This window comes from Streptomyces xiaopingdaonensis (genome assembly GCF_000262345.1).
Lineage (GTDB): Bacteria > Actinomycetota > Actinomycetes > Streptomycetales > Streptomycetaceae > Streptomyces > Streptomyces xiaopingdaonensis.
Genome location: NZ_AJTQ01000374.1, coordinates 1 through 47,858 on the forward strand (window position 1 = coordinate 1; position 47,858 = coordinate 47,858).

At 72.4% G+C, this 47,858-nt stretch carries 44 protein-coding genes and 2 pseudogenes; 14 read left to right on the forward strand and 32 right to left on the reverse strand.

The features are described from left to right. Nucleotides 1-45 precede the first annotated feature (45 nt). On the forward strand, nt 46-1,872 hold the full coding sequence (asnB, locus tag UWG_RS0128840) for an asparagine synthase (glutamine-hydrolyzing) (protein ID WP_016910670.1): 1,827 nt from the start codon (nt 46-48) through the stop codon (nt 1,870-1,872). Nucleotides 1,873-1,941: 69 nt separating this feature from the next. Here asnB and UWG_RS0128845 read toward each other — a convergent pair whose 3' ends face one another. From UWG_RS0128845 to UWG_RS0128855, 3 genes are all read right to left on the reverse strand, one after another. Further along, on the reverse strand, nt 1,942-3,141 hold the full coding sequence (locus UWG_RS0128845) for a dipeptidase (RefSeq protein WP_016910671.1): 1,200 nt from the start codon (nt 3,139-3,141) through the stop codon (nt 1,942-1,944). After that, nucleotides 3,141-3,680: a 5-(carboxyamino)imidazole ribonucleotide mutase gene (purE, locus tag UWG_RS0128850; protein WP_016910672.1), complete on the reverse strand. Its 540-nt coding sequence runs from the start codon at nt 3,678-3,680 to the stop codon at nt 3,141-3,143. The genes UWG_RS0128845 and purE overlap by 1 nt, the downstream gene beginning before the upstream one ends. Before the next feature lie 62 nt (nt 3,681-3,742). Then, nucleotides 3,743-4,882 (reverse strand): 5-(carboxyamino)imidazole ribonucleotide synthase, encoded by a 1,140-nt coding sequence (locus UWG_RS0128855; RefSeq protein WP_029391870.1) that lies wholly within the window; start codon nt 4,880-4,882, stop codon nt 3,743-3,745. Nucleotides 4,883-5,234: 352 nt separating this feature from the next. Here UWG_RS0128855 and UWG_RS0128860 point away from each other — a divergent pair, with 352 nt between their 5' ends. After that, complete coding sequence (locus tag UWG_RS0128860; protein ID WP_016910674.1) at nt 5,235-5,741, forward strand: GtrA family protein; 507 nt, start codon at nt 5,235-5,237, stop codon at nt 5,739-5,741. Here UWG_RS0128860 and UWG_RS0128865 read toward each other — a convergent pair. Then, complete coding sequence (locus UWG_RS0128865; protein ID WP_016910675.1) at nt 5,682-6,941, reverse strand: ATP-binding protein; 1,260 nt, start codon at nt 6,939-6,941, stop codon at nt 5,682-5,684. The two genes, UWG_RS0128860 and UWG_RS0128865, sit on opposite strands and share 60 nt — an antisense overlap. 63 nt (nt 6,942-7,004) lie before the next feature. Next, the gene (locus UWG_RS0128870; protein ID WP_016910676.1) at nt 7,005-7,685 is read right to left on the reverse strand and encodes a response regulator transcription factor; all 681 of its coding nucleotides are present in this window, start codon (nt 7,683-7,685) and stop codon (nt 7,005-7,007) included. A gap of 405 nt (nt 7,686-8,090) precedes the next feature. On the opposite strand from UWG_RS0128870, the gene UWG_RS0128875 reads away from it, so the two are divergent. Continuing rightward, entirely contained in the window at nt 8,091-9,605 is a 1,515-nt protein-coding gene (locus tag UWG_RS0128875) for a peptide MFS transporter (protein ID WP_016910677.1), read from the forward strand. Between the two features lie 106 nt (nt 9,606-9,711). Here the strand turns inward: UWG_RS0128875 and UWG_RS0128880 are convergent, their stop codons facing one another. Together UWG_RS0128880 and UWG_RS0128885 are read right to left on the reverse strand one after the other, a co-directional pair. Next, nucleotides 9,712-10,374, reverse strand: coding sequence for an ATP-binding protein (locus UWG_RS0128880; RefSeq protein ID WP_016910678.1), 663 nt, complete (start codon nt 10,372-10,374; stop codon nt 9,712-9,714). A 252-nt stretch (nt 10,375-10,626) separates the two neighbouring features. Next, nucleotides 10,627-11,007 carry an STAS domain-containing protein gene (locus UWG_RS0128885; protein ID WP_016910679.1) on the reverse strand — a complete coding sequence of 127 codons (381 nt, stop codon included), beginning with the start codon at nt 11,005-11,007 and terminating at the stop codon, nt 10,627-10,629. Nucleotides 11,008-11,266: 259 nt separating this feature from the next. On the opposite strand from UWG_RS0128885, the gene UWG_RS0128890 reads away from it, so the two are divergent. Further along, nucleotides 11,267-12,202, forward strand: coding sequence for an RNA polymerase sigma factor SigF (locus tag UWG_RS0128890; RefSeq protein WP_016910680.1), 936 nt, complete (start codon nt 11,267-11,269; stop codon nt 12,200-12,202). Between the two features lie 94 nt (nt 12,203-12,296). Here UWG_RS0128890 and hutI read toward each other — a convergent pair whose 3' ends face one another. From hutI to UWG_RS0128925, 8 genes and pseudogenes are all read right to left on the reverse strand, one after another. After that, nucleotides 12,297-13,487: an imidazolonepropionase gene (gene hutI / locus UWG_RS0128895; protein ID WP_016910681.1), complete on the reverse strand. Its 1,191-nt coding sequence runs from the start codon at nt 13,485-13,487 to the stop codon at nt 12,297-12,299. A 37-nt stretch (nt 13,488-13,524) separates the two neighbouring features. Next, nucleotides 13,525-14,880: a formimidoylglutamate deiminase gene (locus UWG_RS0128900; RefSeq protein ID WP_016910682.1), complete on the reverse strand. Its 1,356-nt coding sequence runs from the start codon at nt 14,878-14,880 to the stop codon at nt 13,525-13,527. After that, the gene (locus tag UWG_RS0128905; protein WP_016910683.1) at nt 14,874-16,127 is read right to left on the reverse strand and encodes an allantoate amidohydrolase; all 1,254 of its coding nucleotides are present in this window, start codon (nt 16,125-16,127) and stop codon (nt 14,874-14,876) included. Before UWG_RS0128905 ends, UWG_RS0128900 begins: the two co-directional genes overlap by 7 nt. After that, complete coding sequence (gene hutU / locus UWG_RS0128910; RefSeq protein ID WP_029391872.1) at nt 16,124-17,803, reverse strand: urocanate hydratase; 1,680 nt, start codon at nt 17,801-17,803, stop codon at nt 16,124-16,126. The genes UWG_RS0128905 and hutU overlap by 4 nt, the downstream gene beginning before the upstream one ends. Nucleotides 17,804-18,644: 841 nt before the next feature. Continuing rightward, on the reverse strand, nt 18,645-19,454 hold the full coding sequence (locus UWG_RS0128915; RefSeq protein ID WP_033196434.1) for an SAM-dependent methyltransferase: 810 nt from the start codon (nt 19,452-19,454) through the stop codon (nt 18,645-18,647). 58 nt (nt 19,455-19,512) lie between these two features. After that, nucleotides 19,513-19,632, reverse strand: a pseudogene (locus UWG_RS34370) (SAM-dependent methyltransferase); the annotation flags it as partial. Further along, nucleotides 19,631-19,939: pseudogene (locus UWG_RS32500) on the reverse strand (SAM-dependent methyltransferase); the annotation flags it as partial. The pseudogenes UWG_RS32500 and UWG_RS34370, both read right to left, overlap by 2 nt. A gap of 34 nt (nt 19,940-19,973) precedes the next feature. Next, nucleotides 19,974-20,849: a helix-turn-helix domain-containing protein gene (locus UWG_RS0128925; RefSeq protein ID WP_016910687.1), complete on the reverse strand. Its 876-nt coding sequence runs from the start codon at nt 20,847-20,849 to the stop codon at nt 19,974-19,976. 443 nt (nt 20,850-21,292) lie between these two features. On the opposite strand from UWG_RS0128925, the gene UWG_RS0128930 reads away from it, so the two are divergent. Further along, nucleotides 21,293-21,850, forward strand: coding sequence for a MarR family winged helix-turn-helix transcriptional regulator (locus tag UWG_RS0128930; protein ID WP_016910688.1), 558 nt, complete (start codon nt 21,293-21,295; stop codon nt 21,848-21,850). A gap of 136 nt (nt 21,851-21,986) precedes the next feature. Here UWG_RS0128930 and UWG_RS0128935 read toward each other — a convergent pair whose 3' ends face one another. The 12 genes from UWG_RS0128935 to UWG_RS0128990 all read right to left on the reverse strand — a co-directional run bounded on the left by UWG_RS0128935 (nt 21,987) and on the right by UWG_RS0128990 (nt 33,907). Next, nucleotides 21,987-23,030, reverse strand: a complete 1,044-nt coding sequence (locus UWG_RS0128935; RefSeq protein WP_016910689.1) for an aromatic ring-hydroxylating oxygenase subunit alpha — start codon at nt 23,028-23,030, stop codon at nt 21,987-21,989. Next, nucleotides 23,027-23,266, reverse strand: a complete 240-nt coding sequence (locus UWG_RS0128940) for a recombinase-like helix-turn-helix domain-containing protein (RefSeq protein ID WP_016910690.1) — start codon at nt 23,264-23,266, stop codon at nt 23,027-23,029. The genes UWG_RS0128935 and UWG_RS0128940 overlap by 4 nt, the downstream gene beginning before the upstream one ends. 65 nt (nt 23,267-23,331) lie before the next feature. Then, complete coding sequence (locus tag UWG_RS0128945; RefSeq protein WP_016910691.1) at nt 23,332-24,288, reverse strand: PDR/VanB family oxidoreductase; 957 nt, start codon at nt 24,286-24,288, stop codon at nt 23,332-23,334. Between the two features lie 11 nt (nt 24,289-24,299). Beyond that, nucleotides 24,300-25,940 carry a thiamine pyrophosphate-binding protein gene (locus UWG_RS0128950; RefSeq protein WP_016910692.1) on the reverse strand — a complete coding sequence of 547 codons (1,641 nt, stop codon included), beginning with the start codon at nt 25,938-25,940 and terminating at the stop codon, nt 24,300-24,302. Between the two features lie 36 nt (nt 25,941-25,976). Then, nucleotides 25,977-26,765, reverse strand: a complete 789-nt coding sequence (locus UWG_RS0128955; RefSeq protein ID WP_016910693.1) for an SDR family oxidoreductase — start codon at nt 26,763-26,765, stop codon at nt 25,977-25,979. 47 nt (nt 26,766-26,812) lie between these two features. Next, a complete protein-coding gene (locus UWG_RS0128960) occupies nt 26,813-27,562 on the reverse strand; it encodes an SDR family oxidoreductase (RefSeq protein WP_016910694.1) in 750 nt (249 codons plus the stop codon). Continuing rightward, the gene (locus UWG_RS0128965) at nt 27,562-28,083 is read right to left on the reverse strand and encodes a cupin domain-containing protein (RefSeq protein ID WP_016910695.1); all 522 of its coding nucleotides are present in this window, start codon (nt 28,081-28,083) and stop codon (nt 27,562-27,564) included. The genes UWG_RS0128960 and UWG_RS0128965 overlap by 1 nt, the downstream gene beginning before the upstream one ends. Before the next feature lie 46 nt (nt 28,084-28,129). After that, nucleotides 28,130-28,981: an alpha/beta fold hydrolase gene (locus UWG_RS0128970; RefSeq protein WP_078495768.1), complete on the reverse strand. Its 852-nt coding sequence runs from the start codon at nt 28,979-28,981 to the stop codon at nt 28,130-28,132. Between the two features lie 20 nt (nt 28,982-29,001). Then, nucleotides 29,002-29,832, reverse strand: a complete 831-nt coding sequence (locus UWG_RS0128975) for an aspartate dehydrogenase domain-containing protein (RefSeq protein WP_016910697.1) — start codon at nt 29,830-29,832, stop codon at nt 29,002-29,004. Further along, nucleotides 29,829-30,800 carry a VOC family protein gene (locus tag UWG_RS0128980; RefSeq protein ID WP_016910698.1) on the reverse strand — a complete coding sequence of 324 codons (972 nt, stop codon included), beginning with the start codon at nt 30,798-30,800 and terminating at the stop codon, nt 29,829-29,831. Before UWG_RS0128980 ends, UWG_RS0128975 begins: the two co-directional genes overlap by 4 nt. 52 nt (nt 30,801-30,852) lie before the next feature. Further along, on the reverse strand, nt 30,853-32,340 hold the full coding sequence (locus UWG_RS0128985; RefSeq protein WP_016910699.1) for an aldehyde dehydrogenase: 1,488 nt from the start codon (nt 32,338-32,340) through the stop codon (nt 30,853-30,855). A 730-nt stretch (nt 32,341-33,070) separates the two neighbouring features. Continuing rightward, nucleotides 33,071-33,907 (reverse strand): MurR/RpiR family transcriptional regulator, encoded by an 837-nt coding sequence (locus UWG_RS0128990; RefSeq protein ID WP_016910700.1) that lies wholly within the window; start codon nt 33,905-33,907, stop codon nt 33,071-33,073. Between the two features lie 146 nt (nt 33,908-34,053). Between UWG_RS0128990 and UWG_RS0128995 the strand changes: the two genes are divergently transcribed. Beyond that, nucleotides 34,054-34,497 (forward strand): hypothetical protein, encoded by a 444-nt coding sequence (locus tag UWG_RS0128995; protein ID WP_016910701.1) that lies wholly within the window; start codon nt 34,054-34,056, stop codon nt 34,495-34,497. Nucleotides 34,498-34,866: 369 nt separating this feature from the next. On the opposite strand, the gene UWG_RS0129000 is transcribed toward UWG_RS0128995, so the two are convergent. Continuing rightward, nucleotides 34,867-36,030 carry a DUF819 family protein gene (locus tag UWG_RS0129000; RefSeq protein WP_016910702.1) on the reverse strand — a complete coding sequence of 388 codons (1,164 nt, stop codon included), beginning with the start codon at nt 36,028-36,030 and terminating at the stop codon, nt 34,867-34,869. 310 nt (nt 36,031-36,340) lie between these two features. After that, nucleotides 36,341-37,732 (reverse strand): cystathionine beta-synthase, encoded by a 1,392-nt coding sequence (locus tag UWG_RS0129005; RefSeq protein WP_016910703.1) that lies wholly within the window; start codon nt 37,730-37,732, stop codon nt 36,341-36,343. Between the two features lie 431 nt (nt 37,733-38,163). Between UWG_RS0129005 and UWG_RS31305 the strand changes: the two genes are divergently transcribed. The 3 genes from UWG_RS31305 (at nt 38,164) to UWG_RS0129020 (ending at nt 42,089) form a co-directional block, all read left to right on the forward strand. Then, entirely contained in the window at nt 38,164-39,321 is a 1,158-nt protein-coding gene (locus UWG_RS31305) for an SGNH/GDSL hydrolase family protein (RefSeq protein ID WP_016910704.1), read from the forward strand. A 187-nt stretch (nt 39,322-39,508) separates the two neighbouring features. Beyond that, nucleotides 39,509-40,729 (forward strand): acetyl-CoA C-acetyltransferase, encoded by a 1,221-nt coding sequence (locus tag UWG_RS0129015; RefSeq protein WP_016910705.1) that lies wholly within the window; start codon nt 39,509-39,511, stop codon nt 40,727-40,729. A gap of 289 nt (nt 40,730-41,018) precedes the next feature. Beyond that, a complete protein-coding gene (locus UWG_RS0129020; protein WP_016910706.1) occupies nt 41,019-42,089 on the forward strand; it encodes a hypothetical protein in 1,071 nt (356 codons plus the stop codon). A 16-nt stretch (nt 42,090-42,105) separates the two neighbouring features. On the opposite strand, the gene UWG_RS0129025 is transcribed toward UWG_RS0129020, so the two are convergent. Further along, complete coding sequence (locus UWG_RS0129025; protein ID WP_016910707.1) at nt 42,106-42,456, reverse strand: hypothetical protein; 351 nt, start codon at nt 42,454-42,456, stop codon at nt 42,106-42,108. Nucleotides 42,457-42,553: 97 nt separating this feature from the next. Between UWG_RS0129025 and UWG_RS0129030 the strand changes: the two genes are divergently transcribed. Further along, complete coding sequence (locus UWG_RS0129030; RefSeq protein ID WP_016910708.1) at nt 42,554-42,790, forward strand: DUF4287 domain-containing protein; 237 nt, start codon at nt 42,554-42,556, stop codon at nt 42,788-42,790. Between the two features lie 238 nt (nt 42,791-43,028). On the opposite strand, the gene UWG_RS0129035 is transcribed toward UWG_RS0129030, so the two are convergent. Together UWG_RS0129035 and UWG_RS0129040 are read right to left on the reverse strand one after the other, a co-directional pair. Continuing rightward, the gene (locus UWG_RS0129035; RefSeq protein ID WP_016910709.1) at nt 43,029-43,865 is read right to left on the reverse strand and encodes a Bax inhibitor-1/YccA family protein; all 837 of its coding nucleotides are present in this window, start codon (nt 43,863-43,865) and stop codon (nt 43,029-43,031) included. Nucleotides 43,866-44,111: 246 nt separating this feature from the next. Beyond that, nucleotides 44,112-45,335, reverse strand: coding sequence for a beta-ketoacyl-[acyl-carrier-protein] synthase family protein (locus tag UWG_RS0129040; protein WP_016910710.1), 1,224 nt, complete (start codon nt 45,333-45,335; stop codon nt 44,112-44,114). Between the two features lie 263 nt (nt 45,336-45,598). Between UWG_RS0129040 and UWG_RS0129045 the strand changes: the two genes are divergently transcribed. The 4 genes from UWG_RS0129045 to UWG_RS34410 form a co-directional block, all read left to right on the forward strand. Beyond that, nucleotides 45,599-46,105, forward strand: coding sequence for a glutathione peroxidase (locus UWG_RS0129045; RefSeq protein WP_016910711.1), 507 nt, complete (start codon nt 45,599-45,601; stop codon nt 46,103-46,105). A 257-nt stretch (nt 46,106-46,362) separates the two neighbouring features. Then, nucleotides 46,363-46,869, forward strand: a complete 507-nt coding sequence (locus UWG_RS34185) for a helix-turn-helix domain-containing protein (protein ID WP_337459964.1) — start codon at nt 46,363-46,365, stop codon at nt 46,867-46,869. 74 nt (nt 46,870-46,943) lie between these two features. Then, nucleotides 46,944-47,594 (forward strand): hypothetical protein, encoded by a 651-nt coding sequence (locus UWG_RS34190; protein WP_337459965.1) that lies wholly within the window; start codon nt 46,944-46,946, stop codon nt 47,592-47,594. A gap of 95 nt (nt 47,595-47,689) precedes the next feature. After that, the coding region (locus tag UWG_RS34410) for a DUF7848 domain-containing protein (protein ID WP_474773927.1) at nt 47,690-47,858 on the forward strand (169 nt) is incomplete at its 3' end.

Below are 47,858 nucleotides of genomic sequence, written 5' to 3' on the forward strand. Positions count from 1 at the left end.
CATGGTGCATACATCTACCCGCTCGCGAGGGAAGGTCGATCGCCTGTGTGCGGCATCACCGGATGGGTCTCGTACCGTCGGGACCTCAACGAACACCAGCAGACCCTGAACGCCATGACGGAGACGATGGCGTGCCGTGGTCCGGACGCGCGCGGTTCCTGGATCGCACCGCACGCGGCGCTGGGCCACCGCCGTCTCGCCGTCATCGACCTGCCGGGCGGGGCGCAGCCGATGCGGATCGCCACCGACGACGGCGAGGTGGCGATGGTGTACAGCGGCGAGGCGTACAACTACACCGAGCTGCGCGGCGAACTCCGCAGCCGCGGCCACCGGTTCACCACCGACTCGGACACCGAGGTCGTCCTCCGCGGCTACCTGGAGTGGGGCGAGGCGCTCGCCGAGCGGCTCAACGGCATGTACTCCTTCGCGATCTGGGACGCGCGCACCGAGAAGCTGCTGATGCTCCGCGACCGGATGGGCATCAAGCCCTTCTACTTCTACGAGACCGAGGACGGCGTTCTCTTCGGCTCGGAGCCCAAGGCGATCCTCGCCAACCCGCTCTGCCCCGCCGAGGTCGGCCTCGACGGCCTGCGCGAGCTCTTCTCCTTCGCGAAGACGCCGGGCCACGCCGTCTGGGAGGGGATGCGGGAGCTGCGCCCCGGGCACCTCGCCGTGGCCGACCGCAACGGCGTGCGCGAGCAGGCGTACTGGCGGCTGGGCACCACCGACGCCAGGCCGGACCGCGAGACGGCCGTGGCGCACGTCCGCGAGCTGCTGGAGGACATCACGGCGCGCCAGCTCGTCGCCGACGTGCCCCGGTGCACCCTGCTCTCCGGGGGCCTCGACTCCTCGGCACTCACCGCCCTCGCCGCGCGCCGACTCGCGGAGAAGGGCGAGACGGTACGCAGCTTCGCGGTCGACTTCCCGCACCAGGCGGAGAACTTCCGGGCCATCGACGTCAGCCCCACCCAGGACACCCCGTACGTGCACGCGGTCGCCGAGCACGTGCGCTGCGACCACCGGGACATCGTCCTCGACGGCTCCTCGCTCTCGGACCCGGCCGTCAGGCGCGCCGTCGTCGAGGCCCGCGACCTGCCCATGGGCCTCGGGGACCGCGACAACTCGCTCTACCTGCTCTTCAAGGCGGTACGCGAGGAGTCGACGGTCGCGCTCTCGGGCGAATCGGCAGACGAGGTCTTCGGCGGCTACCCCTGGTTCCACGACGAGCGCGCAAGGACCGACACCTTCCCCTGGCTCGCGGGCGGGATGCGCCTCTTCGGCAACGCACTCGAACCAGGCCTCGCCCGCCAACTCGACCTCGACGCCTACGTCGCCGACCACTACGCGTCCGCCGTACGGGAGACGCCGTCGAAGGAGGGCGAGAGCGCGGCGGAGGCGCGGATGCGGCAGGTGTGCTACCTCCACCTGACCCGCATGGTGCAGACGCTCCTCGACCGCAAGGACCGGATGAGCATGGCCGTCGGCCTGGAGGTGCGCGTCCCCTTCTGCGACCACCGGCTCGTCGAGTACGTCTTCGACACCCCCTGGTCGCTGAAGACCTTCGACGGCCGCGAGAAGAGCCTGCTGCGCGCCGCCACCCGCGACCTGCTCCCGCAGTCGGTCGCCGACCGGAAGAAGAGCGGCTACCCGGGCAGCTTCGACCCGGATTACCTCGCCGCCGTGCAGTCGCAGACCGCCGGACTCCTCGCCGACGACCACCCGGCGCTCGCCCTCTGCGACCCCGCGGCGCTCCGCACGGCCACCGAGGCGACGGGCGACACCGTCACCCAGGAGCAGCGCTCCGCGATGGAGCGCACGCTCGACCTCGCCGTCTGGTTCGACCTCCACGAGCCGACGCTGAAACTCAACTGACCCGGCGGAGCAGCGACTCGGAGACCAGGTGCCGCACGGCCGTTCGCCCGGCCGTGCGGCACCGGCCGCTCAGCCGTCGAGCTGCTCGATCGTGGCGATCGACGGGCCCCGACGGGCGCGGAGGTCGCGCGCGGCGGCCTCCGCGTCGCGGAGGACGCGGACGGCGTTGCCCCAGGTGAGCTTGGCGAGGTCGGCCTCGGACCAGCGGCGGTCGAGGAGTTCGGCGACGAGGTTCGGGTAGCCGGCGACGTCGGCGAGGTCGGTGGGGGTGAAGGCGGTGCCGTCGTAGTCGCCGCCGATGCCGAGGTGGTCGATGCCGGCGACCTCGCGCATGTGGTCGAGGTGGTCGGCGACGGTCGAGGCGGTCGCCGACGGGCGCGGATGCGCCTCCTCGAACGCGGCCTGCACCTGCTTGCCGCGCGCGCTGAGGTCGAGCGGGCGGAGCCCGTGCGCGCGCATGTTCTCGTCCGCACGGCTCGTCCACTCGACGGCGGCGGGGAGGATGAACTTCGGCACGAAGGTCGCCATCGCCACGCCGCCGTTGGCGGGGAGTTGGGCGAGCACGTCGTCCGGGATGTTCCGCGGGTGGTCGCAGACGGCGCGCGCCGAGGAGTGCGAGAAGAGCACCGGCGCCTCGGTGACCCGCAGCGCGTCGCGCATCGTGTCGGCCGAGACGTGCGAGAGGTCGACGAGCATGCCGAGGCGGTTCATCTCGCGCACGACCTCCTCGCCGAAGCGGGTGAGCCCGCCGTGGACGGGTTCGTCGGTCGCGGAGTCGGCCCACGCGAGGTTGTCGTTGTGCGTCAGCGTCATGTAGCGGACGCCGAGGCGGTGGAGCGCGCGGAGGGTGGCGAGGGAGTTGTCGATCGAGTGGCCGCCCTCGGCCCCCATGAGCGAGGCGATCCTGCCGTCGGCCCGCGCCGCCTCCATCTCTTCCGCCGTGAAGGCGAGTCGGAGGACGTCGGGGTAGCGGTCGACGAGCCTGCGCACGACGTCGATCTGCTCCATCGTGGCGCTGACCGCGCGGTCCCCCGCGAGCTCGGCCGTGACGTAGACCGACCAGAACTGCCCTCCGACGCCGCCCTGCCGCAGCCGGGGCAGGTCGGTGTGGAGGTGGGCGTGCTGGTCCTCGGCGATGTCGCGGCGGTCGAGGTCGTAGCCGACCTGCTCGCGCAGCGCCCAAGGGAGGTCGTTGTGCCCGTCGACGACGGGGTGTTCGGCGAGGAGCTCGTGAGCGCGCTCCAGCGCGGGACGCATGCCGGTCGTCATCACTTGCCTCCGAATCCGAAGCCGGTCTCGCCCGAGACCTTGCCGCGCAGCCGCCGGCCCTTCTCCGCCGCCTGCTCCTCCAACTCGCCCTGGAACCGCACCATCCGCTCCCGCAGCCGCTCGTCGGCCGCGGCGAGGATGCGTACGGCGAGCAGCCCCGCGTTGCGTGCGCCGCCGACCGAGACGGTGGCGACGGGAACGCCCGCCGGCATCTGCACGATCGAGAGGAGCGAGTCCATACCGTCGAGGTGCTTGAGCGGGACGGGGACGCCGATCACCGGGAGCGGCGTCACGGAGGCGAGCATGCCGGGAAGGTGCGCGGCACCGCCGGCGCCGGCGATGATCGCCTTCAGGCCGCGGTCGGCCGCCCGCTCGCCGTACTCCAGCATCGCGCGCGGCATGCGGTGCGCCGAGACGACGTCGGCCTCGTAGCCGACGTCGAACTCGTCGAGCGCGGTGGCCGCCGCCTCCAGCACGGGCCAGTCCGAGTCGGAGCCCATCACGATGCCGACGGACGGGTGTTGGGGCTTACTGCTCATACCGGCGCTCCTCGCAGACTGACGGTGCTCACTCCCGGACGCGGCCCGCGAGGGGCCGCCGCTCACTCGGTGACGGTACCCCTGAGGTACCCGGCGGCGTGCGCCGCGCGCTCCCGTACGTCGTCGAGGTCGTCGCCGAAGGTGTTGACGTGGCCGACCTTGCGGCCCGGCTTCACGTCCTTGCCGTACATGTGGATCTTCAACTGCGGGTCCCTCGCCATGCAGTGGAGGTACGCCGCGTACATGTCGGGGTAGTCGCCGCCGAGGACGTTCGCCATCACGGTCCACGGAGCGCGCGGGTGCGGGTCGCCGAGCGGCAGGTCGAGGACGGCGCGGAGGTGGTTGGCGAACTGGGAGGTGACGGCGCCGTCCTGGGTCCAGTGGCCGGAGTTGTGCGGGCGCATCGCCAGCTCGTTGACGAGGACGCGGCCGTCCTCCGTCTCGAAGAGCTCGACCGCCAGGTGTCCGACGACACCCAGATCCTTCGCGATCCGCAGCGCCAACTCCTGCGCCTGCACGGCCGTTTCCTCGGCGAGGCCGGGCGCGGGCGCGATCACCGTGTCGCAGACGCCGTTCACCTGGATCGACTCGACCACCGGGTAGGCGACGGCCTGGCCGTGCGGCGAGCGCACCACGTCGGCCGCGAGTTCCCTGACGAAGGGGACCTTCTCCTCACCGAGCACCGGCACCCCGGCGAGAAACGGTTCAGCGGCCTCCTCGGTGCTGCGGACCACCCAGACGCCCTTGCCGTCGTACCCGCCGCGGACCGTCTTGAGGACCACGGGGAAGCCGCCGACCTCGGCGGCGAAAGCGGCGACGTCCGCCTCGTCGCGCACGATCCGGTGGCGCGGGCTGGGGATGCCGAGTTCGCTGAGGCGGCTCCGCATCACGCCCTTGTCCTGGGCGTGGGCGAGCGCCTCGGGCCCCGGGCGCACCACGACGCCCTCCGCCTCCAGGGCGCGCAGGTGCGCGGCCGGCACGTGCTCGTGGTCGAAGGTGACCACGTCGCAGCCGCGGGCGAAGGAGAGGAGCGTCGGCAGATCGCGGTAGTCGCCCACGACGACGTCGTTGACGACCTGCGCCGCCGAGTCCTGCGGGGTGTCCGCGAGGAGTCTGAACCTGATGCCGAGCGGGATGCCAGCCTCGTGCGTCATACGCGCGAGCTGACCGCCGCCGACCATACCGACCAGGGGATACGTCACGTACTTCAGCCTAACCCGCGACCCCGCTCCGGCCTGCGGCCCCCGTCTGCACGGCGCAGCGAGGCGGCGGCGCGGCGGCGCTTCGACGCGGCGAACCGGCGGCGCTTCGGCGTAGCCGCGCACGGCCGCGGCGGCTGCTGGTTAGCATGGCCCGGCCGGCACGGCCGCGGGGCATGCGCCCCGCCGCCGGCGAGGTCGCGCAGCGCGGCGACGGCTGCTGGTCAGCATGACCCGGCCGAACCGCGGGGCGGGGAACGGCCGGCAGACCAAGGCAGGCAGAGCGTCCGCCCCCGGGCGGTCGCGGACGGGGGCCGCCCGAGGGGCGGCCGCAGGACGGGGCGCAGCGACGACCATGGCTCAATGGCGCGGAGTCGGCGGAAGGCTGCGTGGACTCGTCCGTGAGGCGGCCAAGTTCGGCGCCGTGGGGGCCGTGGGGTTCCTCGTCAACGTCGTCGTCTTCAACGTCTGCATGCACAGCTTCCAGCTCGCGCCGATCCGCTCCGGCATCCTCGCGCAGACGCTGGCGATCGGCACCAACTACGTGGGCAACCGCTACTGGACCTACCGGCACGCGGACAAGCACCGCGTCCCGCGGGAGACGTCGCTCTTCTTCCTCTTCAGCGGCATCGCGCTGGTGCTGGAGAACGGCGTCCTCGCGCTCTCGCACTACGGCCTCGGCTACACCTCGGCGCTCGCCGACAACGTCGCGAAGAACGTGATCGGCCTGGGGCTCGGCACCGCGTTCCGCTTCTGGTCGTACCGCACCTGGGTCTTCCGGGACAGGCGGCGAGCGCCCGCGTCAGGAGCGGTCGGTCTCGCGGCTGAGGAACAGGCCGAAGACGGGCGGCAGTTGCTGTAGCAGCTCCAGTCGGCCGCCGTCGGCCTCGGCCCAGTCCCGGGCCACGGCGAGCCCGAGCCCCGTGGAGTTGCGCCCGCTCACGCTCCGCTCGAAGACCCGGGAGCCGAGCTGCGGATCGACGCCGGGGCCCTCGTCGCTCACCTCGACCACCGCCTGGTTGCCGGTGACGCGGGTACGCAGCGCGACCGTGCCCTCGCCGTGCATCAGCGAGTTCTCGATGAGCGTCGCCAGGACCTGCGCGACGGCCCCCGGTGTGCCGACGGCGTGCAGGCCCCGCTTCCCCGAGCGGACGAGCGCCCTGCCCTCGCTGCGGTAGGCCGGCTTCCACTCCTCGATCTGCTGCTTGACGACCTCGTCGAGGTCGAAGGTGATCGCCGAACCGTCCCTGGGGTCACGGGAGTTGGTGAGGAGCCGTTGGACGACGTCGGTGAGGCGCTCCACCTGGGCGAGCGCGATCGTCGCCTCCTCCTTGACGAGGGCGCGGTCCTCGGGGGTGTCCGCCTCTGCGGTCGCGATGATCTCCTCCAGGCGCATGGAGAGCGCCGTGAGCGGAGTGCGGAGCTGGTGCGAGGCGTCGGCGGCGAGGCGCCGCTCGGCGGTGAGCATGCGGCCGATGCGGTCGGCGCTGGAGTCGAGGACGTCGGCGACGCGGTCCAACTCCGGTACGCCGTAGCGCCGGTGGCGCGGACGCGGGTCGCCCGAGCCGAGGCGCTCTGCGGTCTCGGCGAGGTCGGTGAGCGGTGCCCCGACCCGGTGGGCCTGCCGCACGGCGAGGATCGCCGCCGAGGCGACCGCGAGGAGCGCAACCGCGAGGATGATCATCAGTGTCCGCACCACCTCGGCGCGGACGACGGAGCGCGGCTCCTGGACCAGGACCTCCTCGCCCTGCGACCCCTTCTCCCGCGCCGTGACCGCGTCGCTGGAGGGCTCCTCGCCGAGCTCGATCGGCTTCCGTCCGGGGACGTCGATGCGGACGTAGCGGTCGTCGGACGCGGTGATGCCGATCGACTTCGGCGTCACCCGCTCCCCCGCCACGAGCCGGCTCTCCACGGTGCCGACGAGCCGCGCCGCCTCCGAGCGGACGCCGTCCTTCGCGCTCGCCTCGATCGTCCTCGACTCGACGATCACGAGTGAGATCCCGAAGACGGCGACGACGACGAGGACCACGGAGAGCGTGGAGGAGATGAGTTGGCGTCTCACCGGTCACCTGGATCGGGTCGCGGGGCGTCCGTGCCCCTTCTTTCGGTCTTCCTGGCGGTTCCTTCAGCTCTTCTCGAAGCGGAAGCCGACCCCTCGGACGGTGGCGATGTACCTCGGGTTGGCGGCGTCGTCGCCGAGCTTCTTGCGGAGCCAGGAGATGTGCATGTCCAGGGTCTTGGTCGAGGACCACCAGGTGGTGTCCCAGACCTCGCGCATGAGCTGGTCCCTCGTGACGACGCGGCCCGCGTCCCGCACGAGGACCCTGAGGAGGTCGAACTCCTTCGCCGTGAGCTGGAGTTCGTCCTCGCCCATCCAGGCGCGGTGGGACTCGACGTCGATCCGCACGCCGTGCGTCGCGGGGCTCGCCGCGGGTTCCTGCGGGATGCCGCGGCGCAGCAGCGCGCGTACCCGCGCGAGGAGTTCGGCGAGGCGGAAGGGCTTGGTGACGTAGTCGTCGGCGCCGGCGTCGAGCCCGACGACGGTGTCCACCTCGTCGGCGCGGGCGGTGAGGACAAGGACGGGGAACGTGTGCCCCTCGGTGCGCAGCCGGCGGCAGACCTCCAGGCCGTCGATCCCCGGGAGGCCGAGGTCGAGGACGACGAGGTCGATGCCCTCGCTGAGTCCGGCGTCGAGCGCCGTGGGGCCGTCCTCGCGCACCTCGACCTCGTAGCCCTCCCGGCGGAGGGCGCGGGCGAGCGGTTCCGAGATCGAGGCGTCGTCCTCGGCCAGCAGTACTCGGGTCATGGCCCGATGGTAATCCTCGTCGCCGACGGTAGCCGCGGGTACCGAGGTTCGGACGCGCCCCCGCCACGGATGCACGGAGGGTGAGCAACTCGCTGCGGAGGCCGGACGAACACCCTCGGACTGGTGTGATCTGTCTCGCACACCCTTTTCGTCCCCTCGCGGTGGTGACGTAAGGTGAGAGCACTACTTGTAGTGACGTTCGCGTAGTTGAAAGTCGGCGTAGTCAACGTCAAGGACTCTCGGCCACCCAGCACCACATGGCCAGGGTCCTTTTGCGTGTGAGCCCCGCGTGCACAGCGGGCCGGGTCTCGCGCACCCCCACACCGGACGCGTTCACGCCTCTCGTACGGCGCAGTGCGGGCTTCGCGTTCCGGAAGAGTCCGAAAAAAGCAAGGAATACGCACTATGGCGCCCAGCCCGACGCAGGCAGCCGCCGGCGACACCGGGGGCAAGACCTTCTTCGGCCACCCACGCGGCTTGGCCACTCTCTTCATGACGGAGATGTGGGAGCGCTTCAGCTTCTACGGCATGCGCGCCCTCCTCGTCGTCTACCTCATCGCGGGCGGGCCCGACGCGGACTCGTCCGCCGTCGGCGGCGGCCTCGCGATGGACCTCGCCACGGCGACGGCCATCTACTCCGTCTACAACGCCATGGTCTATCTGCTGACCATGCCCGGCGGCTGGTTCGGCGACCGGGTCTGGGGCCCGCGCAAGACCGTCGCCGTCGCCGCCGGCGTCATCATGGCCGGCCACCTCTGCCTCGCGCTGCCGGGCCAGAGCGTCTTCTTCGTCGGCCTCGCGTTCGTCGCGATCGGCTCGGGGCTGCTGAAGGCGAACATCTCCGCGATGGTCGGCGACCTCTACAACGGTCCCGACGACCCGCGCAGGGACGGCGGGTTCACCGTCTTCTACATGGGGATCAACCTCGGCTCCTTCTGCGCCCCGCTCGTGATCGGCACCGTCGGCCAGACCGTCAACTGGCACCTGGGCTTCGCGCTCGCCGCCGTCGGCATGGGGCTCGGCCTCGTCCAGTTCCTGCTCGGCTCGCGCCACCTGGGCGAGCGCAGCAACCTCGTGCCGTCGCCGCTGAGCGACAAGGAGCGCAGCTCGGTGGTGCGCAAGGGGCTGATCTGGCTCGCGGCCGCGGCCGTCTTCTACGGCATCGTCGTGGGCACCGGGCACTTCACGCTCAACTGGGCGATGGTGCCGCTCACCGTCCTCGGCCTGGTGCTCCCCGTCGGCATGCTGGTGCGGATCAAGCGGGACAGGGACCTCTCGCGCGCCGAGCAGGGCAAGATGAGCGGCTACATCTGGTTCTTCGCCGCCGCCGCGATCTTCTGGATGATCTACGACCAGGGCGCCTCGACGGTCCAGGCGTTCGGCGACACCAAGACCGACACCTCGATCCTCGGCTGGTCGTTCCCCTCCACCTGGTTCCAGTCGATCAACCCGCTCCTCATCATCCTGCTCGCGCCGGTCTTCGCCGCGATATGGGTGGCGCTGGCCCGGCGCAGCAAGGAGCCCTCGACGACCGGGAAGTTCTCCTTCGCGCTCGTCGTCACGGGGCTGTCGTTCTTCGCGTTCCTCGTCCCCATGGCGATGGCCCAGGACGGCAAGGTGAGCCCGATGTGGCTGGTGCTCATCTTCCTGCTGCACACCATCGCCGAGCTCTGCCTCTCGCCCGTCGGCCTCTCGGTCACGACGAAGCTGGCACCGGCGAAGTACGCGAGCCAGCTCATGGGCGTCTGGTTCCTCGCGGTGACCGCGGGCGACAGCATCACCGGGCTCCTCGCCATCGGCGGGGCCGACCTCAGCGGCAGGGGCATCGTCGCGATGGAGGCAACCCTCGCGGTGCTCGCCGGATTCGCGGTGTACATGTACCGCAAGAAGATCGCGGCGCAGATGGAGACCGCGGACTGAGCCCCGCGCCGCCCCCCGCCGGGCGCGGGGGCGGCGCGCCGTCCGCCTCGGCCCCGGCCGGAGTTGTCCGGTCGGGGCCGAGGCGTACGCAGAGGCTGTACGGGTGTCAGTTGGGGGCGGCGAGCTCGGCCCAGACGGTCTTGCCCGTGCCCTGGGGACTGCGGACGACGCCCCAGTCGAGGCAGAGCCGCTGCACGATGAACATGCCGTGCCCGCCCGGGCGGCCCACGCGGTGCGGTGTGCGCGGCGAGGGCGAGCCGCTCCCCGCGTCGACGACCTCGACCCGCAGCACCTTGGCGCCGTTCCCGAGCCGCAGCTCCTCCGGCCCTTCGGCGTGCAGGCAGGCGTTGGTCACCAGTTCCGAGACGACGAGCAACGCGTCCTCGGCCGCGGCGCGTTGGTCGGCGGTGGCGGCGGGGAGCCAGCTCCAGTCGTGGAGCGCCTGCCGGGTGAAGTCGCGGGCCCGCGCGACCGCTCCCCCCGCCCCGGCGAGCCGGAGCCGGCGCACCTGGCGCAGGACGGGGGTCGTGGCCGTGGACGTTCCGCCGGGCTCACCGGTCGGTTGCGCTGCGCCGCACGCTGCCGCGGCGCCCTCGGCGGCGTTACGCACGGTGCCGCCACCTCCCTCGGTGCCCGCAGCGCCGGCTCCGGCGATCGGCGGCTCCTGGAGACCACCGTCAGCAGCCGCGGCCTCCGGCGCGGCGGCGGCAGGGAAGCTCTCGGGCTCCTGGCCGCCGTCGCCGGCCGATTGGGGCCGGGTGGTGCTCATCAGTGGTTCACCTCACCGATCACCGTTTACCGATTCGTCTGCTGGCGCCAGTCTGGTCGCGCTGTTAACGAATGCCTGACAGATTCAGAGGTCTCCTGCCCTGCCGCACCGTGAGAACACCCACGGATTCGGCCGGACTGGTGTGATGCGTGTAACGCGCGGATGTCGGTTCGGCATACCCCTGCCGGGGCCCCGCCGACACATCGCCCCCCGTGACCTGCGACGTTCCAACTCGCCCCGCGCGGGCGGAAGTTATGCTTCCGGCGCTCCGGCAAGGGCGGATTCGAGGTCCTCGTGGACGGTGAACACCGCTGTCGCTCCGGTGATTTCGAAGACTCTGGCGACGACGGGAAGCATCCCCGCGAGGTGGACCCCGCCTCCGGCGGACTCGGCTTTCAGCCGCGCGCCCAGCAGCACGTTCAGCCCGGTGGAATCGCAGAACTCGAGCCGCGAGCAGTCCACCACGAGGCGGGACCTGCCCTCCTCGACGCAGCGCTCCAGCGGCTCTCGCAGCGCCTCGGCGGTATGGTGATCGAGCTCACCCTCGGGGGTCACCACGGCACTGGCGCCCGCGTACCGTACGTCGACCGTCAGTCGGCCCCGGCTCGTGCTGCCGGGCACTCCGCGGTCCATGCACACCCCTTCTGGTTGCGTGAGGGTTTCGTGACGCTGCGGCGCCTCCGCCCTCGTCGAGCGGTTAGAACCCTACGCCCTCCCGGGCACGACCGGTACCCGAACAACCAACAGACTTGAACAAAGCGGACATTACGCGCTTGCCAGGGCCACACAGAAGCAGGTAGGGCTAGTAGTGACATCCGTAGAACACGTCGGCTTTGGAGGCGCCGCACCTCGTAGTGCACGTCACGGCTCCGGCAGCCATATGCCGAGAAAGATGGAGGACACCATGTCACCCCGGCTCGACCACGGGATATCGGAGTTCACCGACCCGGCCGTTCCGGAAGACCACGCCCCGGAACGGGATGCGGACCACACGAGCCCGGACTCGGTGGAGGAAATCCTCGACCAGCTCCAGATACCCGAGATCCCACCGTACGACCAGGTGGGGCCCGTTGACGCACGGGCTCTCTCCAAGACCCTCTTCGGTCGGTTGGAGAACCTCGAAGAAGGCACGCACGAGTACGCGTACGTCCGGAACACCCTCGTCGAACTGAACCTCGCGCTCGTCAAGTTCGCGGCCTCCAGGTTCCGCTCCCGGAGCGAGCCGATGGAGGACATCATCCAGGTCGGCACGATCGGCCTGATCAAGGCGATCGACCGCTTCGAGCTGGGCCGCGGGGTGGAGTTCCCCACCTTCGCGATGCCGACGATCGTCGGCGAGATCAAGCGCTTCTTCCGCGACACCTCCTGGTCCGTCCGCGTACCGCGGCGCCTCCAGGAGCTCCGGCTCGACCTCGCCAAGGCGGGCGACGAGCTGGCGCAGCGCCTCGACCGCTCCCCCACCGTCGACGAGCTCGCCGAGCGCCTCAGCATCTCCACGGAGGAGGTCGTCGAGGGCATGGCGGCGAGCAACGCGTACACCGCGAGCTCGCTCGACGCGCAGCCCGAGGAGGACGACACCGAGGGGACCCTCGCCGACCGCATCGGCTACGAGGACCACGGCCTCGAGGGCATCGAGTACATCGAGTCGCTGAAGCCGCTCATCGCGGAACTGCCGCCGCGCGACCGCAAGATCCTCTCGCTCCGCTTCGTCGCCGGGATGACGCAGTCGGAGATCGGCGAGGAGCTGGGCATCTCGCAGATGCACGTCTCCCGGCTCCTCTCCAGGACCCTCCGCCGCCTGCGTGCGGGGCTGACCCTGGAGGAGTGACGCGCCGAACGCGTACGTGCGTGGGCCGTCCCGGTGCACACCGGGGCGGCCCACTGCGTTGTTCCCGACTGCCCCGCGCCCGGCGGCAGTCGGTTCAGACCCTCCGCACCCCGCGCTCCCAGACCGCCGCCACCAGCGGGACGCCCGGACGATAGGCGAGGTGGACGTGCGAGGGCGCGTCGAGCAGGACGGCGTCGGCGCGGGCGCCGGGGCGCAGGGTGCCCACGTCGGTGCGGCGGAGGGCGCGGGCGCCGCCCGCGGTGGCGGACCAGAGCGCCTCGTCTGGCGTCATGTGCATCTCCCGGACGGCGAGCGCGAGGCAGAACGGCATCGAAGAGGTGTAGGAAGAGCCCGGGTTGCAGTCGGTGGAGAGGGCCACCGTCGCGCCCGCGTCGAGCAGGGCACGCGCGTCGGGGTAGCGGGAGCGGGTGGAGAACTCGCAGCCGGGCAGGAGCGTGGCGACCGTGTCGCCCTCGGCGAGCGCCTCGACGTCGGCGGGCGCGAGGTGGGTGCAGTGGTCGGCCGACGCGGCGTCGAGCTCGACGGCGAGCCGCACCCCCGGGCCCGCACCGAGCTGGTTGGCGTGGACGCGTGCGCCCAGGCCGCGCGCCTGCCCCGCGGTGAGGACCGCCCGCGCCTGGTCGCCGTCGAACGCTCCCTCCTCGCAGAAGACGTCGATCCAACGCGCGTACGGAGCGCAGGAGTCGAGCATCTCTCCGGTGACGAGCGCGACGTAGCCGGCCGGGTCGTCCGCGAACTCGGCGGGGACGACGTGCGCGCCGAGATAGGTGGTCTCGTCCGTGTGGCGCGCCGCGACGCGCAGCGCGCGGGACTCGTCCCGGGGTGTGAGCCCGTAGCCCGACTTGGTCTCCACGGTGGTGGTGCCCTGCCGCAGCATCTCGTCGAGGTGGGCGGCGAGGGTCGCCGCGAGGCTCTCGTCGTCGGCCTCGCGGGTGGCGGCGACGGTGGTGCGGATGCCGCCCGCCGAGTAACGCACGCCGGACATGCGGGCGTTGAACTCGGCCGTGCGGTCGCCCGCGTAGAGCAGGTGGGAGTGCGAGTCGACGAAGCCGGGGACGACGGCGCGGCCGTCGGCACGGAACTCCTCGTCGGCGGGAGGCGCCTGCGCGTCGGGGCCGACCCAGGCGACCTCGCCGTCCTGGAGGACGAGCGCCGCGTCGTGGACGAGGCCGAGCGGGCCCTCGCCCAGCTCGGGCGCGTTGGTGGCGAGGGTGCCGATGCCGGTGAGGACGGTCGACGGCGTGCGGGGTTCTGCTGCGGTCATCTGGCGGCTCCCGGTGGGGCGTTCGGCGGGCGGCGGGTCACGGCGTCACGGCACCGACCGCGGCGGCGAGCGCGCCGCCCACGTCGCCCACGCGCAGGTGGACGCCGTCCCGCACGACGTGCCTCCCGGCCACCACCGTATGGCGGACGTCGGCCGCGGTGGCGGCGAACACGGCGGTCTCGGCGGCGGTCTCGGCGGGCGGGCCCGCGGTGCGCACGGTGTCGAGCGCGACGGTGGTGAAGTCGGCGAGGCGGCCCGGTTCGAGTGCGCCGGCGTCCGGCCAGCCGAGCGCCGCGTGTCCGGCGGACGTTGCCGCGTCGAGGAGTTCGGCGGCGGTGAAGTGGCCGCGTACGCCTGTCGCGAGGCGCTGGTCGAGTTCGAGGGAGCGGGCCTCGGCGAGCAGGTCGACGCGGGCGTGGCTGTCGGTTCCGAGCGACAACCGCACGCCCTCGGCCGCGAGTCGGGGCGCGGGGCCGATGCCGTCCGCGAGGTCGCGTTCCGTGGTGGGGCAGAAGCAGGCGCCCGTGCGGGTGCCGCCGAGGAGGCCGATGTCCTCGGGCGTCAGGTGCGTCGCGTGGACGGCCGTGGTCAGCGGGCCGAGGACGCCGTGGTCGGCGAGGAGCCGTGCGGGCGTGCGGCCGTACGCCTCGACGCAGGCGGTGTTCTCGGCCGGCTGCTCCGAGAGGTGCACGTGGAGCGGGGCCGAGGAGCGGCGAGCCCACTCGGCGACCGTCGCCAACTCCCGTGCGGGCACGGCCCGTACGGAGTGCACGGCGGCGCCGCAGCGGACCGTGGCGGAGGTCGCGAGGGACCCGGCCAGCGCCTCGGCGCGCTCGGCCCACGCGGCGGCCGAGCCGTCGGAGAACCGGAGTTGGACGCCCTCGGGCGGGACACCCGCGCCGTCGGGCGTCGGGCCGGACGAGAGGTAGGCCGTGTCGAGCAGCGTGAGCCGGACTCCGGCCTCCGCCGCCGCCTCGACGAGCGCCGCGCCCATGGCGTTCGGGTCCGAGTAGCGGCGCCCGTCAGGACCGTGGTGGAGGTAGTGGAACTCGCCGACGCAGGTGACGCCCGCGAGGGCCATCTCGGCGTAGGCGGCGCGGGCGAGCGCCAGGTAGGTGTCGGGGTCGAGCGCCGCCGCGACCTCGTACATCGTCTCGCGCCAGGTCCAGAAGGTGCCGCGGTCGCGCTGGACGGTGCCGCGCAGGGCCCGGTGGAAGGCGTGCGAGTGGGCGTCGGCGAAGCCCGGGAGGGTGAGGCCGCAGAGCACTTCGGCGCCCCGGGGCGGCGAGGGGGCACGGGCCACGGAGGTGAGGACGCCGCCCTCGCACTCCAGCAGGACGCCCGTGGCAACCGCCCCGCCGATCCAGGCGTGTTGGCACCAGTAACTCAGCACGCCAGCTCCTCCAGCACGTCGGCGAGCGCGGTGACGCCGGCGAGGCAGTCCTCCTCCGCGGCGTACTCCGCCGGCGCGTGCGAGACGCCGGTGGGGTTGCGCACGTAGAGCATCGCGGTGGGGACGGAGCCGGCGAGGATGCCGGCGTCGTGGCCGGCTCCGGTGGGGAGGACGGGGACAGGGCCCGCGCCGTCGGCGAGGCGCCGGGCGAGGCGGTCGCGGAGCGCGTCGGCGAAGACCACGCGCGAGGTGAACGACTCGCGGACCACGGCGACTTGGACGCCGTCGCGGCCGCCCCGCTCCACCGCGGCGCGCTCGATACCGGCGACGACACGGTCGAGGGTCTCCTCATCCGCCGCGCGCGAGTCGAGCCAGCCGCTGACGCGGGACGCGATCGCGTTGACGGCCCCCGGCTCGACGTCGACCCTGCCGAAGGTGGCGAGGGCTTCTGCGAGACGGGCCTCCTCGCGGGCCGCGAGGACGGTGCCCGCATAGGTGAGCATGGGGTCGCGGCGGTCGGCGAGGCGTGTCGTGCCCGCGTGGTTGCCCTCGCCCGAGAAATCGAACCGCCATCGGCCGTGCGGCCAGATCGCGGAGGCGACACCGACGGGGTGCGCGGTGTCGGCGAGGGCCCTGCCCTGCTCGATGTGGAGCTCGACGAACGCACTCAGCGCCGCGAGGCGTTCGGGGTCGGGCCCCACGAACTCCGGGTCGTGGCCCGCGCGTTCCATCGCGTGCAGCAGCCCGGTGCCGTCCGCGTCGCGGAGTTCGGCGGCCTGCGCCCGGTCGAGCAGCCCGGTGGCGAGGCGGGAGCCGACGCAGGAGAGGCCGAAGCGGGCGCCCTCCTCGTCGGTGAAGTTGACGACGGCGAGCGGGTGCTGGAGCCGCGCCCCGCGCCGGTGAAGCTCGTCGAGGGCGGCGAAGGCCGAGACGACGCCGAGGGGGCCGTCGAAGGCGCCGCCGTCGGGTACGGAGTCGAGGTGGGAACCGGTGGCGACGGCGCCGCCCGCGCTGCGGTCCCCCAGCCACGCCCACTGGTTGCCGTTGCCGTCGATCTCGTGGTGCAGCCCTCTCGCCACGGCCTGGGCGCGGAACCAGGCGCGGCAGTCGGCGTCCTGGGACGTCCAGGCGAAGCGCCGGTAGCCGCTCGTCCCCCCGCAGCGGCCGAGCGGCTCCAACTGGCGCCACATGGCGTCGAATCCGGGGCCCGGGGCGTATCCGGCCCCGGCGAACGTCGGGTGGCTCATGCGCCGTGCTCCCCAGCCCGTTCCTCGGCCGGCATCGGGACGTGGACGCCGCGCTCGGAGGCGACCTCGGCGGCCCGCTCGTATCCCGCGTCGACGTGCCGGATCACGCCCATGCCCGGGTCGTTGGTGAGGACGCGGAGAAGTTTCTCGCCGGCGAGCGTGGTGCCGTCGGCGACACTGACCTGGCCGGCGTGGAGCGAGCGGCCCATGCCGACGCCGCCGCCGTGGTGGAAGGAGACCCAGGAGGCGCCCGAGGCGACGTTGACCATGGCGTTGAGGAGCGGCCAGTCGGCGATCGCGTCCGAGCCGTCGAGCATGTCCTCCGTCTCCCGGTACGGGGAGGCGACCGAGCCGCAGTCGAGGTGGTCCCTGCCGAGGACGACGGGGGCTTGCAACTCGCCGTTGGAGACCATGTCGTTGAAGCGTTCCCCGGCCTCGGCGCGCTCCCCGTACCCGAGCCAGCAGATGCGCGCCGGCAGCCCCTGGAAGGAGACGCGTTCGCCGGCGAGCTTCAGCCAGCGGGCCAACGAGGCGTCCTCCGGGAAGAGTTCGAGGAGGGCGCGGTCGGTCGCCGCGATGTCGGCGGGGTCGCCGGAGAGCGCCGCCCAGCGGAACGGGCCCTTGCCCTCGCAGAAGAGCGGGCGGATGTACGCGGGTACGAAGCCGGGGTAGGCGAAGGCCCGCTCGTATCCGGCGAGTCGGGCCTCGCCGCGCAGGGAGTTGCCGTAGTCGAACACCTCGGCACCCGCGTCCTGGAAGCCGACCATCGCCTCGACGTGGCGGGCCATGGATTCGCGCGCCCGCCGCGTGAAGTCCTCGGGTTCTGCCGCCGCGTACTCCTCCCTGTCCGCCTGCTCGACGCCGAGCGGCAGGTAGCTGAGCGGGTCGTGCGCCGACGTCTGGTCGGTGACGATGTCCACGGGGGCGCCCTCGGCGAGGTACCGCGGCACCAACTCGGCCGCGTTGCCGAGGACTCCGACGGAGAGCGGTCGGCGCTCCCGCCGCGCCTCCTCGGCGAGGCGGAGTGCGTGCGCCGGGTCGTCGGCCGAGACGTCGAGGTAGCCGTGGGCGATGCGGCGGTCGATGGCGCGCTGGTCGCAGTCGATGCAGAGGGCCACGCCGTCGTTCATGGTGACGGCGAGCGGCTGGGCCCCGCCCATGCCGCCGAGCCCCGCGGTGAGGGTGAGGGTGCCGGCGAGGGTTCCGCCGAACCGCTTCGCCGCGACGGCGGCGAAGGTCTCGTAGGTGCCCTGGAGGATGCCCTGCGTCCCGATGTAGATCCACGAACCGGCCGTCATCTGCCCGTACATGGTGAGTCCGAGGTGCTCCAGGCGGCGGAACTCCTCCCAATTGGCCCAGTCGCCCACGAGGTTGGAGTTGGCGATCAGCACCCTCGGCGCCCACTCGTGCGTCTGCATCACGCCGACGGGGCGGCCCGACTGGACCAACATCGTCTCGTCGCCCCTGAGTTCGGTGAGGGTGCGCACCATGGCGTCGTAGGAGCGCCAGTCGCGCGCCGCCTTTCCCGTGCCGCCGTAGACGACGAGCCGGTCGGGGTGCTCGGCCACCTCCGGGTCGAGGTTGTTCTGGAGCATCCGCAGGGCGGCCTCCTGCGGCCAGCCGTGCGCACTCAACCGTGTGCCGCGCGGCGCCCGTACGGTCCGCGGTGCTGCCATGGCGCCCTGCCTCTCTGAGAACGACGAGGGGTATTCAGTAACTGTATGGGGTGAATAGGTTCAGTCAACAGGCCCCGCGGCGCGGCACGCGGGCGGTCTCGGTCCGCTCGCTCCGGTGTGGCGGAGTCGCCTCAACTGCGGCTCGGTATACGGGTTTTCGCCGGGCCTTTCGATAGCAGGAGACCGCCTTCCGCAGGTCGAACCGCCGGTGATGCCCCCGATACCGGACTGATACGTGCCCCTGCCAACGTTGCGGCGTTCGCGGGCGCGAGGGTGCCGCCTAAGGAGAAGGCAGGCGGCCAGCCCCCCCTCACGCCCCGAGCCACCGCTCGCCCCGGCCCATCCGCCAGGGACCGGTGCGTGCGGGATGTCGGGGTCTGCCGTTGAGCGGCGGTCGGACCCCGCAGCCGCGGCGGCCCACGCCCCCCGCCCCATAGGGCCGCCGCGGCATATCAAGGCTGCTGGAGAGCGTTTGTACGACTGTTGAGGCGAGGACCGCCGAAGCCTGGTCCCCGCCGGACGCCTCTCCCGCATATCGGCCGCGCATCTTCCGTTGGGTCCGACAGCCGTCACACGCCGCACCTCGCGTACGAGCTGGGAGGCCGGGAGCCGGGGAGTTGGCCGCCGCCGGCTGCGAAACCGCGCTCATGAAGCGGAAGCGAGCAACGCCGACCGTCAAACGCCGCGGAGCCGGCGGCCAGTTGCGTCGCCGGGCCGCGACGATGAAGGCCGGTGAAGCTGCCGAGGTCGTGGGCCGGGACGGCACCCGGCCGAGCCGCATCCTGCGCGAGACGTACCGTCCGCCGCGCTCCGTCCCAACGCCCGTGCGCGCGGGGGCGGTTCACCGCTTCCGCGCCACCGCCCCGTACAGCGACACCTCGGCGTCGCTCAACTCCACAGGCCCCTCGGGGCGCCATTGGTGTGCGAGGACGAGGCCCGGGTCGAGGACGTCCAGGCCGTCGAGAAAACGCGCGATCTCCGGGTGCGAGCGGGTGCGGGCCGAGGTGCCGCCCTTGCGGTAGACCTCCTCGCTGCGCCGGGACTCCTCCGGGAGGAAGTCGGAGGTGCCGTGGCTGAGGACCAGGTGGCTGCCGGAGGGGAGCCGGTCGAGGAGGCCGCCGAGGAGCCCGGCGGGGTCGGCGTCGTCGGGGACGAAGTGCAGGATCGCGACGAGGGAGAGGGCGACGGGCTGCGTGAGGTCGAGGACCTCGTGGACGCGGGGGTCGTCGAGGACGGCGTCCGTCAGCACGTCGGCTTCTATGTACGCGGTGCGCCCCGCGGGGTCGCCGCTGAGCAGGACGTCGGCGTACTCCAGCACCATCGGGTCGTTGTCGACGTAGACGACGCGGCAGGCCGGGTCGACCTCCTGGACCACCTGGTGCAGGTTCGGCTCCGTCGGGATGCCCGTGCCGATGTCGAGGAACTGCCGCAGCCCCGCGTCGCGGGCGAGGGTGCGTACGGCGCGGTGCATGAAGGCGCGGTTCTGGCGGGCAACGGTCCGCATGAAGGGGAAGGAGGCGAGCACCTGTTCCGCCGCTTCCCGGTCGGCGGCGAACCAGTCCTTGCCGCCCAGGTAGTAGTCGTACATCCGGGCCGAGTGCGGACGGCTGGTGTCGATCCCGTCGGCGGGGCGGGAAGCGGGGGATGACAAGGTTTCTCCTCCTCGTGCGTACGGGCGTGCGGGCGCAGGCACCTCGGGGCTTGCGCGCCGCCCCGGCGTAGACGGCGGCCTCGGAGCCCCGGCGCTCCGGCGGGACTTCGGGGCGCCAGCGGTGGGCGACGACGACACCGGGGTCGAGGAGGTCGAGGCCGTCGAAGAAGCGCTCGATCTCGGTGGACGACGCGGCTCTCGGGCGCCTCGGCCTGCGCGACCTGGTGCAGGTTCGGCTTCGTCGGGATGCCGGAGCCGATGTCGAGGAACTGCCGCACGCCGTACTCCCGCGCCGGGTACCGCGTCGCGCGCTGCATGAAGGCGCGGTTCTCGCGGGCGGGGGTGCGGAAGCGGGGGAAGACCGCGAGGCCCTTCTCCGCCATCGCGCGGTCGGCCTCGCACCAGTCCTCGCCGCCGAGGCAGTAGTCGTACATCCGGGCCGGGTGCGGGCGGCTCGTGTCGAGGTGCTCGTCTGCGGGCTGCATGCGCGGCCCTCCGGTCGTCGCGGCTAAGTGCGGGTCACGCCTCGTATTCCTTGCGTAGCTGGTGGAGGTAGGAGTGGAGGTCGGGGATCCGGCGGTGGGCGAGGCGCGAGATGCGCATGTGCGCCTCGAGGTGCGTGGTGACGTCGCCGTGCTGGTCGAGGTAGGCGGCGCCGGTGAGGCCCTCGGTGTAGACGATGTCCTGGAGCTCGGGGGCCTCGAAGCGGAAGTAGGTGAAGTGGCCGCCCGCGCCGGGGTGCGGGCCCGCGGAGAACGGGAGGACACGGAGTGTGAGGTCGGGGCGGTCGAGGGAGTCCAGCAGGTGGTCGATCTGGCCGCGCATCACCTCGGGCCCGCCGACGACACGGCGCAGCGCCGCCTCCTCCAGCACCACCCAGATCGACGGCGCCTCCTCCTTCTCCATTATCGCCTGGCGCCGCAACCGCACCTCGACGCGCTCCTCCAGCTCGTCGTCGGTGTCCCCGGGGAAGCCGGCGCGCATGACGGCGCGGGCGTACTCGCGGGTCTGCAACAGCCCGGTGACGTAGTGCGGTTCGTAGAGGCGGATGAGCGCCGCGCCCGTCTCCAGGCTGACGTACGCGCCGAACCAGGAGGGCAGCGCGTGGCGAAAGGGGTGCCACCAGCCGGGCTCGCGCGCCGTCTCCGCGAGGGAGAGGAACTCCTCGACCTCCGGCTGCGGGACCTCGTAGAGCCGCAGCAACTCCCTTACGTAGAGCGCCTTGAGTCCGACCTGCGCGTTCTCGATGCGCCGCACGGTCAGCTCGGAGGTGCCCAGCGCCCTCGCGGCCTGCTTGAGCGTGACCTTGCGCTGCGTCCGGATCTCCTGGAGCCGTCTGGCCAGGATGATCCGCAGAACCGTGGGCGTACTGGGCCCGCCCGACAGCTCGCTCACTTCGGAACCTCCCACCCAGGGGTACCTGAACTACGGCGCATCGTCGGAGAGTTGGCCGGACGGTGCAGCGTGACGGCGGTGAAATTATCAGACGTACACGCTCGGCGCTAACCCATCACCAAGAGTGACCACGACACGCGCCCCGGCCGCGCCCTCGTCGTCACGCACCGTACCTCGGTTCCGCCGCTCCGTTGCCCTCCGCGACCGGAGGCGAGCCTCCCGGCCGCCCTCCGCCGGGACCAACAGCCCCCGCGGGAAAGCGCGGGAACCGGCGGTGACCGGTAACGCCCCACCTCAGCCGCGGAGTTGGCCCCGGCCGAGCCCCGTGCCTTTCGGGCACACCTGCCCGCCGCGGGCCAGGGCAGGGAACGCTCAGGGCTAAGATTTCCACAGCGCGCAGACTCGACCGAGCCGCAGGAAGAACACGGAGGGGGAGGCCCTCGATGGCGCAGAGGAAGCCCGCCCACGAACAGGACGCCGTGGCGTCCTTCGTGGAGGACTGGAACCGGGAACGTCCCGAGCTGGACACCGCGCCGCTGGAGGTCTTCGCCCGCCTGCACCGCGTCTTCCTCCGGTACCAGTCGCAGATCTCGAAACCCATGGAGGGGCACGGCATCTCGATGGCCGGCTTCGACGTGCTCACGGCGCTCCGCCGCGCCGGCGCCCCGTACAGCCGCACCGCGGGCGAGCTGGCCCGCTCGGGCCTGATCAGCTCCGCAGGCGTCACGCTCCGTATCGACCGTCTGGAGAAGGACGGCCTCATCGTCCGGGAGCGCGATCCGGAGGACCGCCGCGTCGTCCACTCCCGGCTGAGCGAGCAGGGGATCGAGCAGATCGACGCGCTCTTCAACGAGCACCTGGAGAACGAGCGCCGGATGCTCGCCGGCATGACGCCCGCCGAGTGCCGCCAACTGGCCAAACTACTGGGCAAGTTGGAGCGCTCGGTGGCGGCGGCACAGGAGGCGGACGAGGAGGAGGGCGAGGAGACGGCCGGGGAGTGACGCGGGCGCGCGCCGGGCCGCGCCCGCGGTGCGGTGCGCGGGCGCGGCCCGGCGCGCGGACGGCCGGAACCGGTGCGCCGCCACCCCTCGTTCACCCTCGTCGCGGTGTCCGGCGCCCGTCCCCGGCCGCGGCGGCTCATCCCGCGTGGAGCGCGGCCGCCTGCTTCTCGGCCTCGGCGCGGTACAGCCTCCGCAGCCGTACGACGCCGAGGTCGTGCTGGTAGAGGTTCTCGCGCTGGTCGGCGTCGGCCGGCATGTCCTCCAGCATGAGGCGGTCCTGTTCCAGCACCTCCCAGTGACGCTCCTCGATGACCTGCTTGTAGAGGAACCTCCAGCTGTCGCGCTCCCACCCCTGCACCCGCCGGTACCGCCAGAAGAAGACGCTGCTGCGCTCCGCGTCGACGGGGCAGACCATGCCGATGATCCCGAACGGGCCGCCGGGGCCCGCGGAGGGCGGATAGGGGATGGAGAGGTCCACCCAGTCGACGCCGGTCCGGCAGAGCTCGACCCAGTCGAAGTTGACGCCGGTCTGGTCGGTCTTCTCGAAGAAGTAGCCGCGGTCGGTCTCGCGGATGCGGAACTTCGCGGTGGTGTCCCCCTCGAACATGGAGTGGGATTCGCGGTGCAGGAACGAGCCGTGCATCGGGTCGAGGAGGTTCTCCAGGTCGAACCGCCAGGTGGAGTTCCACTCGGCGTAGGAGAGGAACCGGTCGACCTCCGGGTCCTCCAACTGCTCGGGGAGCGCCAACTCGCAGGGTTCCGGGTGCTGTTCGTCGCCGAAGTAGGCGAGGACCGCGCCGGCGACCTCGCGGACGGGCGGGTTCGGTACGAGCTGCTTTCCCTCCAGGTTGCAGCCGGGCAGCCCGGGCACGGAGGTGACGGTGCCCGTGCCGTCCACCTCGACGCCGTGGTACCAGCAGGAGATGCGGTCGCCGAGGTGCTTCCCGAGGGACAGGCGGGCGCCGCGGTGCGGGCAGCGGTCGGCGAGCATGTGCAGGGTGCCGTCGCCGCGCCTGAAGAGCAGCCACTGCTCGCCGAGGACGGTCACGCGGCGCATCCCGCCGGGGCGCACGAAGTGCGAGGGCACCACCGGGTGCCACTGGTTGCGCAGGCCGGTCGCGTAGATGTGGTCCGCTGTCGCCTGCTCGCTTCCGTGTTTGGTGCCGATCACGCGTCTCACGCTCCCAGTCGGTGGATCTCGGTACGGAACGACTCCTCGGTCCACGGCCGCCCGTCGGGCGCGTGGACGAGGCGGCTGTTGAGGCCGTCGACGACGGTGGCGAGGTCGTGCCCGTCCTGGGTGTAGACCTCCTCCAGGGTGGCGGCGAGCTTCAGTTCGTACGGTGTCGGATCGGTGTCGCGGGTCTGGTGCGGCTCCAGGTAGGGCCAGGCCCGGTCCTGCGGGTTGTTGCTCACGGTTCCTCCAACTGTGGGTGAGCACAGGGGCGTTGGCGCCGCCCGGACGGGCCGGCGCGGGGTTGCTAGAGGTCGAGGACGAGCCGCCGCGAGGCGCACCGCGAGACGCAGATCATCATCGTCCGGCTCTCGGCGTGCTCGGCGTCGCTGAGCAGCCAGTCCCGGTGCTCCGGGTCGCCTCCGAGTACGCGCGTCTCGCAGGTGCCGCAGATGCCGTCGCGGCAGGAGCTCGGCACGTCGACGCCGGCCTGCTCGACGGCCTGGAGGATGCTCGTCTCCTCGTCGACGGCGACGGTGATTCCAGAGCGGCTGCACTCCACCTCGAACGCCGAGCCCGCTGCGGCGGGTCGGGGCTCGGGCGCCGCGAACCGCTCGAACCGCAGGCGGTCCTCGCACCCGATCGCGGCGCACTTCTCGCGGGCCGCCGACAGGAGCGGTTCGGGGCCGCAGCAGTAGACGAGCGCGTCCGCCGGCAGGTCGGCGAGGGCCGCGTCGAGGTCGATGTGGCCCAGCTCGTCCTGCGGGGTGAACGTCACCCGGCCCGACTGCCCTGCGAGCGTTTCCAGTTCGGCCCCGAACGCCATCGAGGCGCGGGTGCGGCCCCCGTGCACGAGGCTCCAGCGCCTACCGGTGCGCACCGCCTCGCGCACCATGGCGACGAGCGGCGTGACACCGATGCCGCCGGCGACGAAGCGGTACTCGGCGGCCTCCTCCAGCGCGAAATTGTTCCTCGGTCCCACCGTCCGCACCGTGTCGCCGGGTCGCAGCCTGGTGTGGACGTAGCGCGAACCGCCGCGCGAGGACACCTCGTTGAGGACGCCGACGCGGTAGTGCGACGGGTCCTGCGCGTCCGAGCAGAGCGAGTACTGCCGCAGGTGGCCGCCGAGGTGCAGGTCGAGGTGGGCGCCCGGCTGCCAGGCGGGCAGCGGCTTGCCTTCGGGGTGGACCAGCTCGACGGAGAGGACACCCTCGGCCTCCCAGGTCAACCGGCGTACGAGCAGGTCGAGTTCGGGTTCGTTCACGGTTCGCTTCCTTACCTGGTCGGCAGCTTGACCGGCGGGGTGAAGGGGGTCTTCATCGGGCCGAGCGCAGCGAGGTCCACCTCGACGAGGGAGGGGCCGCCGGCCGCCGTCGCCTCCGCGAGGACGCCTGCCGCCTCGTCCTCCGCCGCGATCCGCGCGTACGGCAGACCGCATGCCTCGGCGAGCCGGCGGAAGTCGGGGGTCGCGAGGTCGACGCCCGAGCGGCGGTCGAAGTACCGGTCCTGCATGTTGCGCAGCACGCCGTAGCCGCCGTCGTTGAAGACGAGGACGGTGAGCCGGGCGCCCGTCTGCGCGAGGGTGAGCAGTTCGCCGAGGTGGACGGCGAGTCCGCCGTCCCCGACGAGCGCCACCGCGGGCTCCTCGGGCCGCGAGAGCGCCGCGCCGATCGCCATGCCGAGGCCCTGGCCGATGCCTCCCCCGCGGGGGAAGACGTTGGCGCGCGGGTCGTGGATCGGCAGCAGCCGGTTGCCCCAGCTCGACGAGGGGATGGTGACGTCACGCGCGACGACGGCGCCGCGCGGCAGCGCGGCGGCGAGCGCGTCGCAGACGGCGGCCTGCGGCCCGATGCCTTCGCGCAGCTCGGCGCGGACGCGCCGGCGCACGGCGGCGACTCGCGCGGGCCACTCGGTCTCGGTCGCCGAACCCGTCGTGCTCAGCCGCGCGTTGAGGGCGCCGAGGACGTCCGCCGCGTGCCCGTGGAGCGGGTGTCCCGTCGGGTACGCGCGGCCGAGCGCCTCGGCGTCGGCGTCGATCTGGAGGTGCTGCTCGGGGAGGGAAAGGCTGTAGTCGGCCGTCTCGTTGGAGCGGAAGTGCGTGCCGACGCTGAGCAACACGTCGCATTCGGCGAGGAGTTCGCGTCCTCCGGCGGAGGTGGCGAAGTTGCCGACGACGCGCCCGTCGTCCTCGGGTACGGCGCCGCGGCCGGAGTTGGAGGTGAGGAGTCCCGCACCGGTGGCGTCGAGGAGGGCCGCGAGTTCGTCCCGCGCCCGGGTGGCTCCGCCTCCCGCCCAGATCAGCGGGCGTCGCGCCGCGGCCAGCACGGCGGCGGCGGCGTCGATTCGGGCGTCCGTCGGCATCGGGCGCGCATGCGCGGGCGGGGCGGCGCCGTCGTCGGTCTGCTCGGCGTACTGGAGGTCGATCGGCCACTCGACGCTCGCGGGGCCGCCCGGTGCGGCGAGCGCCTCGTGGGCCGCCGTCCGCAGGATGCGGCCGGCCGACGCCGTGTCCGGCACCGTCGCCGCGTACGCGGAGACGGCGTCGAGCATGCCGAGTTGGTCCTTGGTCTCGTGGATGTAGCCGCGCCCGCGGCCGAGGTGCCCGCTGTCGATCTGCCCGGTGACGTGGAGCACCGCCGTGCCCGCGCTGAGCGCCTCGACGAGCGCGCCCGCCGCGTTGCCCGCACCGGTGCCGGTCGAGGTGAGCGCGCAGCCGAGGGTGCCGCGGGCCCGCCCGTACGCGTCGGCGGCGTTGACGGCGCTCGCCTCGTGGCGCACGGGGACGAACCGCAGCTCCCTGTCGACCGCTTCGACGAGCGGCAGGTTGTGGACGCTGACGATGCCGAAGACGGTGTCGACGCCGAGCGCGCGCAGCGTCGCGACGAGCAGGTCGCCGCCGTTCCTGTGGTTGAACACTTCTTCTCCGAGGGGAGTTCGAGGGGTGGGCGTCGCTCAGCCGACGGAGCGGCCCACCCCGCCGCAGACGTCGAGGCTGGTGCCCGTGGTGTAGGAGGCGCGCGGGGAGAGGAGGGAGACGACGGCGTAGGCGACCTCCTCGGCGCGGCCGAGCCGCCCGAGGGCGACGCCGCGGTCGGCCGCGAGCTCCGCCTGCCACTCGTCGTAGCTCAACGGGCTTCCGGAGTCCGCGTAGCGGCGCGTCCACTGGCCGGTGTCGATGAGGCCGAGGCAGACGGAGTTGACCCGCACTCCGTCCGAAGCGAGTTCCCTGGAGAGCGACTTGGAAAGGTTGAGGATGCCGGCCCGCGCGGCCGAGGTGGTGATGAGCCGCGTCTCCGGCTGCTTGGCGAGGACGGCGTTGATGTTGACGACGGCGGCCGCGTCGGAGCGACGCAGCAGCGGCAGCGCCGCGTTGAGCGGGTTGAGGACGCCGGAGAACTTCAGGTCCAGTTCGTCGCGCCAGTCCTCGGGGGTGGCCTCGGCGAACGGCTTCATCCGCGACGAGCCCGCGTTGTTGACGAGCCCGTCGAGCCCGCCGAACTCCTCGGCCGCACGCTGCGTGAACTGCTGCACCGCGGCCTCGTCGCGCACGTCGCACACCTGCGTGTACAACCGTCCGCCCTCGCCGGCGAGTTGACTCGCCGCCTCGGCGAGCCGCTCGGCGTCGCGCCCGCAGGTGGCGACATCGGCGCCCTCGGCGAGCAGGGCGCGCACCGTGGCGAGGCCGACGCCCGAACTGCCGCCGGTCACGAGGTAGGCGCGCCCGGAGAGGCCGAGGTCCATATCGAACTCCTGTGGTCGTCGACGCGTCGGCCGTGCCGGGCGGCGCGTCAGTGCATGGTGAACCCGCCGTTGACGGCGAGGACTTGGCCGGTGAGGTAGCCGGACTCGGGCCCGAGGAGGAAGGCGATGAGGCCGACGAGGTCCTCCGGCTGCTGCGGACGGGAGATCGCCCGGTTGAGGCGGTACAGCTCGTGCCGCTCCGCCGGGACGGTCTCGGTCGCCTCGCACTCGGTGAGCCCCGGCGCGACGGCGTTGACCGTGATGCCCGCGTCCCCCGTCTCGCGCGCCATCGCGCGGGTGAGGGAGATGACGGCGCCCTTGGCCGCGACGTAGTGCGCGAGCCGCGGGGAGCCGTAAAGGGCCGCGTCGGAGGCGAGGTTGACGATCCTGCCGCCGCCCGCCGCTCTCAACTGCGCGAGCAGCGCCCGCGACACGAGCCAGGGTCCGCGCGCGTTCACGGCCATCAGCCGGTCCCACTCGGCGACGTCGATCTCGTGGAACTGCTTGCCGCCCACCCCGTTGGCGAGCGCCGCGTTGTTCACGACGGCGTGCAACGGGCCCAACCGACCGACGGCGGCGGCGAGTCCGGCCACCGACTCCGGGTCGGCGACGTCGCACCGCACGAAGTGCGCTGCGGCGCCCCGCCCACGGAGCCGCGCCGCCGCGGACTCGCCCCGCTCGGCGTCGAGTTCGGCGACGACGACACGGTGTCCTTCGTCACCGGCGCGCTCCGCCACGGCGTAACCGAGGCCGCGTCCCGCGCCGGTGACGACGACCGTCCGTGGTGTGCGCTCCATCAGTCGCGGGTGACGCCGTGCATCGGCGAGTGCTCGGGGTACGTCGGCACCTGGGGCTTCCGGGTGCCGATGACGACGCAGAAGAGCGCGTCGGTCTCGCCCTCGTTCTTGAGGCTGCGCGCCACCCCGGCCGGAACGACGATCATGTCGCGGTAGCCGAGCGTGCGGTACTCCGCCTCCTGAGAGCCGCGGTGGATGCCCACCCGCACCTCGCCCTCCAGGACGAAGAACGCCTCTTCGACGTCGTGGTGGGTGTGCTCGGGGCCCTCGGCGCCGGGCGGCAGCAGCATGTTGGAGAAGGTGAAGCCGCCCGAGGGCAGGATGTGGTTGTCGCCGTCGTGGTTGCCGGTGGCGCCGGAGCCGACGTAGCGGATCTGGGCGCGGCGGTACTGCTCGCCGGCCTTCGCCTGGAAGGCGAGGGTGTCCCAGTCGGGCTCGCGCGAGTCCTTGGTGGCGATGAGTCCGTCGGTGTACTCGGCGAGGTCGCCGCCGTTCTCGTACTCGGTGGTGGTGATGGGCACGGGGTGCTCCTTCTCTCTCGTCGGTCGGTTGCTCGGGGCGGTCTGCTCAGGGGCCGGTTTCGGGCTCCGGCATCCCGCTGAACTCGGGGATCAGTGCCGCGATCCGCAAGTGGGAGAGGACCCAGTCGTTGAAGGCTCGGGGCCGCTCCTGGTTGGCGAGGTGTCCTGCGCCGTTGACGACGACGTAGGCGGACTTGTGGACGGCGCCCGCGATCCGCTGGCTCGCCCCGAGACCCGTGACCCGGTCCTCGGAGCCGCACAGCACCAGCACGGGCACGGTGAGCGCGCCGATCTCGCCGGCGAGGTCGGTCGCCGCCATCGACTCCGCCGCGTACGCGTAGCCGGGCAGCCGGACCGACTCGGCCATGGTGTCGACGACGTGCCGCACCAGCTCGGCCGGAGCCGCGTCGGAGAGCAGCCGGGGCGCGCGCTGCTCGGCGAAGGCCCTCGGACCCAACTCTTCGAGCTGCGCAGCTCGTTGACGCATCCCCTCGGCCTTCTCCGGCTCCGCCCCGGAGCCGACGGAACTGTCCGCGACGACCAGTCCGTCGACCAACTCCGGGTGGCGCAGGGCGAGTCGCTGGGCCACGACGCCGCCCCAGGAGACCCCGAGGACGTGCGCCGAGTCCGCCCGCGAGGCGATGAGCGCCGCCGCGGTGTCGGCGAACCCGTCGAGGTCCAGGGGGACTCGGGGGTCGGCGGAGCGTGCGTAGCCGGGAGCATCCCAGGCGAGTACGCGCATCCGGTCGCCGAACGCCTCCAACTGCGGTGCGAACGAGGCCGAGGAGGAGCCGATGCCGTGCAGGCAGAGCAGCAGCGGGCCTTCGTCGCCCGCCTCCTCCAGGTGGAGCCCCGCGATGTCGTAGGGCGCGTCGCTCCGCGCCGCCGATCCGTCCAACGTGCCGTCCTCCTCCGCGTTCACAGGACCCGCCCCCCGCCGCCCGCGAGCACTCCGAGGCTGCGCAGCACGGCGTACGGGACGACGCTGCTCGTCGCGGGGTTGCCGCGGTCGGGTTCGTGCTCCATCTCGAAGCGGTAGCGGCCCATCGGGCCCGTCGCCTCGATGACGTGCCTCGTGCGCACCGCACCCGGGTCGGCGACGACGCGCACCCGCACCCGCTCCGGATCGCCCACGGCGACGGCGACGGTCGCGGCCACGTTGGTCGACTTGGGGAACTTCGCCGGCACGTCGAGCGCCGTGCCGCGCATCAGCTCGACGGGGCCCGTCGCGTCGTCGAGCCGTGCGGTCAACTCCGCGTCCATCCAGGACTGTCGGAGGGTTCCGGGAAGCTTCGTCGTGGTCAGCTCGAGGTGCTCCAGCGGGCCGAGCGCCGTCACCGCCTGGAGCAGGTCGAGTCCGCCGACGGCGCCCGCGGTGAAGTGCACGCGCCCGGGCCCGGCCCGCCGCAGCCGCTCGGTGAGCGCGCGGTCCGTCAGCGCGCCCGTGGAGACGACGAGCAGATCGGCGCCCGAGCGCAGGACGCGCTCGCCCCATTCGCGGACCACGGCCTGCCCCGCCGCCTCGACCAGCAGGTCGCACTCGTCCAGCGCCTCGGCGAACGGGAGTTGGGGCACCGGGAGCGTCTCGCCGCGCGGCCGGTTGTCGACGACGCAGGCCAACTCCGCGCCGGGCACCTCCCCTTCGGAGAGCCCCCGGCCCACCACCCGTCCGATGGCGCCCCAGCCGATGAGCCCCACGCGCCGCACACCGGCCCGCCCGACGTCCTCGGCGGCCTCCGGCGCGCTCATGCCCGCACCCCCGAACGCCCGCCGAGCGCCGACGGTTCGACGCCGTCCGCGAGCGGCCCCGGGTCGGGAGAGCCCGCCATGTGCGAGCGGATCTCGGGCGACGGCGGTCCCGCCGTGCCCCACAGGTCGGAGAGCTCGGGCGTGCGCCGCCAGACGCGGCAGATCCAGGTGTCCTCGACGATCTGCGCGACGTCCGAGGTGTATTCGCAGACGAGCCCCGACGGGTCGGTGAAGTACGAGAACGTGTTGTTGCCCGGACCGTGCCGCCCCGGGCCCCACTTCGGCACCACGCCGTGGTGGCGGAGGCGTCCGAGGCCGCGCATGAAGTGGTCGACCGAACTCATCTCGTACGCCACGTGGTTGAGCGACGCCCACTCCGCCTGGTTGAAGGCGATGGAGTGGTGGTCGGCGTTGCACCTCAGGAACGCCATCTGGTGCTCGGACCAGTCCGAGACGCGCATCCCGAGGACGTCGCGGTAGAAGGCGACGGAGGCGTCGATGTCGGCCGTGTTGAGGACGGTGTGCGTGACGCCGACGGGCAGCGCCTCCTCGCGCCCGCGGGGCGGAACGGCCCAGGTCTCGGCGCTCAGTTCGACGAGCCGGCCCTCCGGGTCGGCGAACCGCAACCCGTACCCGCCGCCCACCTGGTCGAGCGGTCCGGGCTCGGTCACCGGGACGATGCCGCGCGAAAGGAGGCGCCGCGCGGCCTCGTCCACCTCGGCGGGCGTGGCGACGGCGAAGCTGAGCCGGCCGAGCGCGGTGCGGTCGGCCTCGGTGAGCTGGAGGACGTGGTGCTGCTCGTTGGTGCCGCGCAGCCAGCTCGCCCCCCGTTCGGCCTCGACGACCTCCAGGCCCCACACCTCCGAGTAGAAGTCGGCGGCGGCGCCGAACTGCGTGGTGCGCAGCTCGACGGAGCGCAGGGCGCGCAGCCGGGCCACCGGTGCGCTGGGTGCGGCGGGTTGCTCCATTGCTCTCTCCAACCTCGCGTTTCTCAGGGGCTCCTGGCTCGGCGGTCTCCTGCTACCGCGCCCAGGGGAGCGGCGATTCTCCGGTGCCCCAGTAGAGGGCCTTCTGGCGCTGGTAGGCCCGGACGGCGTCGCGGCCCTTGTCCCTGCCGAGGCCGCTCTCCTTCATGCCGCCGAACGGCGTGGCGATGCTGAACTGCTTGTAGGTGTTGATCCACACCGTCCCCGCCTCCATCCGGCGGGCCACCCGCCACGCTCTCCGCGCGTCTCGCGTCCACAGGCCGCAGGCGAGGCCGTACACGGTGTCGTTGGCCTGCGCGACGAGGTCGTCCTCGCCGTCGAAGGGGAGGGCGACGAGGACGGGCCCGAAGATCTCCTCCTGGCAGGTGCGGGACGAGTTGGGGAGGCCGTCGAGGACGGTCGGCAGGTAGTACGCGCCGTCCTCGTACCGCGGCCCCTCCGGGACACCGCCGCCGCAGAGCACCCTGGCCCCCTCCGAGCGCGCGAGGTCGACGTACGCGGCGACCGCGTCCCGGTGCCTGCGGTGCACGAGCGGGGCGACCTGCGTCGCAGGGTCGGTGCCCGGGCCGATCCGCAACTTCCGGGTGCGCTCGACGAGTTCGCCGAGGAACTCGTCGTAGAGCGACCGCGCGACGAAGAGCCGCGAACCGGCCACGCACGCCTGCCCGGACGAGGAGAAGATGCCGTACTCCACGCCGGCGAGGGCCTGTTCGACGTCGGCGTCGTCGAAGACGACGGTCGGCGACTTGCCGCCGAGTTCCAACGTCACCGGCATGACCTTCTCCGCCGCCGCGTGTCCGATGGCCCGCCCGGTGCGGGTGCCGCCGGTGAACGACACCTTCCCCACCCGCGGATGCCGCACGAGCGCGTCGCCGATGACGCGGCCGGGCCCGGGGAGGACCGAGACCAGCCCGGCCGGGAGGCCCTGTTCGGCGAGCGCGGTGGTGATGAGGCGCCCCAGCGCGAGCGAGACGAGCGGCGTCCATTCGGCGGGCTTGAGGACGACGGCGTTCCCCGCCGCGAGTGCCGGCGCGATCTTCTGCGCGTCGCTGGCGATCGGGGAGTTCCACGGGGTGATGGCGCCGACGACGCCGTAGGGCTCGTAGACGTTCATCGTCAGGTAGGCCCCGCGGGAGGGCGTCACCTCGGCCTCGGCGGTCTCGACCGCAGAGCCCATGTAGCGGAAGGTGCCCGCCGCGCTGTGCACGAGGGCACCGGTCTCGGCGAGGGTCTTGCCGGTGTCGGCGGTCTGGAGCGCGGCGAGGCGGGCCGCGTTCTCCTCGACGAGGTCGCCGATGCGGCGGAGCAACGCGGCCCGCTGGTGCGGGAGTTGGTCGCGCCATGCGGGTTCGGCCGCGGCGCGGGCGCCGCCCTCGGCCGCCTCCTCGATCTGCGCGGCGGTCGCGGCGTGGACGGTGGTGAGGACGCGGCCGTCGGACGGGTCGACCGTCTCGATCGGCGCCCCTGCTCCGCGCCGCCACTCCCCCGCGATGAGCACTTCGTCCGCGGGGAGCTGCACCATCGTTGGCCTCCTGCCGGCCGGTCGCCGGGCCGTGTGCGGCCCGTTGTCGAGCAAGTGCCAAAAATCTAAGGGCTTAGATAGTTTTCGTGCAAGCCCCCTCGGAGGAAAACTTCCGCAGCTCGACACAGCGGGGACCTGCGACGCAGCGGCGAACCGAGGGCGGGATCCCCGTCGTTGGGGTGCTCGGGACGCCTGCCGCCGGACGGTGGGCCGGGCCGGCGGGGCCGGAACGCCCCGGGACGCGGGCGGACCGGGCGGTCCGGGGGCTGTTCTGGTCGAGGACGCGGCGCCGAGAGTGCACAGCGCCCTCGACGGCCATTCCGGGAGCGGCGGTCGGACGTACCGGACAGCGCTCGGCGTCGGCCTCCTCGCTCCGGCGGCCGATCCCCTCGCGCGCGAGCGCGGCCGGCGCCGGAGGTGCCGTTGCGCGGAGCGGCCTCGGAAGAAGCGGGACGCAACCCCGCTGGTCGGGCGCCTAGCTGTCGACGGCTGTCGAACCGGGGCGGGAGAGCAACTGCCAACCAGGCCGGACCGGGACCTGGTTCACCGCGCACCGACCTCGCGGCTCACGGCTGCCCGCAAGTGACCGGAACCCGATCACTGCCCAACCGACGTGCCACTCACCGCGGTTCGCCGCACACCCGCCCGCGTGGGATCACCGACGACCGGCGCCCAGCGGTCGTACGGAAACCACCGACGACAACCGGAGCCGGCCGGCACGTGTGCCCCGTCACTCCGCGAAGAGCCCCCGCTCCGCCGCGCTGGCGTCGAACTCTTCCAACCGCGCCTGAGCGTCGGGGAGTTCGTCGCACATCGCCTCCAGCAGCACCCGGCCGAGGAGCATCGGGCCGCACGCGGTGTCGAAGGAGAGGCCCGTGCCGACGTCCGCCGGGAGCAGCAGATCGTCCGGGTGCGCGACGGGCGCGAAGGCGCTGTCCGCGACCGTGACGATCCGCAGCCCCGCGCTCCGCGCGTGCTCCAACGCGCCCACCACCTCCACCGGATGGCGCGGCAGCGCGAAGCACAGCAGCGCACCGGCGCCGGCCCGGACGCTCGCGTCGAGCCGGTCGCGGAGCATCGAGCCGCCCTCGGTGAGCGGCCGGACGTCGGGGTGGACCTTGGCCGCGAAGTAGGAGAAGCCGCTCGCCTGCGCGGCGGCGGCACGCAGCCCGAGCACGGGCAGCGGCCGCGAGCCGGCGAGGAGCCGCGCCGCGCGCACCACGGGCGCCGGCTCGGCGAGGAGTGCGGCGAGACGGCGGAGGTTGGCGATCTCGGCCTGCACCGCCTGCTGGTACTCGCCGAGCGGAGCCCCCTCGTCCGCCTCGGCTCCCGCCGGCGCCGACTCGCGGAGGTAGCGGCGGAGCGCCGGGTAGCCGTCGAAGCCGAGCGCCACGGCGAAGCGGGTCACGGACGGCTGGCTGACGCCGGCGAGTTCGGCGAGCTCGACGCTGGAGAGGAACGGCGCCTCGGCCGCGCGGCGCACCAGGCTGTGCGCGATACGGCGCTGCGTCGGGGTCAGCCTGCGCCCCTCGAAGAGCCGCTGCAGCCGCGCGCTCGGGCTCGCCATCCCGTCTCTCCTCCCGTGCCTCAGCGGCCCGCGCCGCAGGCCGTCCCGCCGACTCTACGGGCGCCGGCGCGCGCCGTCTCCAGCCAGCCCCGATCCGGGGGCTAGCCCCACTGCGCCCCCGGGGCCGGCGCCGTACCGTACCCGGCATGAACGCTGGCGATTCCGACCTGAAGCGCGACATCGACGCCGCCATCGGGACCCGCAAGGAGCTGGGCCCCGAGTACGAGACGGCCCTCGTCGAGTCCTTCCTGGAAAAGATGGAGGAGCGGTTCGACTCCGTCGTCGACAAGCGCGTGCGGCGGCAGTTGGCCGAGCAGCAGATGGTCGTCGCCCGCGGCGACACGCGCCCGCGCCGCACCCAGCAGCACTCGTCCGGACTCCCCGACGGCCTCGGCGCACGGCTCGGCCTCGCCGTCGTCTCCCTCGTCCTCGCCATACCACTCTCCGCGATCGCGGCGGTCAACGCGGGACTCGCCGGGCTCCTCACCTGCTGGGGCGGCATCGTCGCCGTCAACGCGGTACAGGCGAGCCGCTCGTGGTTCCCACCGCCCGAGACCCGACGCAAGGACCGCGGCGGCGACGGGGGTTGAGTCAGCGGGCCCGGAGCGCTCCGCGGAAGCCCACCGATTCGCACAACAAGGCGGGGACCGCCGCACCCCGGTACGCGTAGTACCGGGGGCGGGACGACGACGGCCCCCGCCGGACGCGCACCGGGTCAGGACCGGCCGCGCCTGGGCGTCGGTGGAGGTCCGGGAGCCGCTCCGGAGGTCCGCTGACGCCGATGGACTCCACTCTGGGGTATGCGTGTTAACCGGGGTTTTCGGCGTGGTGACAGTCGGATTGGGGCAGCCGATCCGGCGTGACGGACGGCGTCCCCCGGCGGCTGCGCAGGCTCCGAGCGCAGAGTCCCGTGCCCCGCGCGAGCTGTGGAGAGGTGCGGCCGTGCGGTGTCCTCCGCCTCAGAGCGCCGACAGGATCTGGACGGTCGTCAGCCCGGTGAACGTACCGATGAAGGAACCCATCAGGGCGAACAGCACGCCGACCGGCACGAGTTGGCGGTTGAACGCGCTGGCCACCACGGGGGCCGAGGCGATGCCTCCGACGTTGGCGGTGCTGGCCACGGCCAGGCTGAACAGCTCGACGCGGGCGAGCTTCGCGTACGCCGCCAGGATGCCGAGGTGCACCAGCAGAACCACCACGCCCGCGGCCAGATAGAGCGGCGCCTCGGTGAGCGAACTGAAATCGGACTCGGAGGCGATGATGCCGACGATGACGTACAGCATCACCACTGCGAGCTCGGAGGAGCCGGCGGTCCTGCCGAGCGGCGTGGAGGCGATGACCAGCCCGAGCACGCTGACGAAGAGGATCGCCCAGGTGGTGCTGTTGACGACCGCGCCGAGTTCGGGCAGTTGACCGCCGAGCCAGGTCGCCAGGGCGGAGGCGAAGAGGCTGAAACCGATCAGAGCCATGAGCGACGCCAGGTCGATCGGGGCCTTCCGCGCCTCGTCCTTCTCCGTGTCGGCATCGGTCCGGGTGTCGAGGTAGGTGGTGTCGGCCCGCGTCCAGCGGTTGAAGCGGCCGGAGAAGCCGACGGAGCCGAACATCAACAGCAGCCACAGCGAATACAGAACCGTGTCCACGATGAGCACGTAGCCGAAGATCCGCTCCGGCGCGTGCACGATCCCCTGCACCGCCACCATGTTCGCGGACCCGCCCGTCCACGACCCGGCGAGCGCGCCCAGCGCCTTGTGCGCCTCGGGATGCAGCCAAGCCTTGAAGACCAGGTAGGTGACGACGAACCCGACGACGATGCCGAGCGACGCGACGAAGAACGTCAGCAGCAACTTGGGGCCGAGCTTGACGATCTGCCGCAGGTCGCACTGGAAGAGGAGCAGCAGGATCATCGCCGGCAGAAGGGCGTCCTGGACGGCGGTGCCGGTCGCCTCCACCGACTCGGAGTCGCCGAAGACACCGACGGTGTTCAACAGCGCCGCGCCCAGGTACAGCAGCACGAAACCCGGTACGTACCTGAAGACACGGTAGTTGCGCCGCTGCGTCAGATAGACGATGCACGCGGCCAGGGCCAGCAGGACGCCGAGGTAGAGAAAACCGTCGGTGATCATATGCGCGTGGCCACGACCGTTGCCGGGGCGGTTCCGACGGTGTCCGGAGCGTGCGAAGTGAGGTGGATCATCGGAGCATTGTGCACGCGTTGATCGCCTGTGTCAGTGGTCGCACGGCTCGCCTCCGCCTCGACGCAACACCCGAGGACCGCCGGCCGGCACGGACGCTTCCCCGTCACCGCGACCCCGGGCGGAGAAAGGAAACGGCCCCGCCTCGCGGACGGGGCCGCTCCTCTCGTCGGACGACACCCCCACCTCCGACCGTCGGAGGGCTGCGGCCCGACTCGGCCGACGCGGGCCGGGCCCTCCCTCAAGCCGTGACCGTCTCTCCCGCAAGGAACGCCAGCAGGTCCTGGCGGCTCACCACGCCGACGGGCTTTCCGCCGTCGAGGACGACGGCCGCGTCGGCGCGCTCCAGGACCGTCATCAGTTCCGCGACCGCCTCGCCCGAGCCGACGTGCGGCAGGGGGGCGCTCATGTGCTTCTCCAGGCGGTCGTCGAGCGACGCCCGCTGGGCGAACAGACCGTCGAGGAGTTCGCGTTCGACGACGGAGCCGATCACCTCGGCCGCCATCACGTCGGGGTGTCCGGCCCCGGGCTTGACCACAGGCATCTGCGAGACGCCGTACTCGCGCAGCACCTCGATCGCCTCGCCGACCGTCTCGTCGGGGTGCATGTGGACGAGCGAGGGCATCGGGCCCTCCTTGTGGCGGAGCACGTCGCCGACGCGGGCCGCGTGCTGGCCGCCGTCGAGGAAGCCGTAGTCGTTCATCCACTCGTCGTTGAAGATCTTGCTCAGGTAGCCGCGTCCGCCGTCGGGGAGGAGCACCACCACCACGTCGTCGGGCCCGAGGCCGCGCGCCACCTCCAGCGCGCCCATGACGGCCATGCCGCAGGAGCCGCCGACGAGGAGGCCCTCCTCCTTGGCGAGGCGGCGGGTCATCTGGAAGGAGTCCCGGTCCGAGACGGCGACGATGTCGTCGCAGACCTTGCGGTCGTAGGTGTCGGGCCAGAAATCCTCACCGACGCCCTCGACTAGGTACGGGCGCCCCGACCCGCCGGAGTAGACGGAGCCCTCGGGGTCGGCGCCGACGATCCGCACCGCGCCCTCGCTCGCCTCCTTGAGGTACCGGCCCGTCCCGCTGATCGTCCCGCCGGTGCCGATGCCGGCGACGAAGTGGGTGATCCGCCCCTCCGTCTGCTGCCACACCTCGGGGCCCGTCGTCTCGTAGTGGGAGCGGGGGTTGTCCGGGTTGCTGTACTGGTCGGGCTTCCAGGCGCCGGGCGTCTCGCGGACCAGGCGGTCGGAGACGTTGTAGTAGGAGTCCGGGTGACCGGGGTCGACCGCCGTCGGGCAGACGACCACCTCGGCGCCGTAGGCACGGAGCACGTTGATCTTGTCGGTCGAGACCTTGTCGGGGCAGACGAAGAGGCACCTGTACCCCTTGCGTTGGGCGACGATCGCCAGCCCGACTCCGGTGTTCCCCGAGGTCGGCTCGACGATGGTGCCGCCCGGCTGCAACTTCCCCGACGCCTCCGCCTCCTCGATCATCCGGACCGCGATGCGGTCCTTGACCGACCCTCCGGGGTTGAAGTACTCGATCTTGGCGAGGACGGTCGCCTCGATCCCTTCCGTGACTGAGTTCAGCTTGAGCAGCGGGGTGTTGCCGACAAGCTCGATCATCGAGTCGTGATACTGCACCGTGGTCTCCGTGCGTCTCGGGGCGGCACCGTCGCTCGCCCGTGGCGACACCGTATGAGAGGTGTTCGCTCCTTGGGTACTCCGCGTCGATCTTCTCCGTGCGGCACACGGCGGAGCACGGACGCCGTACGCGCACGCCGGCGCACCCGGACGCCAGGGGGACCGCGCCGGGAGGCGGGGCTCTCGCACGGACGTCCGGCGGAAGCGGCGCACGGTCGAGCTGAGGTGACGCGCGGGGCGAGCAACATGCGCACGGCTGAAGGGCGTTGCAGGATCGGCCTCACGGGGCAACACAGTCAGTGAGGGGCACGCGCGGAGCACCGCGCCCCCGCCCCGCGACCCTGGCTCCCCCACGAGAGCCGCGCCCGGGCTCCCTCACACGAGAGAGTCGACCCACACGCACACGCGGGAGGCGGACCAGCAAAATGCCGATGTCGAAGGCGGCGAGCGCCAGAGTGGCCCGGCGGATCGCAACCGCCGCTGCCTACGGAAGCGGCGGCCTCGGGCTGCTCGGAGGAGCCGCCGTGGGCCTGCTCTTCACCGAGGTGCAGCTCGCCAAACGAAAGGTCGGCGGCACCGTCGGTGAACCACCACCGTCCGACGGACGGTACGGAGCCGCCTTCACGGAACGCTCAACGCCCTTGCGGCCGCTGCAACTTGCCTTCCTCGGCGACTCGACTGCCGCGGGCCTCGGAGTCCACCACGCACGGCACACGCCGGGCGGCCGGCTCGCCTCGGCGCTCGCCGCAGTCGCGGAGCGCCCCGTGGAGCTGCAGAACGTCGCGCTCTCCGGCGCCCAGTCCGACGACCTCGAACGCCAGGTCACCATGGTGCTCGGCGCCCGCGAGGCAGGCGCCGCGCCCGACGTGTGCGTCGTCATCATCGGCGCCAACGACGTCACCCACCGGATGCCGCCCGCCCGTTCGGTGCGGCACCTCTCCGACGCGGTGGCGAGACTCCGCACCGCCGGGTGCGAAGTGATCGTCGGCACCTGCCCCGACCTCGGCACGATCGAGCCGGTCGGACAGCCGCTGCGCTGGATCGCGCGGCGGCTGTCGCGTCAGTTGGCGGCGGCGCAGACGATCGCGGTCGTCGAGGAGGGCGGTCGCACCGTCTCGCTGAGCGACCTGCTCGGCCCGGAGTTCGCCGCCAACCCCGACGAACTGTTCGGCCCCGACAACTACCACCCTTCGACGGAGGGTTACGCCACCGCGGCCATGGCCGTGCTCCCCACGCTCTGCGCCGCGCTCGGCCTCTGGCCGACGGAGGACGAGCACCCGGTCGCGTCGCGGCGCGAGGGCATCCTGCCCGTCGCGCGCGCGGCAGCCGAGGCGGCTGCCGAAGGCGGCACGGAGGTCGCCGGCGTGCGCGGGCCCTGGGCGCTGCTCAAGCACAGGCGGCGTCGGCGGCTGCCCCCGCCGGAGGACGTCGGCGTGGAGCACACCCGCGCGCCGGAGTCCGCCGAGCCTCCCGCGCGCGGCGAGGCACCCGCCTCGCGACGCGCCCCCGGTGAGCCCGGGGCGACCGGGACGCCGGAGCGGACGGAGGAGCTGGGGGACGCCAACTCCCGCTCGGGCGGCACGGGTTGACGCTCCGCGCCGGACGACAGGACTGCCGCGCGCAGGCCGTCCGTACCGCCCGCCACCCACAGAGCGCTCGCTTAGAAAGAGGCGGGCATCACACGCCTCCGACCGTGACCGGCACGCTACGTGCGGGTAGCTTCCCGCTTGAGACCGCCGTCCCCGCGCGCCGAAACGCGTACCCACAGGAGCCGTGATGCCCGAAGCCGTCATCGTGTCCGCCGCCCGCTCGCCGATCGGCCGGGCCTTCAAGGGGTCGCTGAAGGACGTGCGCCCCGACGACCTCACCGCGGAGATCGTCCGTACCGCGCTCGCCAAGGTCCCCGAGCTCGACCCGCGGCAGATCGACGACCTGATGCTCGGCTGCGGCCTCCCCGGCGGCGAGCAGGGGCACAACCTCGGCCGCGTCGTCGCCGTCCAGCTCGGCATGGACCAACTGCCGGGGTGCACGGTCACCCGCTACTGCTCCTCCTCGCTCCAGACGAGCCGCATGGCGATGCACGCGATCAAGGCGGGCGAGGGCGACGTCTTCGTCTCGGCCGGCGTCGAGACCGTCTCGCGCCAGGTCAACGGCAGCTCCGACGGCATGCCCGGCACCCACAACCCGCTCTTCGCCGAGGCCGAGGCCCGCACCGCGGCCGTCGCGGAGCAGGGTGCGGAGAACTGGACCGACCCGCGCGATGACGGCAAGGTCCCCGACGTCTACCTCGCGATGGGCCAGACCGCGGAGAACCTCGCCCGGCACAAGGGCGTCAGCCGCCGGGAGATGGACGAGTTCGGCGTCCGCTCGCAGAACCTCGCGGAGAAGGCGCTCGCCGACGGCTTCTGGGAGCGCGAGATCACCCCGGTCACCACGCCGGACGGCACGGTGGTGAGCAAGGACGACGGGCCCCGCGCCGGGGTCACGCTGGAAGGGGTCGAGGGCCTGAAGCCGGTCTTCCGTCCCGACGGCCGCGTCACGGCGGGCAACTGCTGCCCGCTCAACGACGGTGCGGCGGCGCTGGTGATCATGTCGGACACCAAGGCACGGGAGCTGGGGCTCACGCCGCTCGCGCGGATCGTCTCGACGGGCGTCTCGGGGCTCTCCCCCGAGATCATGGGCTACGGCCCCGTCGAGGCGAGCAGACAGGCGCTCTCCCGCGCCGGGATGTCGGTCTCCGACATCGACCTGGTGGAGATCAACGAGGCGTTCGCGGCGCAGGTGATCCCCTCCTACCAGGACCTCGGCATCGACCTCGACAAGCTCAACGTCAACGGCGGCGCCATCGCCGTCGGCCACCCCTTCGGCATGACGGGCGCACGGATCACGACGACGCTCCTCAACTCCCTCCAGTGGCACGACAAGCAGTTCGGCCTGGAGACGATGTGCGTCGGCGGCGGCCAGGGCATGGCGATGGTGCTGGAGCGCCTGAGCTGAACGGCTCCGCACCGGAGGCTTCCGTGCCGCGTCACCGCGCCCGCCCGCCGTCCCGCGGGCGGGCGCGGTGTGTGTCCGCGGTGATACACGGGCGAGACCGAAGCGGCCCCAGGATGTGACATATCCCCGAAGTGCCCCGTGTTTCACCAGGTCACAGCGGTGACCCGGGCACGGCCGACAACCGCCACCTGTCCCTTTGGGTCCGGTTTGCTCTACGGTCGAAGAGCTTTGAGGAGACAGCTTGTTGTAGGAATTCAGGGGGAGTAGGACCGGAACCGGGAGTACGTCAGTGAGCGCCATATCCCTCAGCCTGCTGTGCGCCGCGGCTGGAACCACGGCCCTGGGCTGTGCCACCGCCTACACGGCCTACGCGGTCCGCGACCTGCGCCGGCAGGTGGCGTCGCTCCACACCCGCCTCGACGAGGCGCTGCGGACCGAGCCCTCCGTCCCGGAAGCCCGGGACGGCCACGCACACGAGATCCGCGCCGCCGTCAGCGAGGCCCTCACCCACGAGCGGGAGCGCGAGCTCGCCGAGGCCCGCGCCTTCTGGGCCGCGCGCGAGGCCCGCTGCGTCGACGACGGGGAGACCCTCGAAGGCCACGGCACCGAGTACGTCGTCGCGCCCGGGGTCCCCGAGTACGACGGCCTGCGGGACGACGAAGAGACGTTCGACGGTGAGCTGTTCATCCCCCGCCAGTCGGGCCCCGAGGGCCCGTGCCCCGCCGACGACCTCCCGTCCCTCGACGGCCTCTGGTCCCCGCTCCCCGACGAGGACGCCCGTGCCGACGGGGCCGCCGTCTTCGGTGCCTCGGAGCCCCCGCCGTCCGAGGAGCCCGCAGCTCCCCGCGACGACGCCGGCGCGCAGGCCGAGTCGGAGTCCGAGGAACAGCCCGCGGCCGACCCGGCGCTCACCTCGGCGGAGCCCGAGGAAGCCCTCGACGCGGAGCCGCCCGAGCTCGCCGCGGCCCGCCGCAGGCACCCGTCCAACCGCGACTACGACCTGCGCGGCGACGCCGTGCGCGCGGAGCCGGCGCCGCAGGCACCGGCTCCGGCCGTCGGGGAGCACCAGCGGACCGTCGAGCGCCTCGCCGAACTCGCCTGCGCACGGACGCCGTTGGCCGACGTGCGCCCGGGACCGCTGGGCACCCTCGACGTCTACGTCTTCGAGGACGGCACGACGGTCTGCCTCTCGCCCGGCCACCGCGAGACGAGCGAGCGCCTCGCCGCGGCGCTCGACCGCGGCGAGGCGCCGTACCTCCTCGGCGGCTCCAGCGTCTCCGGTGCCTACGCGCTCACCTTCGCCTTCGGCGAGGACGGGACGGCGTACCTGCTCGCCGACCGCGTCATCGCCTCCCTCTGAGCCCCGGCCGCGCCGCTCAACGCACCCGCCGCGCCGCCTCCTCGACGAGGCGCAGCGCTTCGTCCAGCTCCCGCTCCCGCTCGACCGGGGGCGCGTGCTCGTCGCCCGGGGTGTGCGCGGCGGCGAGCGCGACCACCAAGTCGGCGCCCGCGACGGCGAGTTGGTCACCGACGGGGAAGACGCCGGCATCGGGCATGTGCGCGGGCTCGACGCCGGGGAACTCGATCCGCTGTGCACGCAGCGCCAACTCCTCCGCCAGCGCCCGGCCTTCGGCAGCGGCGCCCCGCTCCAGTCTGCTCTGCGGCATCGCACGCAGCCGGTCGGCGAGGTGCTCCACGGCGGTGGTCAGTTCAGCGGTGTCGAACACGGCTCAAGCGTACGAGGGACTCGCGGACTGTTGCCAACGCCTCCGGGCTCAGGCAACGTGTCCGCAAGGACTCACTGGAAAGCGTCCGGAGGCGCCGATGTCCCAGATCATCTCCGAAGAGACCCACCAGAACCTCCTCTCCCGCATCCCCCACTGCACCGGCCGCGAGGTCTCGGAGTGGCTCCGCACCGTCGACGAAGGCCCCGCCCTCTTCCGCTTCGAGGAGAAGGTGAGTTGGCTCCGCGGTGAACACAACCTCGCCTACGGGCACGCAAAGGCGATCATCCACGAACACGACCTGCGCCGCGCCGCACGCAACCTCCGACTGAGCTGAGACGGGCCGCCGGCGCCGAGCCGGCCGGAGCAGGCACTCCACGGTCCGGCAACGGAAGCCGAGCGCACAACAAGCCCCCGAGGCATCGCCTCGGGGGCTCTTCCGTGCTCGCGCCGCACATGCGACGTCGCCGCCGCGCCCCTGGGACGGGGAGCGGCGGCGACGATGCGCAACAACGCGGACGGGCCCGGGTCCGCCGTGCCGCCCGCCGTCCCCGGCGGTGCGGCACGGCGGCCGGTCAGTCGCCGCCTTGGAGGATCGCGATCAGGCGGAGGAACTCCATGTAGATCCAGACGAGGGTCATCGTCAGACCGAAGGCCGCCAGCCAGGACTCCTCACGCGGGGCGCCGTACGCGACGCCGTCCTCGACCTGCTTGAAGTCGAGCGCGAGGAAGAGCGCGCCGAGGCAGATGCCGACGATCCCGAAGAGGATGCCGAGGCCGCCGCTGCGGAAGCCGAGCCCGTCACCGCCGCCGAAGACGGCGAAGAGCAGGTTCACGCCCATCAGGAGCACGAAGCCGATCGCGGCCGCCATGACGAAGCGGTAGAAGCGCTGCGTGACGCGGATGATGCGCGTCTTGTACATGATGAGCACGGCGGTGAAGACCGCCATGGTGCCCAACACCGCCTGCATCGCGGCGCCGTTGGCGATCTGGCTGTCGATGAAGCTGCTGATCGCACCGAGGAAGAGGCCCTCGAACGCGGCGTAGGCCAGGATCAGCGGGGGCGACGCCTTGCGCTTGAACGCCTGGACGAAGCCGAGGACCATCGCCACGAGCCCGGCGCCGATGGCGAGGCCGAGGGAGAGGTCCGTGATCCAGGCGACGGCCGCCATCACGACGACGAGGCCGACGGTCATGCCCGTCCGCGTCACGACGTCGTCGATGGTCATGCGGCCGGTCTGCTGCGGGGCCTGCGGGACGCCGTACGGCTGGCCTGCGGTCTGCGGCTGGGCGTAGGGGTTGTTCGCGTACGGGTTGCCGGGGACGGGCTGCTGCTGCGCGCCCTGGAATCCGGCGTAGCCGTTTTCGCGGCTGAACCCCCGTCGCGAGAAGACCGGGTTGCTGCTCCTCATCTCACTCCTCCATGGCCGTACCGCACGGCCTTGCGTCCAGCGTAATGCGTTGGCAAAAACAGCACGCTACTGCAGAGTCAAGAACGAAGAAAAGGGACGCGATCGTTCCCCGCGCGCCAACGCTCTTCCGGGCCTGGGATTTTCCGGACAGATCGCCGCGGTGATTCCCGTCACGCCCCGCCCTTTCTGCCTCCGGGCCGCCCCGCCGTGTCCCCCGTCCGGCGGCCGCGCGCATGGCCGCATCCGTCAGGCGCGGGCGAGGACGAGGGCGGCGTTCTGCCCGCCGAAACCGAAGGAGTTGCTCAGCGCGACCTCCACGCGCTGCTCCCTCGCGACCTTGGTGACGAGGTCGATCTCCAGCTCCGGGTCGGCCGCGTCCACGTTGGCCGTCGGGGGGACGAGGCCGTACTGGAGGGTGAGGACCGTGAGAGCGGCTTCGACGGCGCCGGCCGCGCCGAGCGGGTGTCCGAGCGAGCCCTTCGCCGAGGTCGTGCTCGGCAGTTGGGGGAAGACGCGGGCGAGCAGCGCCGCCTCGGCGGCGTCGCCGACGGGGGTGGAGGTGCCGTGCGCGTTGACGTGGTCGACGTCGGCCGCTGTGACGCCGGCCGAGGCGAGGGCCTCGCGCACCGCCGCTTCGGCCACGCGGCCCTCGGGGCTCGGCGTCGTCGGGTGGTGCGCGTCGGTGCTCGTGCCTGCGCCCGCAAGGAGGGCGCGCGGGGTCGCGCCGCGGGCGCGGGCGTGCTCCAGCCGCTCCAGCACGAGGACGCCCGCGCCCTCGCCGAGGACGAAGCCGTCCCGATCGGCAGCGAACGGGCGGGAGGCGGCGGCCGGTTCGGAGGCACGGCGGGAGAGCGCGCCGACGCGCTGGAACCCGGCGGCGACGAGCGGCGTGACTGCCGCCTCGGCCCCGCCCGCGAGGACGACGTCGCAGGCACCGGCGAGGAGCCACTCGCGTGCCGTCGCGAGAGCCGTGCCCCCCGAGGCGCACGCCGTGCAGACGGCCATGCCCGGGCCGCGTGCGTCGAGCGCGATCGCCACCTCGCCCGCCGGCATGTTCGGCATCACCATCGGCAGCAGCGCGGCGCTCACCGCGCGAGGCCCGTCGCTGAGGAACTTGCGGTGCTGCGTCTCCCAGGTCTGCGCGCCGCCGAGGCTGGTGCCGAGGACGACGCCGACGCGCGCCGCGTCCCAACCCCCCGGCTCCAGACCGGCGTCTGCGCCGGCGGCCTCGGCCGCCGAGATCGCGAGCTGACTGCACCGGTCGAGGCGCCAGCGCCTGCGCCGGCCGTACTCCGAAGTGAGGTGCAGGTCGGGGACGCGGCAGCTGAAGCCGGCGGGCAGCTCGGCGAGGAGCGGGTCGGTCACCGCCGTCTGCTCCCCTGCGCAGACGCCGCGCCAGGTCTCCTCCACGTCGACCCCCGCGGGGCTGAGCACGCCCAGGCCCGTCACCGCGACCGCGCCGGCCGTCATCCGCGCACCCCCGCGCGGACCCGCCCGACGCGCTCCCCGCTCGGGACCGCGGGAGAACCTTCTTCCGTGCTCAATCGACCCAACTCCTCGACGGACTACGCCTGTACCCGGCGCTGCACCGTGCCGGAACCCCCCATCCTGATAGCGGTGTGTGAGCAGCCACAAACCGAGGGCGAGCAATTCACCCGTACGCGTAAGGGAGTTGCGGGCCCGCAACCCCGGGCGCGCCCCGTCCGGGAAGCAGCGGGACTACGATCCGGGGCATGCCTGACAACTCCGCACCGTCCGTCCACGAAGTCGAACTGAACGCGCTCACCGGCGGCAGCGCCGACCTCGCCCAGTACGCGGGCAAGGCGCTGCTGATCGTCAACGTCGCCTCCAAGTGCGGCCTCACACCGCAGTACACGGGCCTGGAGCAGCTCCAGCAGCGGTACGCCGACCGCGGCTTCTCCGTGCTCGGCGTCCCCTGCAACCAGTTCATGGGCCAGGAGCCCGGGAGCCACGAGGAGATCGCGGAGTTCTGCTCCGCCACGTACGGCGCCACCTTCCCGATGACGGAGAAGGTCGACGTCAACGGCGAGACCCGCCACCCGCTCTACGAGCGCCTCACCCCGTTCGCCGACGCCGAGGGATACTCCGGGGACATCCGTTGGAACTTCGAAAAGTTCGTGATCTCCCCCGAGGGCACGGTGGTGGCCCGCTTCTCCCCGCAGACCGAACCGGAGTCGGCCGAGGTGACGGCTGCTGTCGAGGGGCAGTTGCCGGGGTGACGAACAGCGCCTGACGTGCAGGTGTGCGCGGTCGCAACGGCTGCAGGAGGCAACGGGAGCTGCTCACAGGATCGCTGTCGGCGGCGGCACCCGTTGTCTTCGTCTTCACCCGGAATAACGCACCTCTTCCTTGCCCCCTCACCGGTGGGCCACGGCCTTCCGCCGACGTGTGCGCCACCACGGGCACCAGCCGTGCGCTGCTGACGAGTTGGCCGTCCGGCGCCACGGGCCACGTACGCTGACGGTGGGGTGATTCCATGTCACTGTCTGAGAACGTCCGTAACCATCGACGCCGCGCGGGGCTGGGGCAGGAGCAACTGGCCGAGGAAGCAGGCGTCTCGGTCGGGGTGGTACGGAAGGTCGAGCAGGGCGGCAACGTGCGGGTGGAGACGCTGCACGCGTTGGCCCGTGCGCTCGGCACCACCACTTCGAGCCTGTTCGCCACCGGAGTGCCCGAGCCTGACCGGGGCGGCGAGGGCGACGACATCCGGTTGCTGGAGTTGCGTCGCGCGCTCATGCCGCCGGTCGGGCTCGCGGAGAACCGAACAACTCCTCGTGAAGCCAAAGGAGTTGAGGCGATCCAACGGGAGATCGAGGACTCGCACAGTCTCTACCACGCCGACCGCTACGACTCCGTGGCGAAGAAACTCCCCGGAATTCTTCGGTCCCTCGAAGCCGCAGTGAGCGTCAGCGAGGACGACGACGCTCGCCGTAAGGCCCTCGGTGCGCGCTCCCAGGCGTTCTCCTCGCGGGGAAGTACCTGACGCAGGTGCGGCGGTACGACCTCGCTTGTCACGCCCTCTCGCAAGGGATTAGGGGCGCCCGCGAGACAGGTCGCATGCTCGCCGCGGCCACGGGCGTGGTCGGATTGAGCTGGCTGCTCCTGCGTCAGGACCGCTTCGACGAGTGCGAGCAACTGGCCGCGACCACGGCGGCCGAGGTCGAGCCGCGTCTCTCCTCCGCCAGTCCGGGCCAACTCGCGGTGTGGGGCGAGCTTCTGCAACGCGTAGCGTCCGCGGCCATGCGCAACAACCGTCCGCAAGTCGCCCGCGAGGCACGACGCATGACGGCGACGGCTGCGAGCGCCCTCAATACGGAACACGTCGACTTCAGGGAGCACTGGACGACGTTCGGCCCCGTCACGGCGGAGACGAAAGCGATCGAGGACCTCTCCTTGATCGGAGACGCCCGCGGCGTGCTCCGCAGGACGGACGACGGCCCCGTGGGACACAAGGCCCTGAAACGCTTCGGTCATCCGAGCCGGAACAACTGGGACCGACACCGTCTCGACGTCGCACGCGCACACGCGACGCTGGGTTCGCACCAGGACGCCATGGACGAACTCAGCACCGTGCGCCGCACTTCTCCCGAGTGGCTCAGGCATCAGCGGATGGCCCGCTACATCATGTCGGACATCCTGGCCCACCGTAAACGCACATTGACACAGGAGATGCGCACCATGGCCTGTCACCTGGGTGTCTCGGGCTGACTGCCACGTTTCGTAGCAGTGGGAACGCGTTGGCTCCGGAACTGCCATGAAGCGTGTACGGAGCGGGCGATAGATCGGCCATAGCGTCCTGGTCCATGACGAGCACGGAACGGACGCATCAATACGTACACTGTCGTGAGCCCAACCTCCATTGCGGCAACAGGCTTTCGCGGTTTCGTGAGTACACCGTCACGCCGGACACCGAGCCGGACGCCGTACCGCACTCGTACGCGATGCAGTGCGCCGTCTGCTCCGAGACGGGAC

Bases quoted from the DNA above. Each gene is read 5' to 3' on its own strand.
- UWG_RS0129000 (WP_016910702.1), bottom strand. From the start codon at position 36,030: ATGATCACCGACGGTTTTCTCTACCTCGGCGTCCTGCTGGCCCTGGCC.
- UWG_RS0129035 (WP_016910709.1), bottom strand. From the start codon at position 43,865: ATGAGGAGCAGCAACCCGGTCTTCTCGCGACGGGGGTTCAGCCGCGAA.
- UWG_RS0129045 (WP_016910711.1), top strand. From the start codon at position 45,599: ATGCCTGACAACTCCGCACCGTCCGTCCACGAAGTCGAACTGAACGCG.
- UWG_RS0128870 (WP_016910676.1), bottom strand. From the start codon at position 7,685: ATGACCCGAGTACTGCTGGCCGAGGACGACGCCTCGATCTCGGAACCG.
- UWG_RS0128905 (WP_016910683.1), bottom strand. From the start codon at position 16,127: ATGAGCCACCCGACGTTCGCCGGGGCCGGATACGCCCCGGGCCCCGGA.
- UWG_RS0128875 (WP_016910677.1), top strand. From the start codon at position 8,091: ATGGCGCCCAGCCCGACGCAGGCAGCCGCCGGCGACACCGGGGGCAAG.
- UWG_RS0128995 (WP_016910701.1), top strand. From the start codon at position 34,054: ATGAACGCTGGCGATTCCGACCTGAAGCGCGACATCGACGCCGCCATC.
- UWG_RS0128975 (WP_016910697.1), bottom strand. From the start codon at position 29,832: ATGAGCGCGCCGGAGGCCGCCGAGGACGTCGGGCGGGCCGGTGTGCGG.
- UWG_RS0128960 (WP_016910694.1), bottom strand. From the start codon at position 27,562: ATGGAGCGCACACCACGGACGGTCGTCGTCACCGGCGCGGGACGCGGC.
- UWG_RS0128885 (WP_016910679.1), bottom strand. From the start codon at position 11,007: ATGGACCGCGGAGTGCCCGGCAGCACGAGCCGGGGCCGACTGACGGTC.
- UWG_RS0128880 (WP_016910678.1), bottom strand. From the start codon at position 10,374: ATGAGCACCACCCGGCCCCAATCGGCCGGCGACGGCGGCCAGGAGCCC.
- UWG_RS0128890 (WP_016910680.1), top strand. From the start codon at position 11,267: ATGGAGGACACCATGTCACCCCGGCTCGACCACGGGATATCGGAGTTC.
- hutI (WP_016910681.1), bottom strand. From the start codon at position 13,487: ATGACCGCAGCAGAACCCCGCACGCCGTCGACCGTCCTCACCGGCATC.
- UWG_RS0128930 (WP_016910688.1), top strand. From the start codon at position 21,293: ATGGCGCAGAGGAAGCCCGCCCACGAACAGGACGCCGTGGCGTCCTTC.
- UWG_RS34185 (WP_337459964.1), top strand. From the start codon at position 46,363: ATGTCACTGTCTGAGAACGTCCGTAACCATCGACGCCGCGCGGGGCTG.
- UWG_RS0129040 (WP_016910710.1), bottom strand. From the start codon at position 45,335: ATGACGGCCGGCGCGGTCGCGGTGACGGGCCTGGGCGTGCTCAGCCCC.
- UWG_RS0128990 (WP_016910700.1), bottom strand. From the start codon at position 33,907: ATGGCGAGCCCGAGCGCGCGGCTGCAGCGGCTCTTCGAGGGGCGCAGG.
- purE (WP_016910672.1), bottom strand. From the start codon at position 3,680: ATGAGCAGTAAGCCCCAACACCCGTCCGTCGGCATCGTGATGGGCTCC.
- UWG_RS0129030 (WP_016910708.1), top strand. From the start codon at position 42,554: ATGTCCCAGATCATCTCCGAAGAGACCCACCAGAACCTCCTCTCCCGC.
- hutU (WP_029391872.1), bottom strand. From the start codon at position 17,803: ATGGCAGCACCGCGGACCGTACGGGCGCCGCGCGGCACACGGTTGAGT.
- UWG_RS34190 (WP_337459965.1), top strand. From the start codon at position 46,944: ATGCTCGCCGCGGCCACGGGCGTGGTCGGATTGAGCTGGCTGCTCCTG.
- UWG_RS0128980 (WP_016910698.1), bottom strand. From the start codon at position 30,800: ATGGAGCAACCCGCCGCACCCAGCGCACCGGTGGCCCGGCTGCGCGCC.
- UWG_RS31305 (WP_016910704.1), top strand. From the start codon at position 38,164: ATGTCGAAGGCGGCGAGCGCCAGAGTGGCCCGGCGGATCGCAACCGCC.
- UWG_RS0128845 (WP_016910671.1), bottom strand. From the start codon at position 3,141: ATGACGACCGGCATGCGTCCCGCGCTGGAGCGCGCTCACGAGCTCCTC.
- UWG_RS0128955 (WP_016910693.1), bottom strand. From the start codon at position 26,765: ATGGACCTCGGCCTCTCCGGGCGCGCCTACCTCGTGACCGGCGGCAGT.
- UWG_RS0128860 (WP_016910674.1), top strand. From the start codon at position 5,235: ATGGCTCAATGGCGCGGAGTCGGCGGAAGGCTGCGTGGACTCGTCCGT.
- UWG_RS0129015 (WP_016910705.1), top strand. From the start codon at position 39,509: ATGCCCGAAGCCGTCATCGTGTCCGCCGCCCGCTCGCCGATCGGCCGG.
- UWG_RS0128985 (WP_016910699.1), bottom strand. From the start codon at position 32,340: ATGGTGCAGCTCCCCGCGGACGAAGTGCTCATCGCGGGGGAGTGGCGG.